General features: G+C 35.7%; 48 protein-coding genes and 4 pseudogenes. 35 read left to right on the plus strand and 17 right to left on the minus strand.

Annotated features, from left to right (window positions below; all coding sequences use genetic code 11):
* Positions 1 to 18: 18 nt before the first annotated feature.
* From MKL35_RS01260 to MKL35_RS01305, 10 genes and pseudogenes are all read left to right on the plus strand, one after another.
* A pseudogene (locus MKL35_RS01260) lies at positions 19 to 8,670 on the plus strand (DNA/RNA non-specific endonuclease); the annotation flags it as partial.
* A 2-nt stretch (positions 8,671 to 8,672) separates the two neighbouring features.
* Positions 8,673 to 9,119 carry an immunity protein YezG family protein gene (locus tag MKL35_RS01265; protein ID WP_032012284.1) on the plus strand — a complete coding sequence of 149 codons (447 nt, stop codon included), beginning with the start codon at positions 8,673 to 8,675 and terminating at the stop codon, positions 9,117 to 9,119.
* A 244-nt stretch (positions 9,120 to 9,363) separates the two neighbouring features.
* Positions 9,364 to 9,846, plus strand: coding sequence for a hypothetical protein (locus tag MKL35_RS01270; RefSeq protein ID WP_146134257.1), 483 nt, complete (start codon positions 9,364 to 9,366; stop codon positions 9,844 to 9,846).
* A gap of 150 nt (positions 9,847 to 9,996) precedes the next feature.
* Positions 9,997 to 10,467, plus strand: coding sequence for a hypothetical protein (locus MKL35_RS01275; protein WP_106479747.1), 471 nt, complete (start codon positions 9,997 to 9,999; stop codon positions 10,465 to 10,467).
* Between the two features lie 304 nt (positions 10,468 to 10,771).
* A complete protein-coding gene (locus MKL35_RS01280; protein ID WP_081404414.1) occupies positions 10,772 to 11,206 on the plus strand; it encodes a hypothetical protein in 435 nt (144 codons plus the stop codon).
* 311 nt (positions 11,207 to 11,517) lie between these two features.
* Positions 11,518 to 11,727, plus strand: coding sequence for a hypothetical protein (locus MKL35_RS01285; protein ID WP_032010605.1), 210 nt, complete (start codon positions 11,518 to 11,520; stop codon positions 11,725 to 11,727).
* A gap of 143 nt (positions 11,728 to 11,870) precedes the next feature.
* Entirely contained in the window at positions 11,871 to 12,266 is a 396-nt protein-coding gene (locus tag MKL35_RS01290; protein ID WP_032010607.1) for a hypothetical protein, read from the plus strand.
* Positions 12,267 to 12,596: 330 nt separating this feature from the next.
* Positions 12,597 to 13,025 (plus strand): hypothetical protein, encoded by a 429-nt coding sequence (locus MKL35_RS01295; protein WP_004886313.1) that lies wholly within the window; start codon positions 12,597 to 12,599, stop codon positions 13,023 to 13,025.
* A 325-nt stretch (positions 13,026 to 13,350) separates the two neighbouring features.
* Positions 13,351 to 13,734, plus strand: coding sequence for a hypothetical protein (locus MKL35_RS01300; protein WP_004700627.1), 384 nt, complete (start codon positions 13,351 to 13,353; stop codon positions 13,732 to 13,734).
* Positions 13,735 to 14,516: 782 nt separating this feature from the next.
* On the plus strand, positions 14,517 to 15,077 hold the full coding sequence (locus MKL35_RS01305; protein ID WP_032010610.1) for a TetR/AcrR family transcriptional regulator: 561 nt from the start codon (positions 14,517 to 14,519) through the stop codon (positions 15,075 to 15,077).
* 54 nt (positions 15,078 to 15,131) lie between these two features.
* On the opposite strand, the gene MKL35_RS01310 is transcribed toward MKL35_RS01305, so the two are convergent.
* Both MKL35_RS01310 and MKL35_RS01315 read right to left on the minus strand, forming a co-directional pair.
* Entirely contained in the window at positions 15,132 to 16,253 is a 1,122-nt protein-coding gene (locus tag MKL35_RS01310) for a hypothetical protein (RefSeq protein WP_032010613.1), read from the minus strand.
* A 245-nt stretch (positions 16,254 to 16,498) separates the two neighbouring features.
* Positions 16,499 to 17,416, minus strand: coding sequence for a LysR family transcriptional regulator (locus tag MKL35_RS01315; protein ID WP_270912632.1), 918 nt, complete (start codon positions 17,414 to 17,416; stop codon positions 16,499 to 16,501).
* Positions 17,417 to 17,513: 97 nt separating this feature from the next.
* On the opposite strand from MKL35_RS01315, the gene MKL35_RS01320 reads away from it, so the two are divergent.
* From MKL35_RS01320 to MKL35_RS01330, 3 genes are all read left to right on the plus strand, one after another.
* On the plus strand, positions 17,514 to 18,896 hold the full coding sequence (locus MKL35_RS01320; protein WP_081404415.1) for an aspartate aminotransferase family protein: 1,383 nt from the start codon (positions 17,514 to 17,516) through the stop codon (positions 18,894 to 18,896).
* Positions 18,897 to 19,004: 108 nt separating this feature from the next.
* Entirely contained in the window at positions 19,005 to 20,573 is a 1,569-nt protein-coding gene (locus tag MKL35_RS01325) for a CoA-acylating methylmalonate-semialdehyde dehydrogenase (RefSeq protein WP_032010620.1), read from the plus strand.
* Between the two features lie 104 nt (positions 20,574 to 20,677).
* Complete coding sequence (locus MKL35_RS01330; RefSeq protein WP_004707938.1) at positions 20,678 to 22,075, plus strand: amino acid permease; 1,398 nt, start codon at positions 20,678 to 20,680, stop codon at positions 22,073 to 22,075.
* A 148-nt stretch (positions 22,076 to 22,223) separates the two neighbouring features.
* Here the strand turns inward: MKL35_RS01330 and MKL35_RS01335 are convergent, their stop codons facing one another.
* Complete coding sequence (locus MKL35_RS01335; protein ID WP_000105754.1) at positions 22,224 to 22,457, minus strand: DUF2171 domain-containing protein; 234 nt, start codon at positions 22,455 to 22,457, stop codon at positions 22,224 to 22,226.
* Between the two features lie 298 nt (positions 22,458 to 22,755).
* On the opposite strand from MKL35_RS01335, the gene MKL35_RS01340 reads away from it, so the two are divergent.
* The 6 genes from MKL35_RS01340 to MKL35_RS01365 all read left to right on the plus strand — a co-directional run bounded on the left by MKL35_RS01340 (position 22,756) and on the right by MKL35_RS01365 (position 27,006).
* Positions 22,756 to 23,730 (plus strand): acyl-CoA dehydrogenase, encoded by a 975-nt coding sequence (locus tag MKL35_RS01340; protein ID WP_106479745.1) that lies wholly within the window; start codon positions 22,756 to 22,758, stop codon positions 23,728 to 23,730.
* Positions 23,718 to 24,512: a PIG-L deacetylase family protein gene (locus MKL35_RS01345; RefSeq protein ID WP_022575421.1), complete on the plus strand. Its 795-nt coding sequence runs from the start codon at positions 23,718 to 23,720 to the stop codon at positions 24,510 to 24,512. Before MKL35_RS01340 ends, MKL35_RS01345 begins: the two co-directional genes overlap by 13 nt.
* Entirely contained in the window at positions 24,487 to 25,086 is a 600-nt protein-coding gene (locus MKL35_RS01350) for a class I SAM-dependent methyltransferase (RefSeq protein WP_025467751.1), read from the plus strand. The genes MKL35_RS01345 and MKL35_RS01350 overlap by 26 nt, the downstream gene beginning before the upstream one ends.
* Complete coding sequence (locus tag MKL35_RS01355; protein ID WP_002049169.1) at positions 25,083 to 25,727, plus strand: glycosyltransferase; 645 nt, start codon at positions 25,083 to 25,085, stop codon at positions 25,725 to 25,727. The genes MKL35_RS01350 and MKL35_RS01355 overlap by 4 nt, the downstream gene beginning before the upstream one ends.
* 282 nt (positions 25,728 to 26,009) lie before the next feature.
* Entirely contained in the window at positions 26,010 to 26,372 is a 363-nt protein-coding gene (locus MKL35_RS01360) for a NirD/YgiW/YdeI family stress tolerance protein (RefSeq protein WP_004707950.1), read from the plus strand.
* 163 nt (positions 26,373 to 26,535) lie between these two features.
* On the plus strand, positions 26,536 to 27,006 hold the full coding sequence (locus MKL35_RS01365; protein ID WP_002049354.1) for an AnBLUF65 family BLUF photoreceptors: 471 nt from the start codon (positions 26,536 to 26,538) through the stop codon (positions 27,004 to 27,006).
* On the opposite strand, the gene MKL35_RS01370 is transcribed toward MKL35_RS01365, so the two are convergent.
* Together MKL35_RS01370 and MKL35_RS01375 are read right to left on the minus strand one after the other, a co-directional pair.
* A complete protein-coding gene (locus tag MKL35_RS01370) occupies positions 27,003 to 27,329 on the minus strand; it encodes a hypothetical protein (RefSeq protein WP_004707954.1) in 327 nt (108 codons plus the stop codon). The two genes, MKL35_RS01365 and MKL35_RS01370, sit on opposite strands and share 4 nt — an antisense overlap.
* A gap of 705 nt (positions 27,330 to 28,034) precedes the next feature.
* Positions 28,035 to 29,186: an alpha/beta fold hydrolase gene (locus tag MKL35_RS01375; protein ID WP_032010626.1), complete on the minus strand. Its 1,152-nt coding sequence runs from the start codon at positions 29,184 to 29,186 to the stop codon at positions 28,035 to 28,037.
* Positions 29,187 to 29,549: 363 nt separating this feature from the next.
* On the opposite strand from MKL35_RS01375, the gene gltS reads away from it, so the two are divergent.
* A complete protein-coding gene (gltS, locus tag MKL35_RS01380) occupies positions 29,550 to 30,785 on the plus strand; it encodes a sodium/glutamate symporter (protein WP_032010628.1) in 1,236 nt (411 codons plus the stop codon).
* Positions 30,786 to 30,975: 190 nt separating this feature from the next.
* Positions 30,976 to 32,811 (plus strand): monovalent cation:proton antiporter-2 (CPA2) family protein, encoded by a 1,836-nt coding sequence (locus MKL35_RS01385; RefSeq protein WP_032010629.1) that lies wholly within the window; start codon positions 30,976 to 30,978, stop codon positions 32,809 to 32,811.
* A gap of 139 nt (positions 32,812 to 32,950) precedes the next feature.
* Here MKL35_RS01385 and MKL35_RS01390 read toward each other — a convergent pair whose 3' ends face one another.
* From MKL35_RS01390 to MKL35_RS01400, 3 genes are all read right to left on the minus strand, one after another.
* Positions 32,951 to 33,784 carry an SDR family NAD(P)-dependent oxidoreductase gene (locus tag MKL35_RS01390; RefSeq protein ID WP_031983534.1) on the minus strand — a complete coding sequence of 278 codons (834 nt, stop codon included), beginning with the start codon at positions 33,782 to 33,784 and terminating at the stop codon, positions 32,951 to 32,953.
* Between the two features lie 46 nt (positions 33,785 to 33,830).
* A complete protein-coding gene (locus tag MKL35_RS01395) occupies positions 33,831 to 34,217 on the minus strand; it encodes a DoxX-like family protein (RefSeq protein WP_032010630.1) in 387 nt (128 codons plus the stop codon).
* Positions 34,218 to 34,426: 209 nt separating this feature from the next.
* Positions 34,427 to 35,065 carry a TetR/AcrR family transcriptional regulator gene (locus tag MKL35_RS01400; RefSeq protein WP_002049333.1) on the minus strand — a complete coding sequence of 213 codons (639 nt, stop codon included), beginning with the start codon at positions 35,063 to 35,065 and terminating at the stop codon, positions 34,427 to 34,429.
* Positions 35,066 to 35,647: 582 nt separating this feature from the next.
* On the opposite strand from MKL35_RS01400, the gene csuAB reads away from it, so the two are divergent.
* The 7 genes from csuAB (at position 35,648) to MKL35_RS01435 (ending at position 42,296) form a co-directional block, all read left to right on the plus strand.
* The gene (gene csuAB / locus MKL35_RS01405) at positions 35,648 to 36,184 is read left to right on the plus strand and encodes a Csu fimbrial major subunit CsuAB (protein WP_002049140.1); all 537 of its coding nucleotides are present in this window, start codon (positions 35,648 to 35,650) and stop codon (positions 36,182 to 36,184) included.
* Between the two features lie 73 nt (positions 36,185 to 36,257).
* Positions 36,258 to 36,806, plus strand: coding sequence for a spore coat protein U domain-containing protein (locus tag MKL35_RS01410; RefSeq protein WP_017393532.1), 549 nt, complete (start codon positions 36,258 to 36,260; stop codon positions 36,804 to 36,806).
* A gap of 4 nt (positions 36,807 to 36,810) precedes the next feature.
* Positions 36,811 to 37,329 carry a Csu type fimbrial protein gene (locus tag MKL35_RS01415; RefSeq protein ID WP_017393533.1) on the plus strand — a complete coding sequence of 173 codons (519 nt, stop codon included), beginning with the start codon at positions 36,811 to 36,813 and terminating at the stop codon, positions 37,327 to 37,329.
* A complete protein-coding gene (csuC, locus tag MKL35_RS01420) occupies positions 37,323 to 38,156 on the plus strand; it encodes a Csu fimbrial biogenesis chaperone CsuC (RefSeq protein ID WP_151676620.1) in 834 nt (277 codons plus the stop codon). Before MKL35_RS01415 ends, csuC begins: the two co-directional genes overlap by 7 nt.
* Positions 38,153 to 40,642 (plus strand): Csu fimbrial usher CsuD, encoded by a 2,490-nt coding sequence (gene csuD / locus MKL35_RS01425; protein WP_119689295.1) that lies wholly within the window; start codon positions 38,153 to 38,155, stop codon positions 40,640 to 40,642. The genes csuC and csuD overlap by 4 nt, the downstream gene beginning before the upstream one ends.
* Positions 40,639 to 41,658 (plus strand): Csu fimbrial tip adhesin CsuE, encoded by a 1,020-nt coding sequence (gene csuE / locus MKL35_RS01430; protein ID WP_032010634.1) that lies wholly within the window; start codon positions 40,639 to 40,641, stop codon positions 41,656 to 41,658. The genes csuD and csuE overlap by 4 nt, the downstream gene beginning before the upstream one ends.
* 113 nt (positions 41,659 to 41,771) lie before the next feature.
* Positions 41,772 to 42,296: a hypothetical protein gene (locus MKL35_RS01435; protein WP_032010635.1), complete on the plus strand. Its 525-nt coding sequence runs from the start codon at positions 41,772 to 41,774 to the stop codon at positions 42,294 to 42,296.
* Between the two features lie 33 nt (positions 42,297 to 42,329).
* On the opposite strand, the gene MKL35_RS01440 is transcribed toward MKL35_RS01435, so the two are convergent.
* The gene (locus MKL35_RS01440; RefSeq protein ID WP_002049282.1) at positions 42,330 to 42,563 is read right to left on the minus strand and encodes a hypothetical protein; all 234 of its coding nucleotides are present in this window, start codon (positions 42,561 to 42,563) and stop codon (positions 42,330 to 42,332) included.
* A gap of 461 nt (positions 42,564 to 43,024) precedes the next feature.
* Between MKL35_RS01440 and MKL35_RS01445 the strand changes: the two genes are divergently transcribed.
* Entirely contained in the window at positions 43,025 to 44,116 is a 1,092-nt protein-coding gene (locus MKL35_RS01445; protein WP_032010637.1) for a DUF6670 family protein, read from the plus strand.
* Between the two features lie 88 nt (positions 44,117 to 44,204).
* Here the strand turns inward: MKL35_RS01445 and MKL35_RS01450 are convergent, their stop codons facing one another.
* Positions 44,205 to 45,092, minus strand: a complete 888-nt coding sequence (locus tag MKL35_RS01450; protein ID WP_032010639.1) for a LysR family transcriptional regulator — start codon at positions 45,090 to 45,092, stop codon at positions 44,205 to 44,207.
* 100 nt (positions 45,093 to 45,192) lie between these two features.
* On the opposite strand from MKL35_RS01450, the pseudogene MKL35_RS01455 reads away from it, so the two are divergent.
* Both MKL35_RS01455 and MKL35_RS01460 read left to right on the plus strand, forming a co-directional pair.
* Positions 45,193 to 45,381: pseudogene (locus MKL35_RS01455) on the plus strand (alpha/beta hydrolase); the annotation flags it as partial.
* Between the two features lie 24 nt (positions 45,382 to 45,405).
* Positions 45,406 to 46,320 carry an alpha/beta hydrolase gene (locus MKL35_RS01460; protein WP_032010641.1) on the plus strand — a complete coding sequence of 305 codons (915 nt, stop codon included), beginning with the start codon at positions 45,406 to 45,408 and terminating at the stop codon, positions 46,318 to 46,320.
* 75 nt (positions 46,321 to 46,395) lie between these two features.
* Here MKL35_RS01460 and MKL35_RS01465 read toward each other — a convergent pair whose 3' ends face one another.
* Positions 46,396 to 46,767: a nuclear transport factor 2 family protein gene (locus MKL35_RS01465; RefSeq protein WP_016804738.1), complete on the minus strand. Its 372-nt coding sequence runs from the start codon at positions 46,765 to 46,767 to the stop codon at positions 46,396 to 46,398.
* 161 nt (positions 46,768 to 46,928) lie between these two features.
* On the minus strand, positions 46,929 to 47,864 hold the full coding sequence (locus MKL35_RS01470) for a LysR family transcriptional regulator (protein ID WP_106479822.1): 936 nt from the start codon (positions 47,862 to 47,864) through the stop codon (positions 46,929 to 46,931).
* A 106-nt stretch (positions 47,865 to 47,970) separates the two neighbouring features.
* On the opposite strand from MKL35_RS01470, the pseudogene MKL35_RS01475 reads away from it, so the two are divergent.
* Positions 47,971 to 48,718: pseudogene (locus MKL35_RS01475) on the plus strand (3-oxoacyl-ACP reductase family protein).
* 92 nt (positions 48,719 to 48,810) lie between these two features.
* Here the strand turns inward: MKL35_RS01475 and MKL35_RS01480 are convergent.
* Positions 48,811 to 49,701 (minus strand): AraC family transcriptional regulator, encoded by an 891-nt coding sequence (locus tag MKL35_RS01480; RefSeq protein WP_032010644.1) that lies wholly within the window; start codon positions 49,699 to 49,701, stop codon positions 48,811 to 48,813.
* 198 nt (positions 49,702 to 49,899) lie between these two features.
* Between MKL35_RS01480 and MKL35_RS01485 the strand changes: the two genes are divergently transcribed.
* Positions 49,900 to 50,592 carry an alpha/beta hydrolase gene (locus MKL35_RS01485; RefSeq protein WP_002049135.1) on the plus strand — a complete coding sequence of 231 codons (693 nt, stop codon included), beginning with the start codon at positions 49,900 to 49,902 and terminating at the stop codon, positions 50,590 to 50,592.
* A 446-nt stretch (positions 50,593 to 51,038) separates the two neighbouring features.
* Here MKL35_RS01485 and MKL35_RS01490 read toward each other — a convergent pair whose 3' ends face one another.
* The 3 genes from MKL35_RS01490 to MKL35_RS01500 all read right to left on the minus strand — a co-directional run bounded on the left by MKL35_RS01490 (position 51,039) and on the right by MKL35_RS01500 (position 53,175).
* Positions 51,039 to 51,659, minus strand: coding sequence for an NUDIX hydrolase (locus tag MKL35_RS01490; protein ID WP_032010647.1), 621 nt, complete (start codon positions 51,657 to 51,659; stop codon positions 51,039 to 51,041).
* Positions 51,660 to 51,794: 135 nt separating this feature from the next.
* Positions 51,795 to 52,553: an HD domain-containing protein gene (locus MKL35_RS01495; RefSeq protein ID WP_032010649.1), complete on the minus strand. Its 759-nt coding sequence runs from the start codon at positions 52,551 to 52,553 to the stop codon at positions 51,795 to 51,797.
* A 112-nt stretch (positions 52,554 to 52,665) separates the two neighbouring features.
* A complete protein-coding gene (locus MKL35_RS01500; protein WP_032010650.1) occupies positions 52,666 to 53,175 on the minus strand; it encodes a GNAT family N-acetyltransferase in 510 nt (169 codons plus the stop codon).
* Between the two features lie 732 nt (positions 53,176 to 53,907).
* Here MKL35_RS01500 and MKL35_RS01505 point away from each other — a divergent pair.
* Positions 53,908 to 54,465, plus strand: coding sequence for a TetR/AcrR family transcriptional regulator (locus MKL35_RS01505; protein WP_032010652.1), 558 nt, complete (start codon positions 53,908 to 53,910; stop codon positions 54,463 to 54,465).
* Between the two features lie 36 nt (positions 54,466 to 54,501).
* Here the strand turns inward: MKL35_RS01505 and MKL35_RS01510 are convergent, their stop codons facing one another.
* Positions 54,502 to 54,930, minus strand: coding sequence for a hypothetical protein (locus tag MKL35_RS01510; protein WP_032010654.1), 429 nt, complete (start codon positions 54,928 to 54,930; stop codon positions 54,502 to 54,504).
* 111 nt (positions 54,931 to 55,041) lie between these two features.
* Between MKL35_RS01510 and MKL35_RS01515 the strand changes: the two are divergent.
* Positions 55,042 to 55,807 (plus strand): annotated as a pseudogene (locus MKL35_RS01515) (IS5-like element ISAba31 family transposase).
* Positions 55,808 to 55,823 lie beyond the last annotated feature (16 nt).

Genomic DNA, 55,823 nt, shown 5'->3' on the forward strand with positions numbered 1-55,823 from the left:
GACAGCACGGCAGGCCAGATGACTTCACAGGCGAAGATTGATCTGCAAAGCCAGCAAGAAGTGAACAATACCCAAGGTGTGATTTCAGCAGATCAGGGGATTGAGGTTAATAGCCAAGGGTTAAATAACCAGAAAGGTCAAATTGGAACACAAGGGCATTTGACTCTGCAGGTGGAGAATTTAACTTTAAACAACCAAGCTGGATTATTACAGGCAGGTCAAGACCTCATTGTAGATGCGGCATCAATTGATAATTCACTATCTGGGAAGATCAGTGCTCAAGGTCAGGCTACATTACAAACTACAGGCCTTTTAAATAATCAGACTGGGGCAATTACAGCTAATCAGGACATTACTTTAACAAGCTATGGTTTAAATAATACCCAAGGCCAAATTGGTAGCGTCGCGGGAAGCCTGAATCTGGAGATGGGGGATCAGGTTCTAAATAATCAATCTGGGTCTTTGCTTTCTGGTCAGCATATTAATATTCATGCTTCAGGACTAAATAATAATCAAGGACAGATTATTGCTCGGCAAATTTTAGATATTGATACCGAGTTACAAGAATTGAATAATAAACAAGGTCTAATCAGTGCTGATACCGCGAATATTCGTTCTGGTACCTTAAATAATGATCAAGGGCTTATTCAAACGAATAATGTTTTAAGTATTGATACACAAAGTCACGATTTAATTAATACTCATAGTGGCAGCCAAGGTGGACTACTAAGTCAAGGTAATCTTACTTTGAAAAATCTTGCCACAATTGATAATACGCAAGGTTATATTGCTAGTGGTCAAACTCTAGATATCACTGCAAATCAGGTACAGAATGGTAGTGGTACTTTACTAGCAGCTCAAAACCTTAAGCTACAAGGTAGTGGACAGAACCAACTACTGAACAACCAGTCTGGTCAGTTATTGTCTATGGGCGATATGTCGTTGAATATAGACCGAATCAATAATGCTGGTAAAGTTAACACTACTGATACTAACAGCCATATTATGGCAGCTGGTCAATTAAATATTAGTACGCAGCAACTGGATAACCAAAATACAGCATTAATAAATAGTGGCACATCGGTTCAGGGGATTGATGCTGGAAGCTTGAACCTAAATGCTTTGGCTGTTGATAACCAATCTGGTGTAATTCGGAGCAGTAAAAATAGTCAATTGGATATTAGCCAACAATTAAATAACCAGTTCGGTGAAATCAGTGCAGTAGAGCAACTCGGTATTCAAGGTAACTCCCTTGCTATTAATAACCAAAAGGGCAAATTACTTGCGGGGGAAAATTTAAATATTGCGGCCTTGTCTCTTAATGGAGATGGTCAGATTTTAAGCTTAGGCAATGCTGATATTAAGTTACAAGAAAGCTTTAAGCAAACCCAAGCTGGACAGTTACAGGCTAATAATAATTTAAGTTTAACAACGGCTGGTGATATACAAAATGATGGAAAAATCAATGCCGGCAACACTCTAAAACTGAGTGCTACTAATGTTAATAATAGTCGAGATGCTCAGATTGAGAGCCATGATACTCAAATCACTGCACAAGATCAGATTAATAATACTGGACTGATCAATGGCGACTACACCACTCTAAAAGCCAATATCGTAAATAACCAAGGTTCGGGTCGTATATATGGTACAGAACTTGCGATTGGCGCTAATACGTTAAATAACTTGCCTGATGTTAATGGTCAGGCACCAGTAATTGCTTCACGTGGTGATATGAACCTTGGGGTTCAAACACTCAATAACCTAGCTAATACGACAGATTACACTAGTCAGGCATTGATTCTAAGTGCAGGGAATATGTATTTAGGAGGAGCTTTAGATACGAACCGCAAAGCAACTGGTCAGGCGAGTGTCATTAATAACGAAAGTGCCACGATCGAGTCTTTAGGAGATATGCGTTTATCTGCTCGTCAGATCAATAATATAAACAGGAATTTTAAAACGAAAATCGTAGAAGTTAGCCGTAAAGATGGATTAGAAAAGAGATTTAGTTCATGGCGTACATTTGATGGTGAACTTATTGATTTAAAAAATCCTGCTGAAGATTTTACAAAATATTTTTATAGTGAAATAGTGTCTGAAACACAAGTTACTGAATCAGCCCCTGGTCAAATTAAGGCTGGTGGCAATATGGACCTGTCTGGCGCACAAATATTGAATGATAAAAGCAAGATTTTAGCCGGTGGCTTATTCACGATTACCGCTGGAAATCTTAAGTCTGATGATACTAAAGGTATTAAAGAAACAATAGCTACAGGGATACGACAACTTTATGAAGTAAGATCGGGGAGTGATTATGATGAAAAAACTCCGTTTACTTATAAACAGGCAGCAGAGATTGATTTACCGATTAGCCAGGCCTTGGGTAATCAAAAATTTAATCAAAGTTCAATTTCAGTTACAGCTGTTTCCAATAATAAAAATGGTACTCAAGTTCAATATAGTCAAGTCAAGCAAAGCCATCTTAATGATTTAAAAGATAGTGATGTTTCGACACAGGTAGGCCAAGCACAAAATGCACAAGGAAAAAATATTAGTGTAGTCGATACTGTAAATACATCGAATAATACTAGTATTCAGACTGGGCAACAGACTCAGCTAACAAACCGAACTAAAGATATAGATGCGAAAATTACTGGTTCGCAGTCAAATGTGGCTCAAGCAGTTCAAGCTAATGGACAAAATTTAGATGCCGGGCATAGTGTAAATATCTCGAATAATACTCAAACTCAGTCTGTACAGCAGAATCAGCCAACAAACCAATCTAAAGATTTAGATGCGAAGATTAGTAGTTCACAGACAAATGTGGCTCAAGCAGGTCAAGCTGGCACACAAAATTTACGCATGGGTTCTAGTGCGAATGTATCGAATAGTACTGAAACTCAACAAGGACAACAAAATCAGGCATCGCCACAAGCTAAAGATTTAAGTACAAGTGTTACTGGTTCACAGTCAAATGTGGCTCAAGCAAATCAAGCTAATGAGCAAAACTTAAATATTGGTCATAGTGAGAATGTATCGAATAGTACCCAGACTCAGCAAGGACAAAAAAATCAAGTATCGCAACAATCTAAGGATTTAAATGCAACTATTGCCGAGTCACAGTTAAATGTGGCTCAGGCAGGTCAGGTTGGTGGACAAAATCAGGTCATTAAAGATGGCGAGCAGATAACAAATAGTAGTGAAATAAACGCTAGTCAACAGAATTATCCAGCACAAAAGTCTAAAGATTTATCAGTTGCGGTTGACAAATATACCCAACAAAAAGGGCATACTGCAGATCAAACAAATACCCAAGAAATGCTTGATCACGTAAATGCTCCAGATCAAGCTGCTGATGCTGTACAGTATGAAATACGAACTTTGACTACATCTGAAGTTAAAGTTCCGAATAGTGCGTTGTATAGAGTTAATAAAGATAGCAAAGCTGGTTATTTGATAGAAACTGACCCAAGTTTTACAAATTATAAAAATTGGTTATCTTCAGATTATATGTTGGATGCATTAGGCCTTGACCCTGCTCTACAACAGAAACGTCTTGCGGATGGTTTCTACGAGCAACGTATGGTGCAGGACCAGATTGCCAACTTAACGGGTTACCGCTTCCTTGCGGGCTATACGACGGATGATGAGCAATATAAAGCATTGATGAATAACGGGGTAACCTTTGCCAAACAGTATGGTTTACGTCCAGGTATTGCTTTAAGTGCTGATCAAGTCGCGCAATTGACCAGTGATATTGTGTGGTTGGTTGAAAAAGATGTGATCTTAAAAGATGGTACAAAAGCTAAAGCTTTAGTTCCACAAGTCTATGTAAAAGCTCGTGTGGGGGACTTAAAAGGAGATGGAACATTACTTTCTGGTAATAGCATCAAATTTAATCTAGATGGCGATCTAATTAACGGAGCGACAATTGCTGGACGCCAAGCAGTAGAAATTACAGCAGATAATGTCCATAACTTAAATGGGCGAATTCAGGGTAATCAGGTCGCGATTGAAGCTAAAAAAGATTTAAATAATATTGGTGGACAGATTATTGCCAAAGATGCAATGGCATTGAAGGTAGGTGGAAACCTAAAAGTTGAAACTACAACACGTACATCGACAAGTCAGGTAGGTGGTTTCGGTTCAAGTATAACTGGTGTGGACCGTATTGCAGGCTTATATGTAGGTAATGGTAGTACTTTACAACCGAATCAGGCGACACTAGTTGTAGATGTCGCTGGAAATACGTTATTGAAAGGAGCACAGATTAAAAACAATAACGGTGCCACTTTATTTAATGGTACAGGTAATATTGATATCGGTGCAGTAAATATCGGCAAACAGGAAAAATTATTTATTGATAACAAAAACGGTTATCAACTGAAACAGCAATCAGATATAGGTAGTGAAATTAGTAGTAACGGAACACTAGTAATTTCAGGTCAAAATATTACAGGGAAAGCTGTCCATCTAACTAGCCAACAAGGTGATATTCAATTACTCGCGCAAAAAGATATTCAACTGGATAATGGATTAAAGCAAAGTATTGTAGATAGTAAAACTGAATGGAAAGGATCATTTGGAGGTAAAAAATCTTCTACCTATAATGCTCATGAAACCGTTTCACTGGCAAATCAGCTGACTGCTGGTCAAAATATTATTATCAATAGCCATCAAGGTAATATTACTGCAACTCATCTACAAGCTAATGTTGGAAACAATATCCAGATACAGGCAGAGCAAGGTGCTGTAAATCTTTTGTCTGCAATTGATGAAAAAAGTGCAAGTTCAACTTCTTCTAAAAAGAATACAGCTACTTATAATAATCGTCAGTCAGGCTATATCGATCAAAATATTGCCCAAACAACTTTAAAAGCAGGTAATAGTGTTGATATAAATGCTGGCCAGAGTATTGAATTACAAGCTAATAATATACAAGCTGGTCAAAATATTTATGTGGGCAATACTTTGATGCAAAGACAAGCAGATGGCACATTAAAAGCTGCTGATGGATCATTGATGCCTAAAAATGTGACTTTATCTACATTAGAGACTCATGATCAACAGTGGGATGAACAACAAAAAGGATATCGGGGGGTAGCTAAAGAATTAGTCAAGGGACTAGCGATTGGTTTACCTGGATTGCAAGCAGCAGCTCCTGGTTTTGATTTGCAGAAAAAAATAACAGTGGGCGAGTCAACAAGTCAGCGAACTGAACAGATTCGACAAATAGGATCAAGTTTAAATGCAGCAAATATTGCTATTGGTTCATCTGGACAAACAACATTAACTAGCGCAGATCTGACAGCGAAAAATGTTGCATTATCAGGTCAAAAAGTGACGCTAAATGCTGCTGAAGAACAAAATATTGAAAGCCGCAGCCATAGTATTGAAACTATTGAAGGTTTAGGTGCTAAGCTAAATAAAGATAGTATTCGTTTAGGCGGTTTTGTTTCCGAAAAAGATAAAAATACTTTAACTACGACTGAAACTACTCATAAAGCAGGGGCTATTAATACTGGTAACCTAATTATAAAAGGAACAGAAGGAGTAGATGTTTTAGGACAGAATATTAAGGCTACGGGTGATACAACAATTGATCATGGTCGAGGAGAACTTAATATTGGTGGTTATGAAAATAAAAACATCACAGAGGGAAAAACAAAAAATGAAAAAATAAGTGCAGAAGTTGGCGTAAGAAATGCTTATTTAGATGCTGCTCTTGCAGTGGTTGCAGTTAAAGATGCTGCATCGGCATTGAAAGATGCCAAGAATGCATATAGCCAAGCTCAGCGAGATTATGCAGCAGGTAAACTCACCAAAGAAGCATTAGATGATAGTAAAGCTAATGTTGCGATGGCTACAGCAAATTTAGCGAGCGCACAAATTGCAGTAGCTGCATCTGTTGCAGCGGCAGCAGCAAATTCAGGAACATATGGTTTTACTATTGGTGCAAATGGAGAGCATATAGAAACAACAACAACAACGACTACGACTCAGGGACAATGGCAAGGTAGTCATTTAGATCTGAATAATCTGACACTTAAATCAGAAGATCAAAATGCCAATATTCAGGGCAGTCGCTTAAGTGCTACGGGCACAACCACTTTCAACGGTACCAAAGATCTGAATATAACGGCGGGTATAGAGCATGGTTCAAAAGAGAGTAGTAGTAAAACCACTAGTCAGAGTGTGAGTTACACCTATGGTGGTGGCGGTGGTGCTTCAATTGGTAAACAAACGAGTAAATCACAGAGTGAAAGTCTCACCCATGTGAATAGTGAAGTTAATTTGAACCGTACAGAAGGTCAGCTTAATACGTTAAATATTCAAGGTGGAGAGGTCTCAATTGCAGACCGGGGTAATTTGCAGGTCAATCAAATACTTGTAGAAAGCTTACAAGATACGGCGAAAAGTAGTAACAGTAGTAAAGGCGGCAGTATTGGAGCTGGTTTTGGTTCAAGTGGTATCAGTAATGTTAGTGCCAGTTATAACCAAAGCAAAGGTAGTAGTGACAGTGCGTGGGTCAATAACACAAGTAAGCTAATTATCGGTGATAAAGACCACGATGCGAACCTTGATGCAATGGGAGTTAAACAGGTTACGAATGTTGGTGGTGTGATTGCAAATGCGACTAAGAATGCAGATGGCACATTGACTGACCATAAAGACCTGAATTATAGCGGTGCGTTAGAGCTCAAAGACCTTCAAGACCATAACTATAACAGTAGCCGTGGATTTAATGTTTCGACCACAATTGGTAAAACCACTCAAGAGAAAGACGGTGAGAAAGGCAAATATCCGAATGGTAGTACGACGCTTGGCTTACAAAGCAATGGACAGGAAACAGAGCAGTTAACCAAAGCCACGATGGGGCTTGGTACGGTTAAAAATACAACTGAACTGACCAATCGTGACATTAACACTACTCAAGAGATTACCCGCGATCAAACCACAGGAATGTTAAATGGCAGTGTAACGGTCGATCATCGATTACTGAGTGAAAGTGGAAGAGCGGAGATTGTTCAGCAGCAGAAGGATTTGCCACAGAATGCTGAGATTGTTGGAAAAATGACAGCGGCAGGTGTAACAAGTTTAGGTGTGGCTACGGCTGCTTTAGCAAGTGGAGACCAAAATCTAAAACAAGCTTATGACACTGTTATGAATCCTGCACGGACGTTCGATTTTGTACAGAAGCATCCAGAAGCTGCAACAGTTTTAGAGCAGTTTAAAAATGGTGATTATGATGGATTATTACGAACTAAAGGTAGTATTCAATTATTAGCACAAGCACTAGGGCAAGATGTGGATGTACTTACAACATCAATGACGTCATTACTTGGTATTAAAGGTGCTTATGACCATCAAACAAATACTGTTGTTTTAGACGTAAATAATGAAAACAGATCATCTATCTTAAGCACAACAGGCCATGAAATAGCGCATGGACAAGGGATTAGCAATGAAACTTCAGCAGATTTAGTAGGTCAGGCTACTGATTGGGCTTTTGAGTCAGGAGTTAAAAACAACCAAGGCACAATTGATCAATATAAAGATCAATTAGGTGATGGAAAGGATGCTTCTACTCAAGCACAAAATGTAGCTGTGTTAGAAAAAGACAATACTAAAGCACTAGACGCAATATCTGATCATGCAGATCAGATTGATGAAAAAACATCATATTGGCAAGATATAAAGCACTTAGGTTGTTGGAGTAAGGAATGTACAGTTGCCTATCAAAAAATGGATGCTGCACAAGAAAAAGCATTTAGGCTTGGTCGGGCTAAAGCCGTTACAAAATTCATGAATGACATTAAAAACCTGCCAAATGTTCCAAAAGAAGTTTATGACGCACTGACTAACGATCCGATGGGAACAATCGAAGCAATTTGGGATGGAGTCAAAAATATTCCAGGCGAGTTATGGCAAACAGGGAAGACCATCACAAAAAATAATTTAGTTGGTAGCAGCCCAGCGGATTTTGAAAAACTAGGTAATGCCGAGATGACAGTAGTTTTAAATGCTGTAAGTTCTGGTACGGTTACAGTTGCGAAAAAAGGAGGCAAAATTGTTGTTGAGGCTGCTAAGAAGGTTAAACTTAAGGCTGATTTTGACCCTAGTTTAAATGTTCAGACTAATGGTTTTTCTTTACCGCCTAAAACGACACCTAAAGTTATTGATTTAAAGGCTGGTTCTAAAGGCGATTGGAATAAATTAGCGAATAAACCTGAGTCGAATACCATTTATAAATTCGAAAATGGTTATACTTATAAGACTGATGCAAATGGTCGTGTAAGTTCAGTCCAAGCTGATCTTGAATTAGGCAAAAGTGATAGAAACAGTTATCAACAGAAAGTTTCTGGACGAGCTGATAGAGCACAGGATGATCATGGTGGACACCTAATTGCATCTATGTTTAAAGGTCCAGGTGAAGGTATCAATATCGTACCAATGGATAAGACATTCAACGGTTCAAGTGGTGCATGGTATCAGCTTGAAAGTGATTGGAAAAAAGCTTTGGAAAATAATCAATCAGTTAAAGTAAATATTCAACCAGTTTATACTGGAGCGAGCAAACGTCCTGATAGTTTTATTATTAATCAAAGTATTAATGGTATTAGACAACCTTCTTTACAATTGAAAAATACTGCAACAGGAAAATAGTTATGAGTGAGCAGGAAATTTACCAAAAAATAGGCGAGTTATTATGGTCAATTATGCCACAAGATGCTCAAATTATTACATTTATAGGAAAAATTTATCCAGAATATCAAGGGTGGGGTACTAGTTTTATTCTAAAAAATGGAAAATTAAGTACATTTGATTTCGGAGAAGAGCCTGCGGATATTGAACTGCAGATAAAAGATTTAGCTAATAATTTGAGGAATTTAGATATATTTAAAGAAAAATGGACACATTATAAAATAACATTAACTGATACTGGAAAATTTAATATAGATTTTGCCTATATACCAGAAGAAGATAGTTGGGTGAGTTTATATATGAAAGGAATTAGTGATTTAAGTGAAGAAGAACTTGATAAAGATTACTCTCAAATTCCTAAAGAATTATGGAAAGAGCGTATAAAAATGAAAGAGCAAAATAAAAAATAGATTTATCAATCTAAAAATTAATTTAAGAAAGCCTATCTAATATTGATAGGCTTTTTTATACATGATAAGCACGCTAGTCATCTAGTTATATTAATAGTTAATGGACTAAAAAGACATTAAGATTGCCTCAAATTATTATAATTTCATTGGAATGGTTCAAGTAATGCACAACAATTGAATGGTACATCTAGAAGTATTCCAAATAAGGATATACCATCTGAACTTAAGTCAATTGGACAATAAAATGATTAAACTAGGTAATCAAAATTTTAATTTCCAGATTTTACCTGGAAAAATGAATGGTAAACTTATTCCTATAAGGATTTATATTAATGGAAATATTTTAGGAGATTTAGAATATTCTACATATATGCCTAGCTTTTTAGCAGAGATAAAGTCGGTAATTAAAGATTCTTACTACTATAAAGGAGATTTCAATAAGGATAGTTTCTATGAAATATTGAAAGAGGCTGTTGATGATGTAGAAAAAGGCTATAAAATTACTTTAGAAGAAACATTCGATGATTTTATTAAACGTGTAGGGCGAAATGATAATGAAGTCTTTTTTTTGTGGTGTTTGCAAGATAATTGTGATTCTAAATATAATAGAGAAAATATAGGTAAGATTGTTTTTACATCAATTTCAATAAGCGATTATATATTTGCCTCTAATGAGTTGTTTAAATGGGTAAGAAAAAGTATGAATTTAAACTATAGTATAAGCTAAACTATATAAATAAACTATCATTTAGTTTATAATTTAATAAAAGTTAGCAATGCTTCCGTTATTAAAAAGACGGAAGCATTTTTTTAATAATAAGCAAGATTAATCGTAATTGTTAGAACAAGATCTAATCTAAAATATTGAGAAAGTAAAATGTTATTTGGTGATCCTAGTATTTTTGCCTTAAAGTGTATTGATACTGATAGTAGGCAAAGAAAATTCATGGTTAACTTAGTGCTTATTATAAATGGAATTGAAGTTGGTACATTAGAGGATGGTACTTATATTCCAACGTTTAAAGCAAGTCTTAATAGAATTGTTAATCCAGAAAAGCTTGACTTAGAGAAAATAAAACTAAGTACAGAAGGAAAATATGATTATTTCTTAAATCCTAATACAACTGGAAAATATATGGCAAGCTTAGGTGACTCCTTTGATGATTTTGATATTTTCTTTTATGAATCTGAATCAGATTTTGTTGAATTTATTTGGCGACTTCATTATCAAACAGTATTTTCTTATCATGGTTTAAGAAGTGATATTATTTATTCGGGTAATGTATCAATATCTTGTTTATTAAATATTATTAAAGAGTTTTTAGAATGGGTAAATGCTGTAGATTAGATTTTAAATAAGTATATTAAAAAACCACTTAATTTAAAGTGGGTTTTTTAGTTAGTAGTAATAGCCAGTCTTAGATTTGCCAATGAGGTAGAAAAGGATAAACAAGGTCAGCCTAATGGCTCGACATTTTTTCCTCAAGGATGGTCGGAAGCAAGATTGAAATATGAACTATCAGAGGCTTTTAAAATAAGCCAGCTAGTTTACGTCCACAAGAAGGTTTTACTATTACTACACCTTCTGGGGTAAAAGTTAAGTTTGTACCACCTAGTGGTAATATTAGTGAATGGCGAGGATGGCCTTTACAATGATTGAGGTTAAAATGATTTTAGAATTTTCTTATACTTTACGTGAAGAATATGAAGGTGATGAAGGAACTCTTGTTCCACAGTTATTTAGATTAGATAATCTGGATGAAAATAGAGGGCTTGAAAATTTTTTAGAAGGTGATGATGATTATTTATACTTTATCAGTAATGTTGATACAAGTAAAAAAGTTAAAAGTATACTTATTCAATTAAGTAATATATTTGATGATAATAATAATGAATGCCAATATATAGTGGATGGCTATTTTAGAAAGGCAGAAGTATGTAAGGATATAACAGCTTTTAATATAATGCCTAATATGCAAATAGGTTATAGAGGTGGTATACCTACAGATTTATTTTTAAAAATTTTGAATTTGTGGGGGGAATATCTTAAATCGGGAAGTAAGGAAAAAACAATTGTTGAAATTTGATGTTTGTAATTGTTTCTGTTGGAAATTTTGATATCTTATTTTGTGAACTTGAAACCATTTTTGTTTAGTTAATTTGGTAACTTTATAATGAAGAAGTATTTTTTCAGCTTGGTTTAAGAAGCGATATTAATTATTCAGCTAAGGTATATTAAATATTATTAAACAATTTTAGAATAGCTTGATGCCTCTAGATTAGGGTTAAATAACTATATTAGTAAAACCCACTTAATTTTAAGTGAGTTTTTTAGTTATCAGTAATAGCAAATAAAGTTAATGAAGTAACTGAACCTATTGATTTTGATGGCCGTATTTTGAATGTTGAAATTAATGAAAGAGGGAAATTAACTGGTGGGCATAGTATTGCGGATGGTAATGTAAATATTGTTTCACGAGGTATGCCAAATGAACAAGGCATTTATAGTGCGAAAATTAGTGTTTCTGATCCTAAGACTCTACTAAAACTTTTACAAAAACATCAACAATGTTCCCTGACAGTTGGAGTGCAGATAGAATTAAGATAGAGGTTGAGGCTCTTATAAAAATAAGCAGATTTATACAAATGAAAAAGGGGACGAAATGTGGAAAGGAATAACACCTAGTGGTGTAACAGTAACAGGCTATTTGAAACCTAAGCCCACAGTTTATCCTTTAATGGGGAAGTAATATGAAAGTAAAATTATATTGGTATGATAGATGGAAAGATGGGGTTTTATATCCTGAAGGGGTGGACAAGAATGCACCAACTAATTTTAAAGGTTTAATTTTCAGCTTATTAAATGATGATGAAGGTCATGGTTTAGCATATTTAAGTAATTGGATAGATGAAGGGCTAATTGAGGTAGAAAAAATTCATAATGGTACGTTAGATTTTTATGATATGTGGGGGCATGCATGGGGAGCTGAAATCTCCAAAGAAAATGTTCTTATTTATTGGGGGTATGATGATACTGAATGTGAAGAAAACATGAGTTTTGAAAGTTTCTACACAATTTTAAGAGAATGGAGTCAATTTCTCAAGACAGAACCAAATGAGACAAATATCGTAGAGTTTGAGTGTTAAATTTTTTTATTTTATGATGAAAAGTGATTTTAACTATTAATAATTAAATTTAAAAAGCCTATCAATTTTAGATAGGCTTTTTTATAGGTAAGGATGATGGAGGTCACCTAATGGCTCGACATTTTTTCCTCAAGGATGGTCGGAAGCAAGATTGAAATATGAACTATCAGAGGCTTTTAAAAATAAGCCAGCTAATTTACGTTCACAAGAACGTTTTACTACTACTACACCTTCTGGGGGTAAACGTTAAGTTTGTACCATCAAGCCAAAGTCCTAATTCTACAGTGAATCAATGGCGTGGCGGGCCTTTATAATGAGGAAATAAATGAGATGAAAATTAAATTTCAATATGTTCTAAGAGAAGAATATGAAGGTGATGAAGGAGTATATGTACCAACACTCGGTTGGGAGGTAGCCCCATATAAAAATCAAGCGGAGGGATTTGATGCATATCTTAGAGGGGATGAAGACTTTTTGGATTTTATTTCAAGCATAGATAATTTAGAACTTATATCTGAGGCTTTATTAAAAATTGAGAGTATATTGAGAAATCAAAGAAAAGAAATTATTTTTTCTCCTTACGGTGATATGGGGGGAAGTGTGAAATTTACAAAGGAAATTACGACATTTAAACTTCGTACTAACAAAACTAAAAATTATCGTGGAGAAATCTCTACTGAATTATTTTTAAAAGTATTGATTCAATGGAAAAAGTATTTGGAATCTAATACAAAAGAGTGTGAGGCAGTAGTTATATAATAATTTAATTAGATTAAAGAAACCTATCAATACTAGATCGGCGTTTTATATAATTAGAGAAAATTCTACCTTTAAATCGATTCACGATAAGAGGAAATTCAAACTATTAGGAAGTGAATTGTTCGATCTTTTAAGAGAAGAGTTAATTGGCCAGTATGAAGTTACCTATGAAAATCAAGATAGCTTAAAAAATTACTCTCCAGTTAACCTAATTATATGACATTGTATGGCTTCTAAAAATTTTTTAATTTTTTTGAAAAATGGGGAAGTTGAAGATTTCCTTCTCAGAATGCACCAATTTCAAATCAATAGATATGGATGAAACATGAATTCAATAAATCGCAGTAGTAAGTTCTTTCTTGCAGTTTTTCTAATGATGAGTCTTTCAAATACATATGCAGCAAAGACACAGGTTGAAGAGGTTGACGCAATGGAAGCTGCTGGAGCAGAAGTGGCAGAAGCGGGTGGAGCTGATGTTAGTGGAGTAGAGGTTGAATGTGGTGCTGATGGAGCTTGTTATGGTGTAACTTCTGTAGCTCCCGTTTCTGATGATGAAAGGTACGGTGGTATTGAACAGGAATATGTTGTAAAAGGCTGTAAAGTAACGGTCTACAATGATGGGCCAGTGAAAATGGTCGATGTAAAGACGGATCAACCATGTGATGCTCCACTTCCTAAAGGTCATAAATTCTCTAAAAAGAACCATTAATTATTTTATGTAGCATCTTTAAACAGGTGCTATTGAGATGAATTTACCAAGCCACAAGCCAACTGAGAGTAAGAGGCTTATTTTTCTCATCTATTCTGATTAGGTACTATAAGAATTAGCCCAATCTTTCTTATTGCTGAACTCAATTATTTTTTAAAAAACTATAGAAATAACAACATCTGATTTTACCCGTAGATTTTGTAGTTCATCTTAAAACCCACTGATTTATCAAATACTTTGTCTGTTTTATTTTAAAACAGTTGTCACTTTTTGTGCTTGACGATAAATAGAGTGACTATTATCCTTTGCGTGCTGGCCTACATTGCCAGTCGGTTTTAGCAGACCGCATCAAACGTACATTAAAAGTTTCATACTTTTAGTGTTGAGCCCTCGTGCCCCCTCTGCGGCGGAACGGGAGGGGGACACCTTCGGGTGTGCTGGCCACGTTTGACCAGTCTGCTAACCCCTTTTCGTTCTGCCACCATAATTTTAATGTCTGGCAGAACTCCCAATAAAAAGGAGTCGGCTTTGCACATCCATTATTTCTTGGCAGCTTTTGCCAAAAGCTATAACAACACAACTTAGTTTGTTAACAAGTTTGATCGCCATTAGGTTTATCAAGCTTTAAATCATCACGACCAAAAACTTAGCAACTATAAAACTCGAGATGTGCCAAGCACAGTCTTTATGGGTTTTGCTTTGCCTTTTTTTCTCCCAAAAAGGGCACAGATTTTTTTAACTCATTTATATACAACAAAAATTTATTTTATAACGGTAAAACTATGCCAAATTTAATTCTCCCAACACGTGCTTTAGAAGTTGTAAAAAAAGGAATAAATCTGTTTCACCACGGTGGGTTTCACACTGTGGGCGTCGACAAAATTGTGAGGGAAACAGAAGTCACAAAAATGACGTTTTATAATTATTTTCACTCAAAAGAGCGTTTCATTGATATTTGTCTAGTCGTACAAAAAGAACGGCTCCAAGACCAAGTGGTTGCACTGGTGGAGTATGAGCATGATACAAATGCAATAGATAAACTCAAGAAACTGTATGTTCTACATACCGACTTAGAGGGACCATATTACTTATTATTTAAGGCTATTTTTGAAACTAAAAATAGCTATCCAAATGCTTACCAAACCGCAGTAAGGTACAGAACATGGCTGACCAATGAAATTTATAGCGTACTTAGAACACTCAAGGCCGATGCAACATTTAATGAGGCCAGACTCTTTTTATATATGATTGAGGGCACGATTATTCAATTGTTAGATAACTGCAATGTGGCTGAAACAGAGAAGGTACTGGATTATTTTTTACTAAAGCTTGGTGTGGTTTAGATAAATATCCCAAAGTACATTGCAAGGTACTTTGGGATATACAGGTTTTAAATTTTACTTATAGTAAGTTTGGATTTGGGCAACAAGAAAGTCATAACTCGCTTTATTGTATAAAGCAAATTTTCCTTTTGTTTCATAGTTAGTGGTCGACATAATTGCTGGTTCACCGTATGTTTCAGAAACAACATTACCTTTAACTTGCCATTCACCATCGTAAATTTTGCCATTCATTTCAATAGCAGGGTCTTTACCACCCGAATAAATTTGGTTTCCTGCACTGTCTACAGAGTAAGTCACATTGTAGCCAGCAACAGTATCAAATTTATAGTTGGCCTTTGGATAAAGAGCTTGTTGCCATTCAGCTACGGTTTTGAAATCAGTGAGTGAGCTATCAAAGAAATAAAATTCGGTATTGTTATAAACAACAGACTTCGGTACATAAACAAAAGAACCACTTGGGAAAGTCGCATTACTATTCAATAAGCTCGTAAAAGCTGTTTGATTATTTTTAAGTGTTCCAGCAAAGCGATTACTCATATATAAGTAGTCTATATTTTCTGGTCGACTTGTTAAAATATTAGATGGGAAAATGTCAGATATTTTTTTACCTGAAACATCTATTTTTTCATAATCGTAACTAATGTTATATGAATTTAAACTACAAGTATCATTAAATTGAGCAGTTGTAATTTGTGAACCTTGTGATGCAACGACATAACCTAAAGGCCAACCATTATTCTGCTTTTGGTATGTCTTTTTAGTGAAAAGACCGAAAGAGTTAAGGTCATAACTTTGGACGATATCTTCAGCCAAACTACTTTCAATTTCATCAGCAGTTATATTGTAAAGCGCTTTTGGATAAGCATATAACATTTGATCATTTCTTTTAATTTCATATGCATAAAGTTGTGGAGTTGAAGTTGGAGGATTTCCTGAAGAAATTTCCTTAAATCTATAATTTAAAGAATATAGCGTTTCATCAAAAATTGTATTAGTTGAAAGCGTAGAATTTAAGAGAATACCTCTATCACACTTTAGACTATTTACATTTTGAGTAGATTGTTCCTGAGCTTGTGATGATACATTTTCAGTATTATTAGAGCTTGAACTGCCTCCACCACACCCCGTTAACATAATAAATGAAATAGAAACTGCTAAAGTTGAAATTTTTTTCATGAATAAACCTTAAGTATTTATGTTTACTTTGCGGGCGTGATTATATATTTTTTATTTATTAAAAACAGATCGTTAAGTGATATTTATTAAATATTAAATATATTTAAATATACTCGATAGTCATTTTTATCTAAAAAGCCACTATGAAGCTTAAATTTTGTAAATTTCTATTATGAAGTTTTTTTAAATAAAAGGGCTTGTTATTTATATAATATCTATATTCTAACATCTATATATAACTATTTTTAATCATTACTGATTCTTTTCTCAAGCATTTCCATAAAGGTTTTTAAAATATTATTGTGGTTTTTACCCTTATGAGTAATTAAACATATAGGGGTGCTGTAGTGCATTTTGTCTTTTAAAACAGGTTGCATCACACCATCTTCAACCCATTTTTTTGCATAGTGGTCAGGTAAAAAACTTAAAAATTTTCCGGTTAAAATCAAAAAGGCAATCCCTTCACGGTCACTTGCTGTCGCTTTACAGTCTAAAAGCTGATGCAACTTCGCTGCTTCCGATGTAATGGCATAATTAGGAAGAATGGCTTGCCATTTTTTTAATTCATTTAAATTAATGTTGTTACATTGGTTAAATAAAGGATGGTTTTTGCCGCAATATAAAAATGAACTTTCACTATATAAGTCGAAATAGTCTAAACCAGATAAAGGCGTTACAAGGGGAATAACACCCGCATGCAATCGGTTATCGAGTACACGACACTCAATATCTGAAAGGGTGCTCATACTAATATTAATAATAACCTCGGCATGCTCTTCGGCAAGTTGAGTCAAGGTGTTGGTGATATAGCCTCTAGGCATAGTCACAAGGTTGTTAATAATGCCGATATTAAACTCACCCTTAAGGCGGTTATGCATTTGGTTGACTTTAGAGCGGAAGTCTTCAATCGCTGCTGTGAGCACTTCAATATATTCTAAAATTTCCCGCCCTTCATCGGTGAGGGCAAATCCGGCACGGCCTCGCTGACATAGCCGAATGCCTAAACGATTTTCTAAATCACTCATATGCAAACTAATTGCAGAGCGGCTAATACCCAAAATACTTTCGGCAGATGTAAAGCTGTGACAGTCACAAACCGTTTTAAATATTTTGAGAAGTTTTATATCAAAATCAGTGACTTGATTTAATTTTTTAGGTTTCATTTAGTTTTGTTTTTTTAAATCTAAACTCAAGATAATTTGAATTTATCAAACTTATCTCGCTATGTACACTCAAACCATAATTTGAAAATAAACAGGAATGGTTATGTTTGATACGGATAAATTTAGCGACTCTGAGCATACTTTGGATGCGGTTCAACCTAATAATAATATGCACATAAACTATCAGGCACACTGGATGCCTTTCTCTGCAAACCGAAACTTTGCTAAAGACCCACGCATGATTGTGGGTGCAAAAGGGTCATATCTAATTGATGATTCGGGCCGTGAAATATTCGATTCACTTTCAGGCTTATGGACGTGTGGTGCAGGCCATACCTTACCCGAAATTCAACAAGCGGTGAGCGCTCAGTTAGGTCAGCTAGACTATTCACCAGCTTTTCAGTTTGGTCATCCATTGTCTTTTAAGCTGGCAGATAAAATTGTTCAGCATATGCCCGAAAAACTACAACACGTTTTCTTTACCAACTCAGGTTCAGAGTCGGCAGATACGTCTATAAAAATGGCACGTGCCTATTGGCGTATTAAAGGCAAACCAAGTAAAACCAAATTGATTGGTCGGGCGCGTGGCTACCATGGTGTAAACGTTGCGGGAACCAGCTTAGGCGGTATTGGTGGCAACCGTAAAATGTTTGGTCAACTTATGGATGTAGACCATTTACCGCATACCTTACAGCCGAATTTAACTTTTACCAAAGGCTGTGCAGAAACAGGCGGTGTAGAACTTGCCAATGAAATGCTTAAGTTAATTGAGCTACACGATGCTTCAAATATTGCAGCCGTCATTGTAGAGCCTATTTCTGGCTCGGCAGGTTGTATTGTGCCGCCAACGGGTTATTTACAGCGTTTAAGAGAGATCTGTGATCAGCATGACATCTTGTTAATTTTTGATGAGGTGATTACAGGTTTTGGTCGTTTAGGAACATGGACTGCGGCGGAATATTTCGGAGTTACGCCAGATATTTTGAACTTTGCTAAACAAGTCACCAACGGTGCCATTCCTTTAGGTGGTGTGGTGGCTAGCCATGAAATTTACTCTGCCTTTATGCAGCAAGACTTACCAGAACACGCCATTGAATTTACTCACGGCTATACCTATTCGGCACATCCGGTTGCTTGTGCGGCTGCTTTAGCTGCGCTTGAAGTTTTAGAAAAGAAAAACCTGTTAGCTCAATCTGCGGCGTTGGCTCCAAGTTTTGAAAAAATGCTACACGGTTTAAAAGGCGCACCGCACATTTTAGACATACGTAACTGTGGCTTGATTGGAGCTTTGCAGTTAGCTCCGCGTGATGGCGATGCCACCATTCGAGGTTTTGAGCTTGGTATGAAACTCTGGAAAGAAGGTTTCTATGTTCGCTTTGGGGGTGACACGCTTCAGTTCGGTCCAATGTTTAACAGCACTGAGGCTGATATTGACCGCTTAATGAATGCCGTGGGCGATGCACTTTATCAAGTGAAGTAAGACTTAGATACATTTCATGGGCATCTATAACGGTAATAGATGCTCTTTAGAAACCAAATGAAAAATACAGTTTGATCTGAACATTAATTGTAGTAAGGAGTAACAACAATGACAAATGGCCTAGAAGATTTTAGCTATGACGAAGTTTCAACTGAAAATAGTACGCATAGTGAACAAGCCAAAAAAGTGCTAGGGCATTTCATTCAAGGAAGAATTGTATCTAAAACGGCAAGAAAACAGCCAGTTTACAATCCTGCGACGGGTGAAATTAGTAAAGAAGTCGAAATTGCAGATGCTCAAACGGTAAATGAAGCAGTTCAGGTAGCCGAGCAAGCATTTCCTGCATGGCGTGATACACCAGTTATTAAACGTGCACGTGTCATGTTCAAGTTCAAACAATTATTAGAGCAAAATGCCGAAAAGATTTGCGCTTTGATTGGGCAAGAGCACGGCAAAATTTCTCATGATGCTCAAGGCGAATTGCAACGCGGTATTGAAAACGTTGAATATGCTTGCGGCGCACCAGAGCTTTTAAAAGGGGAGTTTTCAAAAAATGTCGGTCCAGATATCGACTCATGGAGCGAGTTCCAACCGCTAGGGGTTGTCGCTGGTATTACACCGTTTAACTTTCCGGCCATGGTCGCTTTATGGATGTTCCCAATGGCACTAGTCTGCGGTAACTGTTTTATTTTAAAACCTTCTGAAAAAGCACCTTCTGTGGTTTTATACCTTGCTGAACTTTTAAAACAGGCTGGTTTACCTGACGGCGTATTTAATGTGGTCAATGGTGACAAAGAAGCGGTAGATGCCTTATTGCATCATCCGCGTATTCAGGCAGTCAGCTTTGTGGGTTCGACGCCAATTGCTGAATATATTTACCGTACAGCGACTTCAACAGGTAAACGTTGCCAAGCATTAGGCGGTGCAAAAAATCATGCCATCATTATGCCGGATGCCGATATTGATAACGTGGTGACTTCATTATTAGGCGCTGCTTTTGGCTCTTCGGGCGAACGTTGTATGGCACTGTCGGTTGCGGTTGCTATTGACGATGAAGTTGCCGATGTCGTGATTGATAAGCTCACTCAAGAAATGAAAAAATTGAAGTTCGGTAACTATGCCGATGCAAGTAACGACTTTGGGCCGCTTATTACCCAAGCGCATAAAGACAAAGTGCAGGCTTATATTCAAAGTGCAGAACAGCAAGGCGCAAAAATTGTGGTCGATGGCCGTGATGCAAAACCTGCAGGCTATGAAAAAGGTTTCTTTGTTGGACCAACTTTAATTGATCAAGTCAAACCGAATATGACCAGCTACCAGCAAGAAATTTTTGGTCCTGTGTTGCAAGTTATGCGTGTGAATAGCATGCAAGAAGCGATGCAGCTCATTAATGACCATGAATATGGCAACGGTACTTGTATCTATACCCGTGATGGGGAAGCAGCACGCTATTTTAGCAGCCACATTCAAGTGGGTATGGTCGGTATTAACGTGCCTTTACCAGTACCTGTGGCTTACCACAGCTTTGGTGGCTGGAAGCGTTCACTGTTTGGTGATTTACATGCGTATGGTCCAGATGGCGTCCGTTTCTACACACGCCGTAAAACCATTACACAGCGCTGGCCTTCGACTCAAGTCCGTGAAGCAAAACAGTTCTCAATGCCAACTTTAAATTAATGTCTGCAACAAAGGGAAAACATCAGGTTTTCCCTTTTTCATTAGCTAAGGATTTTTAAACATGTAATAGATTGTTTTATGGATATATTTTTAAGGAATGAAATATGAATAATGATAGAACAAAAAAATTAGGCGAAGGACTTTCAAATCGCCATATCACAATGATTAGTATTGGCGGTGTTATTGGTGCAGGTTTATTTGTCGGTTCATCTTCTGCAATTGCCAAAGCAGGCCCAGCGGTCATTCTTGCATATCTCACTACCAGTATTATGGTCTTTCTGGTCATGCGAATGTTGGGTGAAATGGCCGTTTTAGAGCCGGACACCGGTTCATTTTCTACCTATGCCCGTAAAGCGATTGGCCCGTGGGCAGGCTTCACTATTGGTTGGTTATATTGGTGGTTTTGGGTGCTTGCGATTCCGGTAGAAGCGATTGCTGGCGCAGAAATTTTACATTCGTGGTTTCCGAGCGTTTCGGTTTCTATCTATGCATTTTGCTTTATTGTGTTCTTAAGCTTGGCCAACTTTTTTAGTACCAAAAGCTTTGGTGAGTTTGAGTTCTGGTTTTCTTTAGTCAAAGTGGTTGCCATTATTGGATTTATCATAATTGGTATTTTGGCAATTTCAGGTATTTGGCCTTTAGCTAAAAATGTTAGCGGTGTTGCCAATTTATATAACAACGCTGGCTTTATGCCGCATGGTATGGGAGGTATTTTATCTGCCATTTTAATTACGGCATTTTCATTTTTTGGGGTAGAAATTGTCTCGATTGCCGCGGCAGAGTCATCCAACCCTAAACAGAAAATTAGACGTGCCACCAATTTGGTGCTGTACCGTATTATTCTTTTCTTTGTGGTTTCAATGTTTATTGCCGTTTCACTTGTCGATTGGCGTTCACCAGACTTACAAAAGTACGGGACATTCCAATACGTTTTAATGAGCTTAAATGTACCAGGTACTAAACTTATTATTGATACGGTTGTGTTTATCGCCGTGGCAAGCTGTATGAATGCCGCAATTTATACGTCTTCTCGTATGTTATTCCGTTTAGGAACACGCAATGAAGCACCGCAGGCAGTCACTAAAGTGAATTATGCGGGGGTACCGGCAATTGCGGTGTTTTCCTCAACTTTTATTGGTTTAGTATGCTGTGTCATTAACTATGTATTCCCTGGGAAAGTGTTTGGCTTATTGCTTTCAAGCACAGGTTCGATTGCTTTGCTGGTGTATTTGGTTATTGCGTTTTCACAGTTACGATTAAGACATAAGTTAGAAGCAGCTGGAGCAGAAATTCCCTTTAAAATGTGGTTGTTTCCATGGCTGACTTGGTTTGTGATTATCATTATTTTAAGTGTATTGGCTTATATGTTCTTCTCACCAGCCTATAGTTATGAAACGACTCTATCTTTAGGGGTAACGTTAGGTGTGGTGGTGTGCGGTTTATTTGTAACCCGAAAGCGTAAAGCAACCCGTTCGGTTGCAATAAATCAGAGTAATTTATAAAAATATTGAATTAAAATTTTTATGATAGAAATAAAAAGCTCCTTAATAAAAAGGAGCTTTTTACTTTTTTAATTCTCGTTATTTTATTTTAATTGTTGTTTATATTTTTAAATAAATGCACAGTTATAAACTAACTGTGCAAAGAAATTTAAATGGCTTGCCAATTTTCTTTAACTTCTTGAGAGTTTTTATTTAAGATGACTTGATCATCTTTTACTTCACCAATCCAAGAAGTAGGGATAAGGTGATGTTGATCATTTTCGTCTTTAGTAAGTTTTAACTGATTTTCACCTTCAAGGTGATCAACAGTTCCTACTTTGGTACCACAAGAAGCAATAACGTCTGCATGTTTTTTAATATCATTAATATTTAAAGTACTCATTTTTGACCTCTTCTTTGGAAATAGAAAAATCGTAGAAACTAAAGTACTGGATAAAATCGGAGAAATCTTTCTTTTTTAATAAACCTTACATGATTATTTTATATTTTCACTTAAGCGATATAGTTAAATAACAATGAAATAAAACGAAATATTCATTTAATAAAGTTATAGAAAATATCTTTTTATTACATTTTATATCTTTAATTAAACAGAATTATTTCGATATGTTTAAGTCAATACTTTTGAATAATTATTTGTAATGAATATTAAAATATCTATAAATATGAAAATCTTGAGTATGTTGAATGAATTCGAACATGCTGAAGCTGAAAACAAAAGTCAGCTACGCCAAGACTTGCTTCAAGAATTAGTAAGTTTAGCTAAAAATTTACCCTATCCAGCTTCAGGTCAAACCTACCAACGGTGGCAAATGTTCGCTCAAATTGCAGGGAGTGACTTAAGTCTAGTTAAATTATTTGAGTCACATTGTGATGCTTTAAGTATTTTAAAAGAACTGGGTTATCAAGCTGAAATAGATGAGCAAACGTGGGCGGTATGGGCAGCAGAGGGCGGGCCTGCACCTCTACAAGTCGAGAACAATCATTGTAGCGGTATCAAAACTTGGTGTTCTGGCGCTGAGTTTATTCACAAGGCTTTAATGAGCTATAAGGACAAGCAAGGCCAAGCACAGCTTTGTATTGTTGAATTAAGTGATCCTTCGGTTCATGTTGACCTAAATCATTGGCAAGCCGTTGGTATGCAAGGCACTCAAACTGCTCAGGTACATTTTGACAATACTCCCGTTACAGTTATAGGTCAGCCAAATCGCTATTTGGAGCGTCCCGGATTTTGGCATGGTGCGGCTGGTGTTGCTGCTTGTTGGTATGGTGCGGCGGTACGTTTAGTTAGCTTCCTACATGAAAGTTGCAAACTCAGCCCAAACGCATTTAAAAAAATGTATTTAGGGGAATTAGCTCAACAGCTTTCTGTAACAAAACAGTATTTTCAATATATTGCCAAGCTTATTGATGAAGAACCTATGCTCAGTCATGAGCGAGAAATCCGTATATTGCGTGCTCAAACAGAACAATGCTGCCAGAGTGTTATTCAACTTGTTGGTAAGGCTTTAGGCGCGCGTCCTTATTGTGAAGAAGCTATATTTTCACAGCTCATTGCTGATTTGCCTGTCTTTATTCGTCAGAGCCATGCGGCTTTTGATTATGAGTCTATTGCAGAGCTCTGTTTGCCGGAGAAAAGCTTATGGGAACTTTAACTCATCCCTTAGTCGAAGATCGCGTAATTTCAGGTGAAGGAACACCGAAGTTTAAGTGGCTAGAGGCATTTAAAACGCATCCTTTAGATGGGCTGAATTTACAATTGTTTCGTTCGAAAAGAGTGGTGATTGTCGCTCCGCATCCTGATGACGAAGTGCTTGGCTGTGGTGGTTTAATGCAGCAGCTAGTCAAAGAAAATTGTCATCTTGTTATTGTGGCGGTCAGTAATGGCACGCAAAGCCATCCCCATTCAACAAAATACAGCCCAGACCAATTAAACGAATTACGTCCGCAAGAGACTTTTGCTGCTTTGAATAGTTTAGGTGTCTCAGATCATTCTGAACGAATTGCTTTAAACCTTACGGATGGTCAGATTCACTCACAGACTCATCTATTAAATCAAGCGCTCAGCCAAATCGTTCAACCTGAAGATATTTTAATTTGTAGTTATGCATTTGATGGGCATCCAGATCATGAGGCCGTCGGGAAAACAGTGCAGGCCTTTGCAAAAGTGCATCAATTAGTATGTGTGCATGTACTGATTTGGGCATGGCATTGGGCAGAGCCTTTAGACCCACGTATTGATTGGTCCAAAGCACAAGCTTATGCCTTAACTGAAAACCAATTAAATAAAAAAGTTCAAGCAGTTATGCAATTTAAAACACAAATTGAAGCCGATGAGAGCACAGGCAATTCTGCCGTTTTGTCTTCAAGTGCCATTAGCCGTCTTTTAATGCCTTATGAGGTATATCTGAGTGACTCATTCTCGTATGTATTTTGAGGAGTTGTATCGTAGTAATAATGATCCATGGGGCTATGATTATCACTGGTACGAAGCCCGTAAAAGACAAATCTGCCTTGCATTATTAACACGACCTCATTATGAAAAAGTTTTAGAAATTGGCTGTTCAAATGGGCATTTAAGTGTTTATCTAGCTCAGCGTGCTGCGCGTTTATTGTGTATAGATGTCTCTGAGCAGGCCGTTCAACTCGCCTCCCAAAGGTTAGAAGCATTTGAACATGTGACTGTTGAAAATAGAAAAATACCTGAAGATTTTTATGAACAAAAATTTGACCTAATTGTGATTAGCGAAGTGGCGTATTACCTCACATGCGATGAGTTAGATGAGTTTATTGAAAAATTAAAGCAGGCCTTAAACCCGGAAGGGGAAATTTTGTGTTGCCATTGGCGACATGATATTCAGGATTTTGAATTGAATGCCAAGCAAGTACACCAAAGCTTTCAACAATATTTTCCATTTCATCACTATTTAAGTCTAAACGATCCGGACTTTATGGTTGATGTTTGGACTGTTAATTCTTCGTCAATAGCTCAGCGGGAACAATTACGATGAAAATAGGTGTTGTGATTCCAGCGCATAATGAAGAACAGCATTTGCCAGCCTGTTTGCAGTCAATTCAAGATGCGATAGAAAAAGTACCGGATGAACAGGTTGAGGTTATGGTTGTGCTCGATAGCTGTACAGACCAGTCGCGCTCAATTGTACAAAGTTATGGAGTAAGCTGGATTGAATGTAATTATGCGTGTGTTGGAAAGGCCCGAGACTTAGGTATTCGTCAAGTTATTCAAAATGGAGCAACTTGGCTTGCCTGTACCGATGCCGATAGTATCGTCAGTCCAGACTGGTTACGTTGCCAAATTTTGCATCAGCCTACAGATGCAATTTGCGGTATTGTGACTTTAGATGACTTGAGCCGATTATCTGTTATAAAACAAAAAAAGTATTTGTCACATTATCAAGACTGTATGGATCATCATCATATTCATGGTGCAAATTTAAGTTTTAGTGCTGCTGTTTATATGCAAGTTGGTGGTTTTGAACCGGTTCCTTGTCATGAAGATGTTTCCCTCATTAATAAATTGATAAGACAGTGTTGTAATATTACATGGAGCAATTTAGTTCGAGTAACCACTAGTAGTCGATTAGAAGGAAGGGCACCAGAAGGTTTATCTAAATTTTTAGAAAATCTTTAATTAATATTTTTTTCTTAAGTTTATTTTAATAATTAATATCTATTCTAGACTTATATCCTCTGTTATACGTTATTTTTTTGGTTCAGTAAGCTACATCTTTTTGCCACATCACCCGATGTGGTTTTTTTTTATTTTAATGATTAAAAAAAGAGCCAGTCTAAAAGCTTCTCCAACAATAATATTGTACATCTGACATGATGACACAAAAACTCACAAAAGCTAAAACTCACAGTTTTAAGAAATTGTTAGATAACTATGAATAAAAGAATAGGAGAAATTTTAATGAAAAAAATAGTGTTAACCACAATTACCAGTCTGGTTTTATTCGGTAGCAGTGCAACCTTTGCAAGAACTGATCCGGCTATACTCAATCAAGCCGCAAAAAATGTAGTCACTGTTTCAAAAGCAAAAACATTAGCTGATGAAACAGGTGTAACCCTCACTGGAACTATCGTAAAGCATATTGCTGGCGACCATTATGAGCTTAAAGACAAAACGGGTTCCATCGTGATTGATGTTGATGATGACTTAGCAAATGGTTGGCAATTAAAAGTGGGAGATAAAGTACGTATTGTAGGTGAAGTTGACACACATCGTATTAAGCCCACCGAAATTGAAGTTTTACAAATTGAACGTGTTAAATAATGTGGTTATAAATACCATGGCCCGAACTAGTTTCGGGCTTTTTTATTGAAATTCGGTAAGGTTACGATTTTTTTATAATAATGAAATGTAAAGTATTTCTGTTAAAGGTGTGTTAAGTTGAAAATTCCATTAATAATGAAATTTTATATTTCACGGAAGTCTTATGAACGTTCGACTGTGTTATGCCAGCCAACGAAATGAAAATAATGAAGATTTGCTACAAGATTTGCGTGATATCCTAACAGAAGCTCGTGATTTCAATGATTTGAACGAGATTTGTGGAGTACTTTATTATGCCGATAATGCATTTTTTCAATGTTTAGAAGGCGAAAAAGAGGTGGTAGAAAGATTATTTGAGAAAATTCAAAAAGATCAAAGGCACCACAATGTTAAATGGTTATGCACATATTCCATTGAAGAAAACTCTTTTCAACGTTGGTCAATGAAATATGTGCAACGCAATACAAATATCGAGGCTTTCTTTCTCAAGATGGGAGAAAGTACTTTTAACCCAATTTTGCTTAATCAGCAAAATCTCAAATTTTTCTTAAATGAACTGTTAATTGCAGAGCAAACTAAAGTTGATACGGTTAGGAAAGTTGGAATGGTTAATCGGGGAGTAAATCCATTCTAACTATTTGACGTTATACCGATATGGATGTGCTTGAGTTTAGGTACAATTTTAGTCATCACTAAATATACAATCAGTGAAACCGAAAGCATCCATATCACTTCTAAACTTTGACTAATCACGAACATTGCCCAGTAAAAAAAACTAAATAGAGCAATACATAGTCCACTACCTTTGTAGTACCACGTAATAAATATTCCAAAGAGTGCCGAAGAAATTAAGAGATTAGTCGTCTCATTCATTCCTAGGTAATTAAAAAAAATAATCATTAAGCATAGAGCTAACATTGATAGTAAATATACAAATATATTTTTTGCGATAAACATTTTCTATACCCTATCTGAAGATTATAAAAAGGTATCTTTCCTCTGTTTCCAGAGGAAAGATAGTACATATTAATTTTTTGAGATTCTTTTTCTATTATTAAGATTTTTTATATTAATAAAGATGACTTTATCATTTTCTCCAGATCTCTTTATTAATATTCAGCTTTCTATTTAATAGTAAAGAGTGCTTATATGTACTGAAATTAATTATAGAAAAAACAATCATTTGTGTTGTAAGCTTTGGCTTACATGATTGTGAGATATTGCCTACAATTGTTCAAATAATATACATATTTTACAATGAATAATAAATTAAAATTATTGTATTTCAAATACTTGGGTAAAATCCCTGTTGAGTTGAGCTTTACACAAATAACAAAAAGTAACATCGACTTTAGGTAGATAATCTTAAAAGTCAAAAATATTATTTAAATAAAATGGATATGTTTTAAGAAAAATTTAACGTTTAATAAAATTTTTTATTTTAAAAATGGTTTTGTGATAAATAAAATTTATGTTTTTATGACTAAATTAATATATTGGTTAACTATAAAGTGGTAATTTTTTATTATCTTTGAAAATCGTACTTATAACGTGTGATAAGCAATTACATGCATATGGATTAATCAAATAAAAAGCTTTTGCATAGTTTGAATTTTAAGCAGCGTAGAACTGGCTACGCTGGCTTTCATGTTTTTAAAAGTATTAGTCTGAACGGGTCGCTAACCAATTACTTATTTCAGGCCAAACAAAACTAGGAGCTTGGCTACCTGAAACCACCCCCATATGGCCGCCTGGTACGGTTTTGAATGTTTTATCTTTACTATCAATTAAGGTCATAAGGGGTTTAACGGCATCGGCGGTCACAATAATGTCTGTATCGCCACCCACGGCTAACACTGAACAATCAATATCTTTTAGATGAGCTGTAAGTTCGCCAAACTTAACGACACCTGTTGATAGCTCATTATCAATCCAGAACCGTAAAATAATGTCACGCATAACGCCGCCTGGATAAGCCAGCATATTGTCTATAAATGAACTAGAGGTGGCATGGTCAACAATAAATTCTCGGTTATCAAGATTTTTTAAAAGCTGCCAATAAGTTTTTAAATTGCCAATGGGGTCCGTTAATTTAAAACCGAGTGTGTTTTGCCAACCATGAATATGAAACACTTCACTTGGTACATGTTGGCGAATACGAAAAGGGGTGTGCTTACGAACCCACTGTGCAGGTTTGGTCAAGCTTCCATAAAGTTTACCCATATAACCCGCTTTATGGGTGTCGATAGGTGAAGCAAGAATAATCAAATTTTTAATATCTTTATCTTTAAATAACGCGGTATAGCAGAGTGAAAGAGCACCACCTAAACTCCAGCCATGTAAAGAGAGCTGTTGTTGTCCACTATGTATACGAACCTGTTTTAACATTTCAGGCATAAAGACTTTTATATAGGTACCAAAATTGTATTTTGCCTGATGTCGGGTTGGTACGCCCCAGTCGATTAAATAGACATCAAAACCTTGAGCTAAAAAGTAACGTATAAGGCTGCGTGTAGGGAACAAATCGTAAATAAGCATGTTGACTGCTAATGGTGGAACGATGACTAACGGTACGCTGTGTTTAGCTATAGGAGCTTCAGCCTCATTTTTATAGTGACGTAAACTCATAATTTCATGCTTATAAATCACATCAAAAGGTGTTTTTCCTGACAAGGCAATTTGAGGGCCTCTAAAAAACAGATCTGATGCATTGGTCAGCATGTGAGGTATTTTCTGACCAGCACGCTTTTTAAGTGACGTTTTAATCGACTTCACTTGTGGAACATTCTGTCGAACTTTAAGCAATAAACTCATTGAATATAAAACCTGTAAATATTTTGCCCAGAGCAAATAACGAGCTGGTCTTCGAGGAATATTAACGGGAATAGCAGATGAGTTCAGTGACTTAAAAGACAGGATTTTCTGTTTAAGGTATCAAACCCTAAATATCTTTAAATTTTGAATTATTTTATTTAAGTATTTGATATTAATCGTTAAATAAGAATTTATGAACAATTATGTATAAAATATTTAAAAATTTAAGCTATTTTTAAGAATAGTAAAAAAATTTATTGCTAGGGTAATTTTGTAAAGTTTATTTGTGTTTTTTTTACATATGAAAAAATAAAATATAATTATTTTACAATCGATTAGAAATGTAATTAGAAAGTAGTATATATGGAATTTGTTTTTAATGGTTTTTATACACTAATTTCGGCGGTCATCGTTTTATTGTTGGGCCGCTTTCTTGTTAATCGGATTGATTTTTTAAAACGTTACAATATCCCTGAACCTGTAGCCGGTGGTTTGGTTGCTGCGGTAGTTTCTTTGCTTGTCCACAGTTTATGGGGGTACAGCATTGTTTTTAGTAGTGAATTACAAACCAGCTTTATGCTCGTGTTCTTTGCTTCAATTGGTTTAAGTGCCAATTTTATGAAGCTTAAAGAAGGTGGTAGTGCGTTAGTCATCTTCTTAATTTGTGTAGCCTCATTTATTGTTGTGCAAAATGCTGTTGGTATGAGCCTTGCGACATTATTGGGTCTAGACCCACTTATTGGTTTAATTGCAGGTTCAATTACTTTAACTGGTGGTCATGGTACAGCAGGTGCGTGGGGTGAAATCTTAGAAAGTCAGCATGGTATTCAAGGTGCTTTAGCCCTAGGTATGGCGAGTGCGACTTTTGGTTTGATTATTGGCGGTGTGATTGGTGGCCCTTTAGCCAAATTACTTATTAACCGTTATAGCCTTGCTCAACCAAAAACTAATGCGGAGATTCACCATCGCGATACGCATGTTGAACAAAATTCAGATGATCTTGCGCCGTTTGAAAACCCGCATCAAGTTCGTTTAATTACTGCCGATAATGCAATTACCACACTCGGTATGTTTGCAGCGTGTTTAGCGTTTGCTGAATTTATGACGGGCTTTAGTAAGGGAACATGGTTTGAGTTACCAACTTTCGTTTGGGCGCTCGGTGGCGGCGTAATCTTAAGAAATATTTTAGAAAGCGTATTGAAAATTGATATTTTCGACCGCGCGATTGATGTGTTTGGTAATGCATCTTTATCACTTTATTTAGCAATGGCATTGCTTTCATTAAAGCTTTGGCAACTTGCCGACCTAGCTGGCCCGCTTGTAGTTATTTTAGGTGCTCAAACACTCACCATGGCTTTATATGCTGCATTTGTGACTTTCCGTGTCATGGGGAAAAACTACGATGCGGCAGTATTAGCAGCAGGTCACTGTGGTTTCGGTATGGGGGCTACACCAACTGCCGTTGCAAATATGCAAGCCATTACAAATATGTATGGCCCATCGCATAAGGCGTTTTTGATTGTTCCACTTTGTGGCGCATTCTTTGTCGACTTGATTAATGCGACGGTTATTCAGCTCATGTTGAAATTTATTGCTTAATTAAAAAAAGCCCGTTAGGGCTTTTTTTATGGGTGTTTGTTTATGGATATTTCTTTCCCTGTATAGGCTCAATTTTTATTTCCCGATGATTTAAACCATTTTTTTTAGGATGCTTTTTCTCAAAACTAGTAATCGCCCTTACACCAAGTTTCACATAGAATAAATTGCAGATAAATAAAATGAGAAATGTATGAGCTCAGAAGCACATTCAATAAGCTTAGTTGCTCCAGTAGTGTTATTGGCAGCTGCTGTCATTGCAGTCCCTATTTTTAAACGCATTGGTTTGGGTTCAGTATTAGGTTATTTAATCGCAGGACTGATTATTGGCCCATTTGGTTTTGCATTTTTTCAAGATTCCACAGCAATTTTACATATTGCCGAGTTGGGAATAGTGATGTACCTCTTTGTGATTGGTTTGGAAATGCAACCATCACATTTGTGGAGCCTTAGACGTGAAATTTTTGGTCTTGGTACGTTGCAGATCATTATTTGTGCGTTAGCTTTGACTGGCGTAGGGCTATTGTTTGGTTTCACATGGCAAGTCGCTTTTATTGGCGCGGCAGGGTTTGTATTAACCTCGACTGCGATTGTGATGCAGTTATTGGGCGATCGGGGTGACTTGACTCAACCACGTGGGCAAAAAATTGTAGCCATCTTACTTTTTGAAGATTTATTAATTGTGCCACTACTGGCTATTGTTGCTTTTATGGCACCAAATCATGTAGTCGAAAGCACATCTGTACGTCTGGAAAACATTGGAATTGGTTTACTGGCGATTGCAGGTCTCATTGCGGCAGGCTATTGGTTACTTAATCCGTTATTTAGACTCTTGGCCGCTGCTAAAGCGCGAGAAGTCATGACGGCCGCAGCTTTACTGGTTGTGTTGGGTGCGGCGTTACTCATGCAAGTCAGTGGTTTGACTATGGCAATGGGAGCTTTCTTGGCGGGTGTACTTTTATCTGAATCAACGTTTAGACATCAAATTGAAGCCGATATTGAACCATTCCGAGGAATTTTACTGGGTCTCTTTTTCCTCGGTGTTGGTATGTCACTGGACTTATCAGTGGTTGCTCAAAACTGGCAACTCATTGTAAGTGGCGTAGTGGCCCTGATGTTTGTTAAGGCGCTCATGATTTATATTGTCGCTCGAGTAACTAAAAGTCCTCATACAGAAGCATTAGACCGCGCTTTACTGATGGCTCAAGGGGGAGAGTTTGCCTTTGTGCTTTTCTCTGCTGCATTAAGTGCCCAAATTATTGATAGTACCGTTAAATCTAACTTAACTGCGATTGTTGTACTTTCAATGGTGTTGACTCCAATTGTCGGTATTATTTTTAAACGATTTACTCAAGCTAAAGCAAAGGTTTCATTGGAAGACATCAATATTGCTGATGGACTAAGCGGTAGTGTTTTAATGATTGGCTTCGGGCGCTTTGGGCAGGTCACCAGTCAATTACTGTTGGCAAGAGGCGTAGATGTCACCATTATTGATAATAATACCGACATGATTCGAAACGCTGAAAAGTTTGGTTTTAAAATTTATTATGGGGATGGCTGTCGCCTAGATATTTTACATGCTTCCGGTGCTGCAACAGCACAGGCGATTGTGGTGTGTGTAGATAGTAAGGAAACGACTAATCGAATTGTTGAATTGGTTACTCACGAATTTCCTTTGGCAAAATTATTAGTCCGTTCATATGACCGTGAGCATTCACTGCATTTAGTCAAACAAAAAGTAGACTTTATGATCCGTGAAACGTTTGAATCTGCGATTAAGTTTGGTGGAGTGATTTTACAAGAACTTGGTGTAGATGAAGACGAAGTAGAAAGAATTACCGAGGAAATACGTGATCTTGATAATGAACGCTTTGAGACTGAAATCGCAGCAGATGACGTAAATGCAGGAGTAGGTATGCAATATACCCATACTTATCATCCAAGACCAACTGCACCATTGATTCGACCAAAGCGGGAAGGACGTATTCTAAATAAAGATAATGCCTCAGAGAATGAGGGAACTGATTAGTTATAACGCTCAGTAATGGCTTTAAAAGAACTTTTACTGAGCTTTTCTATAGGAGGAAGTACCTAACAACGAAGTCCTCCATTTACCAATCAAACTGCCTTACTTTAGTAAGTTAAATGGCTAATCATATTAAGTTAACCTAGAGATGCTCTAAGGCTGTGCCTTTAACAGGATTTCTGCGCCAGTAGTAAGGTTGTAAAAATCTAAGGAAAAGTTTCCAAGGTGTTATCCATGCGATGCGACGGTTAGCTTTTTTATTTTGAATAATTTGTTTTGCTAAATACGCACAAACAACTTCAGGTGGGTCAATTACAAAGAAGAATAAGCGTTTCATCTTTTTCCAGTTTTGTATATTGCCATGGGTCCAAGATGAAACTAACAAGTCGGTTGCTACCATACCCGGGCTGAGAGTACCGGTTAAGATAGGAGTCGACTTAGTCTCTTTATAAAGCGCTTTACTAAAATAACTTACCGCCCGTTTAGTTGTCGCGTAGGCAGTCATTCCAGCACTCCATTCGCCATTGCTTCCCCAACCTTCCATGTTAAAGATTTGGCCATAACCTTGTTTAAGCATGCCTTTTAGAGCTACTTGCGAACCGAGCATTGTGCCTAAAATATTAGTCGATATGGTTGTTTTCAATTCATCTGGTTGAAGGTCAATGAACTCTTTTGTAGGGTGGCAGCTACCTGCATTATTAATCCATACATTGACTTGCCCAAAATGCTGAATTGCTCGATCCCATAGTGTTTGTACATCAGCAATTTGTGTCACATTGCAGCATAAACCAATAAATTTCTCTTTATTGAAATGAGTTTCTAAATAGGATAGGGCATGGTTAAGATGCTCAACATTTCGTCCCGCTATTACAACGGAACAACCAAGATCTAAAAAAGCATGGGCAAGTGCTAAACCAATACCCTTTGTACTTCCAGTGATGACTACACAACCAGCTTCACAGTTAGATAAACTCATTGAAATCTCTATAAATTTTTAAAACTCAAAGCTATTGAGCAATTTTTCATAAATGAGCGGTTTGCTCTTTTAATAAAAGCAGATAAATAATCGATAAACTTATCATCGAAATATTCATTACGATAGGGTTATAAGGTGAAATAAGTGTAGAGGGTATTAAAAAACCAATTAACAGCAGTAAACCCAATAATCCTAAAATACTTAAATAATGAATATATTTGTGAGGAGAGAAAAGAAATAATAAACCAAAAATCACTTCAGCTATACCACTGCCACGACCTGCAAGTTTTGCATAATCAAAAGAAAGTCCTATCGTTTGCCAGACAAAAATTTCATCAGAGTTAATAAAAATGATTTTAGGAACGACGCCTTGATAAATCCATAACAAAGCGAGTACAAAGTTTATAAATTTTAACGTTTTAGCATTACCCATTGAGACTCTCTAAAAGTTCAAAATTCTATTTTCATCATGGTAACTATTATGTTTTGATTTAAATTTTTCTTCAATAAAAATGAAATTTGGTTTGTTTCTTTAATCATTTTTTGATTGTTATTTTTTAAGAATATTATTGTATAGAATACGCCTAATCTATTTATATTTTTTTATTAAAACATAGGAGAAGTGCTCCTATGTTTCTAAATTTATGGTTCACTCACTAATCTTGATATATTTTTTAAAATTATATTTCTTAGAAATTCTTTATAACATTCATCTGTGTTTTTATTTGAATGTTGAACTAAATATCCATTAAGTTGGGTAATTATAATAATAGCTCTTTCTTTATATTCTTCTGAAGATATTTCACTATGAATGGGAAGTATAATTTTATATATCAGTTCGAAATTATACTTTTGTATCATTGACAAAAAATCGTAAACATAGGGGAGATGGTCTGAAATAGAAAACACCTCTTTAAATGTATGAGTAATGATCGGTTGTTCTATTTCATACATTATATTGGTGATAATATTCATAAACCGATGTAAAGGAGGTTCATTCACATTTAAATTAATTAAAATTTCAATCCGCTGTATGTAGTCACAAATTAATTTATTAAGTAAAGCTTTTAATAAAAGATCTTTGTTTTTAAAATAATGCTGTAGGGTACTTAAACTAATATTAGATTGGGTGGCAACTCCTCTCATACTAAAACCAGAATAACCTTTCGTAAGAAAAACTATTTCAGCATTTTTTAAGATTTGCTTTATTCTTTCTTGCCCTTTTAGAGTAGTAAAGGACTTCTTTATTTGCATAGTATCAAAGGTATCAATTTTGATCATTATCCAGCCTGTAAGTACTATTTAAAAAAGGCATTCTAAACCATGAAATTAGAAAAATATAAATAAAATATTTAAATTCTATTAAACTAAATATAGGTCATATGACCTATATTTTTCTAATTTAGGTCAGGCGACCCAATCTAAAATTAAAAAATAGGTCGAGCGACTTAATTCCTTTTCTTTAGAAATAGTTTAAATAGGTCATTTGACCTATTTAAATAAGAATAAACAGTGTTCAATTTTACACAGTCTATAAATGATTGTATTTGAATAAATATTGACTAATTTTTATTTAAATAATGATATTTGTTTTTTTTGATTTTTAGTCATTTTTATAAAGTAGGGGTGGGTATTTAATCTTGTTTTTTAATGGTCTTTAGAAAAAGAATTTTAAATAAGTAAACATAGTCTTTTTGTAATGTATGTATACAAGTTAAATAATTGTTATTAAATTGTGAAAAGAATCACACAATAGTAAAAGATAGTTTGTTTTATATATAAAACAAATTAGCCGTATTTTATTTATCAAGTTTGATTCATTTTGTTCTACAAATCTAATCATTATATATGTAGGTTATGAATATGAAAAACATTCAGAAATCACTTCTTGCAGCATTAATAGTTGCTGGTTATGCGGTAAATACTCAAGCAGCTGTTACTGGACAGGTTGACGTTAAATTAAATATCTCGACAGGCTGTACTGTAGGTGGTAGTCAAACTGAAGGAAATATGAACAAGTTTGGTACTTTAGATTTTGGTAAAACTTCCGGTACTTGGAACAACGTATTAACGGCTGAAGTTGCTTCAGCTGCAACAGGTGGCAATATTTCTGTAACTTGTGACGGCACAGATCCAGTTGATTTTACAGTCGCAATTGATGGTGGTGAACGTACAGACCGTACTTTAAAAAATACTGCTTCTGCTGATGTAGTTGCATATAACGTTTACCGTGATGCTGCACGTACAAACCTCTATGTTGTGAACCAACCACAACAGTTCACTACAGTGAGTGGACAAGCTACAGCGGTGCCAATTTTCGGTGCAATTGCACCAAATACAGGTACAGCAAAAGCACAAGGTGATTATAAAGATACTCTATTAGTCACTGTAAATTTCTAAATATAAAAAGAAATAATTAATTGAGTGACAGGTTTACTCAGAGACGAGTGAACCTGTTTTAAATGGAGGGAAGATGATATTCAATCGCGGTTCAGCATTTATATTTTCATATTTTTTAATTACTTCATTAAATGCGGGTGAAATTGGAGCTAAATTAACGAGTCAAATTGAATTATTACCTTCTTGTTCTATCAATAATAAAGTTGTAGAAAATAATACAGCAAATTTAAATTTTGGATCTGTAGATTTTGGAGAAGCTACAACTACTTTTAATGGAGTGTTGGAAGCAAGTTTAATAAATAACGGAAATTCCGGCTTACAAATACAATGTGCTGGTATTTCAAATGTAAAAATAATATTTGGATCTGGAAATAATGATAGTAAAGTTCCTGTTTCATTCTCACAAAATTATTATCATGCATTAAGTAATGGTAAAGATTTTATCGCTTATAATTTACTCTATGGTTTAAATAAACAAGTCATTAGAGCAAATGATGTTTTTATACTTAATGATATGAATACTAAAAAGAATATCGATATTTTTGGTCAAGCTGTACATGATGGTAGTGGTATATCTAAGGGTGAATATAAAGATATAGTGCCAATTACAATTGAGTTTTAAGAAAATGAAATTTTTTTATTTTAAGGCAGTGTTGTTGCTATCTATTAGTCAACTTATATATGCAGCTGATCCTCAATTAAATTCGAGTTTTAAAGTTCAAGCTAAAATTGAAAATGGTTGTTCGATAGATAATATCGAACAAAAGATTGATTTTGGTCAATATTCGGCTTTATCAAAAGATAAAGTGGTTGCTAGTATTATAAATAGTAAAAGTTCTTGGAATATACGCTGTACAGAAAGTTTACCTGTAAGTATTTCTATAGATGGTGGTGAAAATCTACAAAATAATATAAGGCGAATGAGAAATAGCTCATCTTCTAATTATTTGCCTTACAAATTATATAATTCGAGTAGTTTGTCTGGTGAATATGTAATTGGTAATAAATATTTATTGCCTGCTACAACACCTACAAACCGTCTAGCAAATTTTGAAATATATGGTGTCGTTGATTTAGAAAATAATAATGAATCACATGCGGCTGGAATTTATAAAGATACTGTTTCAATAATGATTACATGGTGATTTGTATGAACAATTCTGCATTTATTAAAAATGGCATTTTAAAATCTTTTTTATTTGCAAGTACATTATCACTTGTTACACCTGTGATGGCACAAGCAACTTTTCTAATTTGGCCAATTTATCCAAAAATAGAAGCCAATGAAAAAGCAACCGCGGTTTGGCTCCAAAATACTGGCAAGACCGATGCGATGGTGCAAATTCGGGTGTTTAAATGGAGCCAAAATGGTTTAAAAGATGACTATAGCGAGCAATCAGAAATTATACCTAGCCCGCCTGTAGCTAAAATTAAAGCAGGCGAGAAGCATATGCTTCGTTTAACCAAAAGTTCCAATTTGCCAGATGGCAAAGAGCAGTCATATCGTTTGATTGTAGATGAGTTACCAATTCGCCTTTCTGATGGAAACGAACAAGATGCTTCTAAAGTAAGTTTCCAAATGCGTTATTCAATTCCGTTGTTTGCCTATGGAAAAGGTATAGGCAGTGGCTTAACTGAAGAGAGCCAAAAAGCGAATGCAAAAAATCCTTTAGCCAAACCTGTTTTACAGTGGTCAGTCCGCAACAATGACAAAGGCCAGTCTGAGCTATATTTAAAAAATAATGGACAGAAATTTGCTCGTCTTTCTGCGCTTAAAACATCAAAAACTGGTCATGATATTTCTTTAGGAAAAGCTGCTTTCGGCTATGTGTTATCGAATAGCACTGTGAAGTTTACCATTGATAAGTCGACTGCAAATGAGTTGTCAAAAACCTCTAAAATTTATGGTGTTGATAGCTCTGGCATAAAACAAGAGTTGATCGAAATCAGCAAAATGGAGGATCCAACATGATCCTTCGGCATAATAATTTATGCAAAAGTATTTTGCTAATTTTGTTGTCGGGTGGTTGCTTAAATATTGCTCTTGCTGGAGATTTACCTCCACCACCAAAAAATATTAATGAGATTAATCAACTTTTTAAATTATATCTGGATTTAGTCGTAAACCAATATTCAATTCAGCAAGTCGTACCTGTTATTGTTAAAAATGATGAGTACTTTATACAAAAGAAAAAGTTGATTGATGAGTTGGAAATTCAAATTCCTCAAGAGTTATTGGCCAACAACCAGACTACTTTAACCAATCAAGATGTTTTAACTTTGGGATTTAGTGGCGATGCGAGTGACTGGATATCTTTAGATAAATTAAAAGATGTGAGCTATGAGTATCAATCATCAAATCAATATTTTAAGCTTAATTTTCCACCCGCTTGGATGCCGACCCAAGTTTTAGGTAAAGACTCATGGTATAAGCCTGTCGTTGCTCAGTCGGGTATAGGGCTGCTCAATAACTATGATTTTTATACTTATAGACCACATCAGGGTGGTTCAACCAGCAGTTTATTTACAGAGCAGCGCTTTTTCTCACCGCTCGGTGTAATTAAAAATTCTGGGGTCTATGTTAAAAATCAATTTAAAAATGAAGGTAATGCCGAGTCTTTAGACAATGACGGCTATCGTCGTTATGACACCTCTTGGCAATTCGATAATCAAAAGAACGCTACATCTTTTGTGCTTGGTGACATTATTACGGGTAGTAAAACGACTTGGGGAAGTTCTGTTCGTCTGGGCGGTTTTCAGGTACAAAGAAACTATTCAACCCGACCAGATTTAATTACCTATCCATTGCCGCAGTTTATTGGGCAAGCAGCGTTACCCAGCACAGTCGATTTAATTATTAACGGGCAAAAGACCAGCTCAACAGAAGTACAGTCTGGGCCGTTTATTTTAAATAATGTTCCTTTTATTAACGGTAAAGGGGAAGCCGTAGTGGTCATGACCGATGCAGTCGGACGTCAGGTCACAACAGCAGTCCCGTTTTATATTTCTAATACTTTGCTAAAGCCCGGCTTATTTGACTACTCATTGTCTTTAGGGAAAATCCGTGAAGACTACGGACTTAAGAATTTTTCTTATGGAAAATTTGCAAGTGCAGCCGATGCCCGTTATGGGGTAAATGACTGGTTTACGGTAGAAGGGCGTACCGAGCTTTCTTCAGATTTACAGTTATTGGGTGCAGGTTCGGTACTCAAACTTGCAAACTTAGGTGTACTGAGTGCTTCTTTTAGCCAAAGTAAAGCCGATAAATCTATGTCTGAAGATCGGACGAAAGACTTGGAAGGGAAACAATATACGGTTGGGTACAGCTATAACCGTAATCGGTTTGGTTTTAGTATTAACCATAACCAGCGTGATGATGAATATACCGACCTTTCACGGCTGCAATATAGCAACTTAATTTCAGTGAATAGTAATAAAAGCCTAACCGCTAATACTTACTTTGCCACTAAAAACTCAGGCACCTTTGGTGTTGGTTATATCAATACTAAAGCAAATGACTTTAAAAACCGCTTCTTAAACTTATCATGGGCACCTGTTTTACCGACTTATATGAATGGAGTGACTGTTTCTTTAAGTGCCAACCGTGACTTTATTGAAAAAGAGTGGAGTGCTGCATTTCAACTTTCGATACCACTGTTCCAACGAAACGCAACTGTAAACTCGGGTTATGCATTTAATAAACAAGGCGATACCGGCTACATTAACTTTAACCGTTCTGTGCCATCCGAAGGTGGTTTCGGTGTCGATTTAACCCGACGTTATAATGAAAATAGTGAAGATTTAAATCAGGCACGACTCAATTACCGCAACGGTTATATTAATACCGACTTTGGTCTGTCTGGAAACCATGACTATAACTATTGGTTTGGTCTATCCGGATCCCTCATTTATATGGCAGGAGAAGTATTTGCTTCAAACCGTTTAGGTGATTCTTTTGCATTGATTGATACCAACCAAGTACCGGATGTTTTGGTCAGATACGAAAATAGTTTAATTGGCCGTAGCAATAAAAAAGGCCACATTTTTGTGCCATCCGTTACGCCTTACTATTCGGGTAAATACAGCGTCGACCCAATCGACTTACCTTCAAACTTCACCATCACACAAGTTGAACAACGAATAGCGGCTAAACGCGGTTCTGGCGTTGTGATTAAGTTCCCAGTTCATCAGTCTATTGCTGCTAACGTTTATTTAACTCAAGCAGACGGCAAACCGATGCCTGTAGGTTCTGTCGTGCATAGAGCTGACCAAGAGTCGTCTTATGTGGGAATGGATGGCATTGTCTATTTAGAAAATTTAAAACCGAACAATACCGTAACGGTTCAGCGTTTGGACCAAAGTATTTGTAAAGCAGATTTTTCTGTAGATGTAGAGCAAGCCAAACAACAAATTGTGGTGGTTAAGCCTGTTACGTGTCATGAGGTATCTTTACCATGAATATAAAAACAAAAAAATTACTTAGCCATTTATTTATATTTTCTGGACTAATGCTAGCTGGAAATTTGGCTCATGCTGCATGTAATGTGAGTGCTTCTGGTTCATCTTCTATTTCGGTTCCGTCTATCTATTTAACAGAAAACGGTGAAAACTCTTCACAGTTTAATTCAGGTTTGTCATGCACGGGTTTTAGCTTGGCTTTGGCGAACATGACCTACCTAAAATATCGGGTTGAGCAAATGTCGAATTCATTTACCAATGCTCAAACCGGAGAAAAGCTCAATGCTGTTATTTTAGACAGTAACAATGAAATCATAAGCTTAGGCCAAGAAAAAGACATGAGTAGCTTTACGCTGGTCAATCTTTTTAGCGGGCCTGATGGCAATTTACCTTTCTACATACGACTTCCGGCTGGGCAAAGCGTGTCACCTGGTGTTTATCAGGCTGATTCACCTTTAAAAGTAAAATGGTTTTATTCGGTACCGGGTGTTGCTATTGCTGGCATCGGGATCTTTTTTGAAAGCCCGGGGTTTAAACGTGGGGTATTAGGTATTGGTTTTAACTGGGGAACTGGCGCGGACTCCCTTGGTTCACTCTCAATTACCGTACTTCCAGACTGCCGAATTTTAGCTCAAGACGTAAACTTTGGTACGGCGGCGTTTGCTTCCAAGCTTGAACCTGTTCAGTCGTCTATGGGAATACGTTGCTCGGTAAATACACCATATTATGTGAGTTTAAATAATGGACTTTCCCCTCAAAATGGTAACCAGCGTACCATGAAGTCACAAACGGGAAATACGTATTTAAAATACGATATTTTTAAAAATTCATCGAATGACCGATGGGGCAGTGGTAACGAACGTTGGTCAAGTTTAAACGCAACGGTTAATCCGGGCGTGCATAACGGAGTAACCCAGCAGAGTTATGTGTTTACCACAAAAATTGTCGATGAAAATGCAGACACTGTACCAGCGGGAACGTATCAAGATACGGTTACGGTACAAGTCGAGTTTTAAAAGTTGTGTTGTATGAAAGATAAAAGCTCAGTTCATGGGCTTTTTGTCTTGAAAAATAGCTTACAATCAAATAATTATTTTAGGATTTAATTTTAGATTGATAAGGATCACCTATGTTAGTTATGTCTGATAAGCAGCAGCCTAAACATGTACTGACTAACATAGATTCATACATTCCTTTTTCTATTGAGTTCTCTAATAGTGGATTAGCTGATCTATACTGGCGATGTGGAAATGGAAAAACTTGTTTATTTGAACTAGGTTTAAGTAACACTGGCGAAGTAATTAATATTACTCTTGCCTCAATAAATTCTAGTAACATTTTGAAAAACAATAATAAATATAAAATTCCATTTCCTGTGGAAAATTTCCTACCTAAATTTGATGTTGCAGAGTGGAATATAATATCTGAGGATTATTCAAGCATATTTAGAGATGATTTTAATTATGAGCTACAATTAATTGTAGGTTTAGATTACTTAGTTTTAACTTATTTAAATATTGAAAAATCAATATATTACTTTAAAAATGAAGAATTATATTTTGGTTTTAACGCTAATAAGGAACTTTCATCAATACATTTAACTAATATTACAGCTGAAGAAATAGAAATCATAAAAAGAAATTTCTCAATTTAATACAAACTAATTTGAGATATTCACAACATATAACTACTCAAGCTCTAATTGGTCATCATCTTTAGTAATTTTAATCTTTATCTTTTTATATTTCCGTTTATTTGGATCGAGTGCCGAGTTCATTACTTCATCCGCAAAAGGCGGGCACTGCATCAGTTTGGCATAAGCTCTATAGCCGATGCGTATACGAGTAGGTGGGCAATCGGTTCTTTTTGAATAGTATTCAATGAGAGAGTTCAGTTCTTGTAATAAAGTTTGCTGGTCCATCATACATACTTAACAATTAGATAACTCAAGCATAATAGACTTAAGCGCTTAGTGGAATATGTATTTTAAATATCCAATTTGCTTAATTTGTGATCTAGTTCTCTAAAAATACTATTTTGTGTATCAAGTTTGTTTTTATATATAAGGTTGGTGTTTTTTTAACCGAATTGTCATAATGAAAAGCTAAGTTAAGCCTATAACAAGAAAAGATGAAGATTGTTGCGAACAATAAAAGCAAGAAGCAATTTTCAAGTAAAGCTGGTCTGTTGTAATTAAGCTAATTCGAAAGAATTGGCTTTTTTGTTTTAATACATTCTATTTAAAGAGTTTTTTGGAAATATTATCGTTAATAAAATTGGTATTCATTTAAATCAAGATGTCCTTTATTAACATTCAATTGAAAATTATCAAGTTCTAATATGGAACTCTTTTTAACCAAATTAAAAATAAAGGATCTAAAAGTGTTAATTTCAAGCCATAGATTACCAAAGAGTTTTAAGGATAAAGCCAACCAAAAAATTGCAAAAATTTCTGGCGCATTATTTGGAGCTGTTACACCAGAGCGTCAATCAACATTGCCAAAGGATTTTGAACTCAGTCCACATACTCTTTATAAACGCTTCGGTAGTACACATTACGGAATCATGATACCTGACCTACCTGAACCATTTCGATACTTATCTTGGGCTTCGGTATTGGGTTATGTGGGATTTACGATTACAGATACTAACTATCAAATGTCTAAGGATGGAAAAGGAGATACAGCTTCTTTAGTGCATGGAACAGCATTATCGACAACTTCTGAAGCTTACAGAACATTTTCAATTAAAAATGATATTAAATTTAACCAAGCGCCTTTTGCGATTAACTTTGACAATCAAACGGTCATGCATGAGGACGGTGAGGGATATATATTAATTACCAAAAGAGAAGACTTGGAGTTAGAACTTTATTTGAAGCCGACAAAAGCTATTTCATGGTTTGCCTATAGTGACTTTTATAAACACTTTAGTGTGCTAATGCACTATGAAGGTTATATTAAACAAAAGGGGAATAGTGAGACAGTTCAAGGGCTTTGTACTTTGGAGTCTTGGAAAGCTATAGCGACCTCAATGCTTAAGAACAAATGGTTAGTAGAAAATATACAAGTTCCCGTGAAAGTTTTTAGTTATCAAGTCATCAATATTGATCATGAACAGCAGTTATTGCTGGCTTTTATTTGCTATGAAGATCAGCCGATTATGACTTCTGTTTACTACCGCCATATAGATGGAACGTCAATTCAATACAACGGAGATATACTTTTTGAAGTAACCAGCCTTCAAGAAGAACCCCTGATTACACCTGATAATTTTTCAATGAATGTACCAAATACTTTTCGCTGGGCTGCTTATCACAATAATCAAAAAGTTTTAGATATTTCAGCTCAAGTCGACACTCCATATTGTTTTGGATTGGCTGCTGGTTTTGTTTCTTCCTATGCGTGGCAAGGTGAATTCTATGATCAGCCATTAGTGGGAAGGGGTTATCTCGAATATATAGATCGCCGATAAATTTTATTATTTAAGAAAGTAAGGTGAACACTGCATAATTAAATGCAGTGTTGGTACTTCATTGGTATTTTAGATTTCAGAACTTTCTTTATATTTCACTCAACGTATCTTTAACAATTTTAAAGGCTGGAGAGATTAACCGACGACTTGTATAGAACAAATAAAAAGGCGGTAAGGTGACTGCGTGTTGTTCCAATAAACTGACCAACTTTTTATCTTCTAAAGCAGGTTCAACTAAAAAATATGGCAAATAAGCTATAGCACAACCATCGAGTACAGCATCAAACATTTCATCTAAACTGGTCATAACCAGTTGAACAGGACCTCTAAAAAATACACTTTTATTTTTATCTTTAAATTCCCACGCCATTAGAGAGTTATCGGTTAAAAGACGTATATACATGCCTTTGTGTTTTTTAAGGTCATCTATAGATTTCGGTGTTCCATACTTGTCTAAATATTCAGGTGAGGCAACTAAGCGAAAAGGAATTTCTTTACTAATCGGAACTGCAATTAAATCTTTTTCGACCAAGTTTCCGACACGTACTCCGGCGTCATATCCTTCTTTTGCTATATCAATTCGTCTGTTTTCAGAAGTCAGTTCCAAAGATATATCGGGATACTGTTTTACAAGCTTTTTAAGCTTTGGCCATAAATAATATTTAATGGTAAATGCATCGGCAGAAATACGTACATGGCCACTGGGTAGGTCTTTCATAGAGCTAATTTGTTCTACGCCTAAGTCAATATTTTCAATGTTTTGACCGACGAGCTCAATAAGGCGCGAGCCTGCTTCTGTAAGGGTGAGGCTACGGGTAGAACGGTTTAATAATTTTATACCTAACTGTGCTTCAAGATTATTAATACTTTGGCTTACAGCAGATTGGGTAATGCCCATATATGCGGCGGCTTTTGTAAAATTTTTAGTTTTTACTACTTCAGAAAATGTTTTTAAATCATTCAGATTAATTTTCATGATTCATAAGTTTTGCTAATAGCTACGATCGAATTATAGCATCTAATCACGCTAATCATTGCTTGTTAATATGCCTTTAACAAAGTTCAACACAGATGAGTTGATTATTGCAGGTGATAAGGTCGGTAGGTTTGGTTCATATCGAGATAGTTTGGAAATTTATGGACGAGCACGTTCAGAAAATAAAGAGCTTGTGATTGTAGAAGGTTAGTCTCTCTACGACTTATATGAAAAACCTGAACCTGTCACACAAGCAAAGATCATCCCATTTTTTCAAAAAAATATCTGAGTTAAGCTTATAAAGGAGCTAACAATGAATACTGTTAAATTTCAAAATTCGAATAGCCAAGATATTACCATGGCAGCAAATATTCACTATCCATCAAACTTTGATGAAACACAAAAGTATGCAGCTATTGTTGTGACTCATCCGGGCGGTGGAGTGAAAGAGCAGACCGCAGGCTTATATGCATCAAAACTAGCTGAACAAGGTTTTATTGCGATTGCATTTGATGCGTCTTATCAAGGTGAAAGTACAGGTTTACCTCGTCAGTTAGAAAACCCTTACATCCGTACAGAAGACATTAGTGCAGTGATTGATTATCTAACAACCTTGAACTATGTTGACCAAAACCGTATTGGTGCAATGGGTATTTGTGCGGGTGGTGGTTATGCTGCAAATGCAGCAATCAATGATCGCCGTATTAAAGCAGTAGGTACGGTAAGCGCCGTCAATATTGGTTCAATGTTTAGAAATGGTTGGGAAAACACGGTTAAAGATGCAGATGCCTTGCCATACATTCAAGCAGGTTCAGATGCACGCACAGCCGAGGCAACGAGTGGAAATATTGCAACCATTCCGCTTGCACCTTTAAAAGAAGAAGATGCCCCGAATGAAGAGCTTCGTCAGGCATGGGAATACTATCATACGCCAAGAGCCGCTCACCCTAACTCACCGAGTTTTGCCACAGCGCGTAGCTTGACTCAGCTTATTACTTACGATGCGTACAATAAAGCCGAAGCTTTCTTAACTCAACCGTTGGTTGCGATTGCCGGAAGTGTGGCAGGAAGTAAGTGGATGAGTGAAGATTTAATTCAACGTGCTGCAAGTCAGGACAAAACCTTACATATTGTTGAAGGTGCAAACCATATGGAATTATATGATATTCCTCAATATGTAAATGAAGCGTCAAACGTACTTGCTGACTTCTTTAAAATGAAATTATAAGGTAATCAAAATGTAGAGAACAAAAGCCCTCTTAAGCAGGGCTTTTGTCTTATTTACTTTTGATGGGTTAAGTTTTTAAAAATATGCCGCAAAAGTTTGCGCGACAATTTTGCCATTGCGAACAATGATTGTATCGGTTGCTAATTTTGCATTTGGTGCGCGCCAACGAATATAAGCAACTTCACCACAAATGGTTTTTTCATCAATTTCAATATCTCGTGTACCTTCTGGGAAGTAATCACGATAAACTGAAATAAATGTCTCATGAATTTGAGAAGTTCCACGGACTATTTCTCCTGTTCCATTAATGATAATGGCATCAGCAGCATAATCTTGAAGAGTTAAATCTACATCACCTAATCGAAACGCAGTTAAGTGTCTTTCCAGAACATTTAGTGTCTCGATAGATTGTTGATTTTCTGTTTTTGGATTATTTAAACTCATCATTTTGATTACTCCTATATTGCTTAATTGACAATCGTAGATGACGATTTATGAAGTTATTATTGGTTTCTCTAAGCAATATTTGTAGATAGTGAAGAGTTGAAACATTTTCTACTATTCATTGAAAATCTATGAGTAAAAATGATTTTTAGTTGAAAGTGTTTTTACTTTCCAAGCTTATGAGCTGACAATTGCTCATTAATTTTTAGCTGTTCAAATTTCGATACGATAAAGTCAATAAAACAGCGTGTCTTGGCCGGCATATGCTTTTTACTTGAAAAATAAAGATTAGTTTCGCCTAGATCTGCATACCACTCGGGTAAGATCCGAATTAAAGTTCCATTTTCTATATAACTTTTAGCATGTGCAGTAGAGATTGCTGCAATTCCCATTCCTAAAACTGCACCTTGATGTAAAGCACTTGGATCATCCGCAATTAGTTTTTCATTAAGATTTAGATAAGCTTCCCCCTGATCGGGTCCTATAAATTTGTATTCATGCAGCTTACCAGTTTGGGGAGACCTCATTATGATTCCATCCCAGTTAGATATATCATCTGGATGACTAGGTAAAATTTTATTTTTTAAAAAATTTGGTGAAGCGACAATAATCATGTGAAGAGGAGAGAGTGATCTTTTAATAATTCCCTGACCTAATTTAAATCCACTTCCGATCGCGGCATCAAAGTTATCAGTAATTAAGTTCACTTGTTTATTAGATAAATGCCATTCGAGCTTAATATCCGGATATTTATTCATAAAGTCTGGCATGAGTGGAAGTATATATTCGACACCAAAGCCCGCACTTAAGCTAATTTTTAAAGTTCCTTTAGGGTGACTTGAGTCTGTATTAAATTCTGAAATGGTGGTTTGAATATTATTTAAATTATCGCGGATGCTTGTAAAAAAATGCTCGCCAGCTTCGGTCAAGGTAAGATTTCTTGTACTTCTATGAAAGAGTCGCACTCCTAAATTTTGTTCGAGCTGTGCCACATTTCTAGAGACAGCAGCAGGAGTTAAGGCTAAATGTCGTGCGGCTGCTGAAAAACTACCATGTTCAGCACTTCTTATAAATGATTCCAGATTAGACAAGGTTTCCATATTTTATTTTCAATTTTTAATTGAAAATGATTATAGCAAACGCAGGCTACTTAACAATTAACCCCGATTTTATAGTTTAGATAGTTAAATAAACGAGTCATCTAAAATGTTAAATAAACTATCACTTACGGGAAAAGTTGCACTTGTAACTGGAGGGGCCAGAAGTATAGGTGCTGAAATTGTTAAAAAGTTAGCTTCTCACGGGGCTACAGTTGCATTTACTTATCATACCTCTCAAAAGCAAGCTGAAGCTAGTTAAAGAAATTGAATTTTATGGAGGTCATGGTTTAGCAGTACAAGCAGACGCCGGCAATCCTGAAATGGTTATCCAAGCTGTGGCTGAAGTTGCAAGAAGATTTAATCGGATTGACATATTGGTAAATAACGCAGGTATCAGTCATTTTGGCAGTTTAGAAGCTGTAACTATTGCTGACTTTGAAAGAATAATAGCCGTAAATGTTACAGGGGTGTTTTTGACGACTCGCGAGAGTTTAAAGCATATGAGAAAAGGCGGAAGAATCATAAATATCGGAAGTACCATGGTGAATTATTCAGGATTTAGTGGAGCATCAATTTATATTCTCACCAAAGGAGCTATTACTGGTTTTTCTAAGGGACTGGTGCGCGAACTTGGTTCTAAAGGCATAACAATTAACACGATTCATCCTGGCCCTACCAATAGTGATATGAACCCGTCAGACGGTCCAATAGCAAATTTACTGCTACCGAATATTGCTGTAGGCCGATATGGTGAAGGGATAGATATTGCAAATTCTGTTCTATTTTTAGCAAGCGAAGACGCCAGTTATATCAGCGGGGCAGAATTAAGCGTTGATGGTGGATTTATTGCCTAGTAGTTTTATAAATCAAAATTAACAATAAAATTTAATTGTTTATCCTTACTTTTTAAGATTTTATTGTTTTAAGTTAGAAAGTTTTCTTTCCATTATTTAGCTTTAGTTTCTGAAATCTCTCTAAATTTTCTTGGGCTATAACCAAATGTTTGAATAAAAGATCTGGTGAAAGCTGCGGGTGAAGAATAACCAACTAAATCAGAAATTTGTGAAATACTTTTATTCGTTTCAATTAAATACTGATTAGCTAACTTCATTCGCCAATGCTTGAGATAATTAATCGGAGTAGTACCCACCAATTCTATGAAACTTTTTGAAAATTTTGATTTAGATTGATTAGTTTCTTTGGCAAGAGTTTCTACGGTCCACTCTTTAGCAGGGTTAGAATGCATTAAGAATAACGCCTTGCTAATAGTAGGATTCTGCAAAGCTGATATCCAACTTTTATGGTTGAGTGTTTCTTTGTTTAGCCAGAATCTTATTGACCATACCAACAGTAAATCGATAACACTTGAAAGCATAACTTGACTACCTAAAGATGGCTGATCAAGTTCTAACTTTATTGCAGCTACTGTCATTGGTATCCATTCTGCAACTTTACCATTTTGGTGCGAGGGAACTAATATGTAATTGGGCAATCCTTCAGCAATTGTTTGACCATATACGCCGTCTAATTGGAAAACACATGTAATAACAACGGGTTCTACAGCTTTATCTTCTATAATTTCGATAGAATGCTTAAATCTCGATGGAATAACAATAACATCTCCCTCATGTACGGTTTCATTTAGTTTTTGTTCGTTACTTTTTATTTTAAAGCTACCACCTTGAAATATATGAATATACGAATAAATATTATCCAGAAAAACAATATTTTTATTTTTATAATTTTCAACTTGATAAATTTTTCCCAATATTTTTGCATTCTTATAAATATCAAAAAATATATCAGTTAATTTATTTACCTCATGCTCATTTTCCATCTCACTACATCTCATCAAAAAAAATGTTTCTGCAAAAAAATATGCTGTTTTGGTAATTGTGGAAAGTAGTTTTATAACAAATAATCATTTTACAAAGTTTTGTAGTTTGATATTTGATCAAATTATTAAACCATTATGTATGAATATTCTTAATTTAATTTATTAAATTCAATACTATAGTTTAAGGTGGAGTACGTTATGAGTAATAAACCAACAATTATATTAGTACATGGTTTTTGGGGAGGTGCAGCCCACTGGAGTAAAGTTATTATTGAACTTTCTCATAGAGGCTTTACCTCATTACAAGCAGTTGAATTGCCTTTAACCTCACTCGCTGATGATGTAGAACGGACTAAAAAAATGATAGCGCAGGTTGATGGAGATGTAATTTTAGTTGGACACTCTTATGGAGGTGCAGTTATTACTGAAGCTGGTAATCTTCCAAACGTTATTGGTCTCGTCTATATTGCAGCATTTGCTCCTGATACAAATGAAAGCCCAGGTGAGATTACGCAAAAGCATCTGCCAGTAGCTGCGCCTAATTTATCGCCAGATAGTGATGGTTACCTATGGCTTAAAGCAGATAAATTTCATGAAAGTTTCTGCCAAGATTTAACAGAAGATGAAGGGTTAGTTATGGGTATAACCCAAAAGGCCCCGTTAGCAAGTACCTTTGGTGACACGATTTCATCACCCGCTTGGAAAACTAAACCTTCTTGGTATCAGATTTCTACCCAAGATCGAATGATTAGTCCAGAAAATCAAGCATTTATGTCTTCTAGATTAAATGCAAAAAAAGTCATTTCTTTAGATGCGAGTCATGCTTCTTTAGCTTCCAAGCCAGTTGAAGTTGCGGATTTAATAGAGGAAGCTGTTTCTTTCTTTAATTAAAGTTATTTAACGAGTTAAACAAATTAAGAAGTTAAGAAAATAATAATTTTTTTAACTTCTATTTCATTATAGGTATGAATTCAACTTGTCTAGATGGCCTATGGCTGAATTGATGCCATAATATAGACCAGTTTTCACAAATCATTTCATAAAAATCGTCAATAGCAATGTGTCTTATTGCTAATGAAAATTTAATCATAATCTTTTTGAATTCACTCCTTATAAACACCACTTAACAATAAACAACTCATTATTTATCCTTATTTTTTAATGCTCTAATTTAAAACAAATGAATTAACTAATATTATCGTGTGTTTGGCTATAAGAGGTTAGAGTACATTCTTGCACCTGTTAGCTATATTGCTAGCAGATTTGAGCAGACCTAGACACAATGTATACGAAGTTTTTACTCCAAATATAATGAATTCACTTTATATTAGGTTTTTTTAATCAAACTTCGTTGCTTCAGGGATTGACTCTAAATAATCAAAAAATTGTTGAATCTGTTCTTCAGTTACACGTGCTGTAGAAATCGGAGGGAGTTCATCTCTACCAAAGAAGCCAACCTCTGGCGTTTCAATACTTGGGGTAAGCTCACCATCAATAATTTCGCACCAGAAGAATGCCTTATACACATGTAAAAACATTGGAGGATGAGGGTGCTTGGTTCTATCAGTTAAAGCTAATAATTTAATGGCTTTAACTCGCAATCCTGTCTCTTCTAAAACTTCTTTTTCTGCATTTTCCGATGCTGAGTAGCCTACGTCAGCCCAACCACCGGGAACAGACCAGCGTCCATCGCCAATTTCTTTTGCTAATAACAATTTATTTTCTTTAAACACGACTGCTCTAACATCTAGTTTGGGAGTCGCATAACCCACATCTTGAAGAACATTATTAATAAAATTTTCTGTATTAATTTCTTTTAGTTCTAACAGATGCTCAATATGTTCCAAAAGCTGCTCATAACGTTCTTTGTCATAAACATCTTTTGAGTAATGTAAACCTGTTTGAGCGATACCAGTAATTTTATTTAGAATTTCTAACCACTTAACTGAATCATTCATTAGAGTGGGGGCCTTTAATTTATATCTTCTGCATATATTAAGGCATACTCATGCTACGGAATATAAAACAGTTGTTAATTGAAATTTCTAGTCATGATAGAAAAGTTGTTTTATGACTAATATGTTTAATTAAACTTATTCTTTATATAAATTTGATTTAATCAAGAGGGGTAATCCAAGATCATATAATAAGCCTGTTCGCGAACTCGGAACATTTTTTCTCTCTAATTTAATAAGTTTAATAAATTCTTTATTAAATTGATTTCTAGGATATTTTTCTAAAATTTCATTTCTAAAAGATAAGGGGATTTTATATTGATTGTCACTAATTACATCACAAGAAGCACCTTGCTGTAATAGAATAACCTCAGATGGATCAGATTCCTCTATATATCCATTCATGTGTAGGCATATGGCATCTTTAATCACTTCACTTTTTTTCTCATCAAAATTATATTCTTTCGCCTTTTGCTCAAATTGTTTAGCGCTCTCATATGTAAAACATTGACAGCCTTTACTATGCATATGTTGCTCAGTTAGGCCAATATCATGAAAAAGTGAAGCTATTAAAAGTGACTCAGAGTCAAACTGCCGGTTTTGTAAATGACCTAGGGCGGTTCCCCAGAAGTATGTTCGCCACGAATGATTGTAGATAGATGTACTTGCTTTTGATTCTAGTTCCTCAAGTGCGATTTTAATCATTTGAGTATCTGGTATTACGATTTGTCCTATATCAAAATCGTTACCAGTTTGAAATCGATGGTAATTTATTTTTATAGAATTTAGGATACTAGGCACCATAATTTTTTGAATTAATTTAATTTTTTCTTTGAAGCTGAGCTGACCATTTGTAGCTTGCATCCATTGATATGAACCAATTTTTATAGTTTTCATTATTAAATCTCATTTTAGAGTAATTACTCTAAAATATTGTCATAACTGCCAGTTTGCAAGTTGTATCTTTTATGAATACGATAATCTTTTGATTAATATATATTTTATAAATTTATAAGCTAACAGGAATTTCATAGGTTACAAATTCATATTTGGGACCAGTAGATTTTGAAACTACTTTACCCCCTAAAGATTCGGCAATTTTTCGACTTGGATAGTTCTCTTTGGCGACGGGATAAACAAAAAAGTCCGGCTTAACAAAGTCAATTGCCCAGTTTGCTACCGCTGTTACAGCTTCTCTACCATAGCCATGATAGTGGTAATCTTCGCGTATCCATATGCCTAACTCTGGGTTACTGGTTTGCATACGATGCAGACCTACAAGACCTATAAATACGTGAGAAGATGTCTCTCTAATAACGAAAATAATTTCAGTTCCAAGAGCAAAGTTCTTTAGCCAGTTATTCCAAGTTTGGTCGAACTCATGTCTTGGTTGAGGGTCCCAAGCCATATAGCGTGTAAGCGTAGGGGTTATACAGTTATAGGTTTCATCTGCATCATTTGCGGTAAATGGTTTTAGGGTAAGCCTTTGAGTAGAGAGCGTTACTGTATTTAAAGTCATAATTATCCTTATATAAATGAATTAAATTGTTATCAAAAAATATATGATTCGGATTCAAATTAAAGTAAACAATAAACTTTTACTAGGCATAGATACTGCGTTTTATATAAATAATTTATAAATCCAAATGAACAATAAATTTTAATTATTTATCCTTACTTTTTAATGCTCTAATTTAAAGCAAATGTCATTTTGTATGCTTGACTGTAATAGGGTTGAGCACTATCCTTTGCCTGCTGGCCACATTGCCAGTCAGCTTTTGACAGAGCTGGTACAAAAGGCGCACAACAACGTATTATTTCGTTTTGTGCGTTCTCCTAAGTCACGCCTTTATGGTGAGGCTAGGAGGGGCACGCTTGCGTGCGCTGGTTTCCTTTTGTACCAGTCTGTCAACCCTTCTAGTCTTGCCACCATTATTTGACAGTAATCGGTAAGACTCTTTTAAATCAAAAGGAGTCCGCACATGCGTACTAATTCTTCTTTATTGGCTTTCGCCAAATTCTCTCTGCCCATACCGCTTAAGAAGTCTATAAAACGGTTTAATCGACTCTAGGTTTTCTACGCCGTAAAAAAATCGTTACGACGCAAAATCATAGCAACAATAAACTCGAGATAGGCGAGCACACCATTATTGTGCGGCTTTTGCATGTCTGTATTTAGCACTCAATTTAAGAGTGACGGCATTTCTATCTCTTTTATATACAACAAAAAATTATTTTAATTGGTAAAACTATGCCACGTTATTTAGAAACGCCTTCCAAAAAATTACACGTTATTCGAACGGCTATACGTTTATTTACAACCTATGGATTCCATACCGCAGGCGTAGACCTGATTGCCAAAGAGTCCAACATTCCGAAAGCTACGCTTTACAATTACTTTCGCTCAAAAGCAGGCCTCATTGAAATATGCCTTTTACTTCAAAAAGACACACTCATGGAAAAAGTAAGAGAGGTGATAGAAACAACCCAATATTCCACGTTAACCGATAAACTCAGACAAATTTATCTTTTACATGCCGACTTAAATAGCGCTTACTACCTATTGTTTAAAGCAATTTTTGAAACTAAATCACTTTATCCTTATGCTTACCAAAGTGCCGTGCGTTATAGGCGTTGGCTAAAAAATGAGGTTTTCTGCCTCATGGTAGAAACTAAGAAAATGACTTCCTATGCAGAAGCAGAGATTTTGGTATTTATGATAGATGGGGCAATTTTAGGGCTTATAACCTCAGACAGAGTTGAAGAACAAACCAAGTTGTTAGATTACTTTTTGGTGAGAGTCGCCTAAAAACTCAGAGCAACCCAAGCTATTGGGCTTGGGCTGCTAAACGCCTAATACGGTAATGCCGTCATATTCGTTTTCGGCTTTCTCAAGAAATTTTGTAATTTCTATGATCATGTTAAGAGCTTGTGGTTTGAAAAAGTTAAAGTGAGTTGCAAACCATTCTGTTTCTTCTTCGAAAATGAGCTTTAATGCCTTATCGTATTTATCTAACTGATTTATAAATGAATGAAGCCTATATAAATCTTTTATAATATCTCTTATTTTTTTAGAGCTAATAAAAGTAGCTCCCCAATGAAAAAACTTTTCTTTATCTCGGTTAAATACATTTTCAACGAGTGAAAAAGCAATTTCATCAATAACTATAGAGTCTATACAATCTTTATTTCTATTTAGATCCAAAGGTATAATTTGAATATTTAAGGAACCTACTAAACCAGAAACGACTTTAACATCAAAATTAATTTTCATATTAAATAGATGAATAATTTAAATTTTATATTAGGGTGTGTTGACACTTTTAGCTTAAAAAAATAGCGAAGTAGTAAAATCAAATCGCCAAACCCAATTTTACTATTCGCTATGCCTCGTACCATGCTGACAGATCAACACTGGCAAAAGTTGAAAGTTATTCTGCGTAATTTATCCATTCACCACAACTCAAATTTACGCAATTTTATTGAAGCTATTCTCTATAGAATTAGAACAGGCTGTCCGTGGCGAGATATTCCTTGCTGTTTTGGTCATTCAAACTCTATTTTCAAACGTTTTAATCGTTGGTCAAGCAGCGGTAAGTTTCTTAGATTATTCAAATTACTAGCCTCATGCCCCGATATGGAGTGGATTTTTATTGATGGCTCTCATGTACGTGCTCATCAACATTCTGCCGGCATAGCGAATCAATCTATTTCTAAAAGTGTAGGAGGAAACTCCTCAAAAATACATTTGATTGTTGATGCACATGGCAATCCTATTGATTTCATGATTACCGATGGAACCACACATGATGTTAAAGTTGCACCTGATTTAATATCAACATTAGATTTAAAAGAGACAAAAGTGGTATGTGCAGATAAAGGCTATGATTCAGAACCACTGCGTGAACAGATCAGGAAAACAGGGACTAAAGCGAATATACCAAAGAAAACAAATAGCCAATCGAACAATGACCATATGGACTGGTATTTATATAAAATCAGGCATTTAGTTGAAAATATGTTTTGTAGATTAAAGCAATTTAGAGGAATAGCTACTCGATATGACAAGCTCAAAAGAAATTATCAAAGTTCTGTTGCTTTAGCCTGTATATTTTTATGGCTACCTTTATAGGGTTAATTATGAACAGTAAATGTCAACAAACCCTA

This window comes from Acinetobacter sp. AOR41_HL (assembly GCF_027854645.1).
In the GTDB taxonomy this organism is placed as follows: Bacteria; Pseudomonadota; Gammaproteobacteria; order Pseudomonadales; family Moraxellaceae; genus Acinetobacter; species Acinetobacter nosocomialis.

What these genes read in the sequence shown, in the direction of transcription:
- MKL35_RS01510 (WP_032010654.1), bottom strand. Translation starts at nt 54,930, where the DNA reads ATGAAAATTAATTTTGATGTTAAAGTCGTTTCTGGTTTAGTAGGTTCC.
- MKL35_RS01410 (WP_017393532.1), top strand. Translation starts at nt 36,258, where the DNA reads ATGATATTCAATCGCGGTTCAGCATTTATATTTTCATATTTTTTAATT.
- MKL35_RS01310 (WP_032010613.1), bottom strand. Translation starts at nt 16,253, where the DNA reads ATGAAAAAAATTTCAACTTTAGCAGTTTCTATTTCATTTATTATGTTA.
- MKL35_RS01415 (WP_017393533.1), top strand. Translation starts at nt 36,811, where the DNA reads ATGAAATTTTTTTATTTTAAGGCAGTGTTGTTGCTATCTATTAGTCAA.
- MKL35_RS01390 (WP_031983534.1), bottom strand. Translation starts at nt 33,784, where the DNA reads ATGAGTTTATCTAACTGTGAAGCTGGTTGTGTAGTCATCACTGGAAGT.
- MKL35_RS01340 (WP_106479745.1), top strand. Translation starts at nt 22,756, where the DNA reads ATGTTGAATGAATTCGAACATGCTGAAGCTGAAAACAAAAGTCAGCTA.
- MKL35_RS01355 (WP_002049169.1), top strand. Translation starts at nt 25,083, where the DNA reads ATGAAAATAGGTGTTGTGATTCCAGCGCATAATGAAGAACAGCATTTG.
- MKL35_RS01280 (WP_081404414.1), top strand. Translation starts at nt 10,772, where the DNA reads ATGATTGAGGTTAAAATGATTTTAGAATTTTCTTATACTTTACGTGAA.
- MKL35_RS01400 (WP_002049333.1), bottom strand. Translation starts at nt 35,065, where the DNA reads ATGATCAAAATTGATACCTTTGATACTATGCAAATAAAGAAGTCCTTT.
- MKL35_RS01470 (WP_106479822.1), bottom strand. Translation starts at nt 47,864, where the DNA reads ATGGAAACCTTGTCTAATCTGGAATCATTTATAAGAAGTGCTGAACAT.
- MKL35_RS01385 (WP_032010629.1), top strand. Translation starts at nt 30,976, where the DNA reads ATGAGCTCAGAAGCACATTCAATAAGCTTAGTTGCTCCAGTAGTGTTA.
- csuC (WP_151676620.1), top strand. Translation starts at nt 37,323, where the DNA reads ATGGTGATTTGTATGAACAATTCTGCATTTATTAAAAATGGCATTTTA.
- MKL35_RS01505 (WP_032010652.1), top strand. Translation starts at nt 53,908, where the DNA reads ATGCCACGTTATTTAGAAACGCCTTCCAAAAAATTACACGTTATTCGA.
- MKL35_RS01485 (WP_002049135.1), top strand. Translation starts at nt 49,900, where the DNA reads ATGAGTAATAAACCAACAATTATATTAGTACATGGTTTTTGGGGAGGT.
- MKL35_RS01500 (WP_032010650.1), bottom strand. Translation starts at nt 53,175, where the DNA reads ATGACTTTAAATACAGTAACGCTCTCTACTCAAAGGCTTACCCTAAAA.
- MKL35_RS01490 (WP_032010647.1), bottom strand. Translation starts at nt 51,659, where the DNA reads ATGAATGATTCAGTTAAGTGGTTAGAAATTCTAAATAAAATTACTGGT.
- MKL35_RS01295 (WP_004886313.1), top strand. Translation starts at nt 12,597, where the DNA reads ATGAAAATTAAATTTCAATATGTTCTAAGAGAAGAATATGAAGGTGAT.
- csuD (WP_119689295.1), top strand. Translation starts at nt 38,153, where the DNA reads ATGATCCTTCGGCATAATAATTTATGCAAAAGTATTTTGCTAATTTTG.
- MKL35_RS01370 (WP_004707954.1), bottom strand. Translation starts at nt 27,329, where the DNA reads ATGTTTATCGCAAAAAATATATTTGTATATTTACTATCAATGTTAGCT.
- MKL35_RS01335 (WP_000105754.1), bottom strand. Translation starts at nt 22,457, where the DNA reads ATGAGTACTTTAAATATTAATGATATTAAAAAACATGCAGACGTTATT.
- MKL35_RS01395 (WP_032010630.1), bottom strand. Translation starts at nt 34,217, where the DNA reads ATGGGTAATGCTAAAACGTTAAAATTTATAAACTTTGTACTCGCTTTG.
- MKL35_RS01290 (WP_032010607.1), top strand. Translation starts at nt 11,871, where the DNA reads ATGAAAGTAAAATTATATTGGTATGATAGATGGAAAGATGGGGTTTTA.
- gltS (WP_032010628.1), top strand. Translation starts at nt 29,550, where the DNA reads ATGGAATTTGTTTTTAATGGTTTTTATACACTAATTTCGGCGGTCATC.
- MKL35_RS01440 (WP_002049282.1), bottom strand. Translation starts at nt 42,563, where the DNA reads ATGGACCAGCAAACTTTATTACAAGAACTGAACTCTCTCATTGAATAC.
- MKL35_RS01465 (WP_016804738.1), bottom strand. Translation starts at nt 46,767, where the DNA reads ATGATGAGTTTAAATAATCCAAAAACAGAAAATCAACAATCTATCGAG.
- csuE (WP_032010634.1), top strand. Translation starts at nt 40,639, where the DNA reads ATGAATATAAAAACAAAAAAATTACTTAGCCATTTATTTATATTTTCT.
- MKL35_RS01300 (WP_004700627.1), top strand. Translation starts at nt 13,351, where the DNA reads ATGAATTCAATAAATCGCAGTAGTAAGTTCTTTCTTGCAGTTTTTCTA.
- MKL35_RS01305 (WP_032010610.1), top strand. Translation starts at nt 14,517, where the DNA reads ATGCCAAATTTAATTCTCCCAACACGTGCTTTAGAAGTTGTAAAAAAA.
- MKL35_RS01275 (WP_106479747.1), top strand. Translation starts at nt 9,997, where the DNA reads ATGTTATTTGGTGATCCTAGTATTTTTGCCTTAAAGTGTATTGATACT.
- MKL35_RS01330 (WP_004707938.1), top strand. Translation starts at nt 20,678, where the DNA reads ATGAATAATGATAGAACAAAAAAATTAGGCGAAGGACTTTCAAATCGC.
- MKL35_RS01375 (WP_032010626.1), bottom strand. Translation starts at nt 29,186, where the DNA reads ATGAGTTTATTGCTTAAAGTTCGACAGAATGTTCCACAAGTGAAGTCG.
- MKL35_RS01460 (WP_032010641.1), top strand. Translation starts at nt 45,406, where the DNA reads ATGAATACTGTTAAATTTCAAAATTCGAATAGCCAAGATATTACCATG.
- MKL35_RS01480 (WP_032010644.1), bottom strand. Translation starts at nt 49,701, where the DNA reads ATGGAAAATGAGCATGAGGTAAATAAATTAACTGATATATTTTTTGAT.
- MKL35_RS01325 (WP_032010620.1), top strand. Translation starts at nt 19,005, where the DNA reads ATGACAAATGGCCTAGAAGATTTTAGCTATGACGAAGTTTCAACTGAA.
- MKL35_RS01365 (WP_002049354.1), top strand. Translation starts at nt 26,536, where the DNA reads ATGAACGTTCGACTGTGTTATGCCAGCCAACGAAATGAAAATAATGAA.
- MKL35_RS01495 (WP_032010649.1), bottom strand. Translation starts at nt 52,553, where the DNA reads ATGAAAACTATAAAAATTGGTTCATATCAATGGATGCAAGCTACAAAT.
- csuAB (WP_002049140.1), top strand. Translation starts at nt 35,648, where the DNA reads ATGAAAAACATTCAGAAATCACTTCTTGCAGCATTAATAGTTGCTGGT.
- MKL35_RS01345 (WP_022575421.1), top strand. Translation starts at nt 23,718, where the DNA reads ATGGGAACTTTAACTCATCCCTTAGTCGAAGATCGCGTAATTTCAGGT.
- MKL35_RS01265 (WP_032012284.1), top strand. Translation starts at nt 8,673, where the DNA reads ATGAGTGAGCAGGAAATTTACCAAAAAATAGGCGAGTTATTATGGTCA.
- MKL35_RS01360 (WP_004707950.1), top strand. Translation starts at nt 26,010, where the DNA reads ATGAAAAAAATAGTGTTAACCACAATTACCAGTCTGGTTTTATTCGGT.
- MKL35_RS01315 (WP_270912632.1), bottom strand. Translation starts at nt 17,416, where the DNA reads ATGAAACCTAAAAAATTAAATCAAGTCACTGATTTTGATATAAAACTT.
- MKL35_RS01320 (WP_081404415.1), top strand. Translation starts at nt 17,514, where the DNA reads ATGGTTATGTTTGATACGGATAAATTTAGCGACTCTGAGCATACTTTG.
- MKL35_RS01270 (WP_146134257.1), top strand. Translation starts at nt 9,364, where the DNA reads ATGATTAAACTAGGTAATCAAAATTTTAATTTCCAGATTTTACCTGGA.
- MKL35_RS01435 (WP_032010635.1), top strand. Translation starts at nt 41,772, where the DNA reads ATGTTAGTTATGTCTGATAAGCAGCAGCCTAAACATGTACTGACTAAC.
- MKL35_RS01450 (WP_032010639.1), bottom strand. Translation starts at nt 45,092, where the DNA reads ATGAAAATTAATCTGAATGATTTAAAAACATTTTCTGAAGTAGTAAAA.